43 protein-coding genes and 2 tRNA genes (1 of these 45 cut by a window edge) are annotated in these 57,671 nt (G+C 65.9%); 17 read left to right on the top strand and 28 right to left on the bottom strand.

Annotation, left to right across the window (positions count from 1 at the left end):
* The first annotated feature begins 118 nt into the window (after nucleotides 1–118).
* Nucleotides 119–2,218, top strand: a complete 2,100-nt coding sequence (locus ACZ5BM_RS15120; RefSeq protein ID WP_498908946.1) for a S9 family peptidase — start codon at nucleotides 119–121, stop codon at nucleotides 2,216–2,218.
* A 7-nt stretch (nucleotides 2,219–2,225) separates the two neighbouring features.
* Here the strand turns inward: ACZ5BM_RS15120 and ACZ5BM_RS15115 are convergent, their stop codons facing one another.
* The 8 genes from ACZ5BM_RS15115 to ACZ5BM_RS15080 all read right to left on the bottom strand — a co-directional run bounded on the left by ACZ5BM_RS15115 (nucleotide 2,226) and on the right by ACZ5BM_RS15080 (nucleotide 11,982).
* Complete coding sequence (locus tag ACZ5BM_RS15115; RefSeq protein ID WP_498908944.1) at nucleotides 2,226–3,374, bottom strand: HD-GYP domain-containing protein; 1,149 nt, start codon at nucleotides 3,372–3,374, stop codon at nucleotides 2,226–2,228.
* Nucleotides 3,375–4,087: 713 nt separating this feature from the next.
* Nucleotides 4,088–4,723 (bottom strand): class II aldolase/adducin head domain-containing protein, encoded by a 636-nt coding sequence (locus ACZ5BM_RS15110; RefSeq protein WP_498908943.1) that lies wholly within the window; start codon nucleotides 4,721–4,723, stop codon nucleotides 4,088–4,090.
* A gap of 127 nt (nucleotides 4,724–4,850) precedes the next feature.
* Nucleotides 4,851–5,732, bottom strand: a complete 882-nt coding sequence (locus ACZ5BM_RS15105) for a fructose bisphosphate aldolase (RefSeq protein WP_498911666.1) — start codon at nucleotides 5,730–5,732, stop codon at nucleotides 4,851–4,853.
* Between the two features lie 359 nt (nucleotides 5,733–6,091).
* Complete coding sequence (locus ACZ5BM_RS15100; protein ID WP_498908942.1) at nucleotides 6,092–7,621, bottom strand: TolC family protein; 1,530 nt, start codon at nucleotides 7,619–7,621, stop codon at nucleotides 6,092–6,094.
* Nucleotides 7,618–9,732, bottom strand: coding sequence for an FUSC family protein (locus ACZ5BM_RS15095; protein ID WP_498908941.1), 2,115 nt, complete (start codon nucleotides 9,730–9,732; stop codon nucleotides 7,618–7,620). Before ACZ5BM_RS15095 ends, ACZ5BM_RS15100 begins: the two co-directional genes overlap by 4 nt.
* Complete coding sequence (locus tag ACZ5BM_RS15090) at nucleotides 9,729–10,751, bottom strand: HlyD family secretion protein (protein WP_498908940.1); 1,023 nt, start codon at nucleotides 10,749–10,751, stop codon at nucleotides 9,729–9,731. The genes ACZ5BM_RS15095 and ACZ5BM_RS15090 overlap by 4 nt, the downstream gene beginning before the upstream one ends.
* A gap of 24 nt (nucleotides 10,752–10,775) precedes the next feature.
* Nucleotides 10,776–11,015, bottom strand: coding sequence for a YtcA family lipoprotein (locus ACZ5BM_RS15085; RefSeq protein ID WP_498908939.1), 240 nt, complete (start codon nucleotides 11,013–11,015; stop codon nucleotides 10,776–10,778).
* Between the two features lie 877 nt (nucleotides 11,016–11,892).
* Nucleotides 11,893–11,982: transfer RNA gene (locus tag ACZ5BM_RS15080), tRNA-Ser, on the bottom strand.
* 259 nt (nucleotides 11,983–12,241) lie between these two features.
* On the opposite strand from ACZ5BM_RS15080, the gene ACZ5BM_RS15075 reads away from it, so the two are divergent.
* Complete coding sequence (locus ACZ5BM_RS15075) at nucleotides 12,242–13,696, top strand: circularly permuted type 2 ATP-grasp protein (RefSeq protein WP_498908938.1); 1,455 nt, start codon at nucleotides 12,242–12,244, stop codon at nucleotides 13,694–13,696.
* Nucleotides 13,693–14,856, top strand: a complete 1,164-nt coding sequence (locus ACZ5BM_RS15070; RefSeq protein ID WP_498908937.1) for an alpha-E domain-containing protein — start codon at nucleotides 13,693–13,695, stop codon at nucleotides 14,854–14,856. The genes ACZ5BM_RS15075 and ACZ5BM_RS15070 overlap by 4 nt, the downstream gene beginning before the upstream one ends.
* A gap of 44 nt (nucleotides 14,857–14,900) precedes the next feature.
* Here the strand turns inward: ACZ5BM_RS15070 and ACZ5BM_RS15065 are convergent, their stop codons facing one another.
* Both ACZ5BM_RS15065 and ACZ5BM_RS15060 read right to left on the bottom strand, forming a co-directional pair.
* On the bottom strand, nucleotides 14,901–15,137 hold the full coding sequence (locus ACZ5BM_RS15065) for a hypothetical protein (RefSeq protein ID WP_498908936.1): 237 nt from the start codon (nucleotides 15,135–15,137) through the stop codon (nucleotides 14,901–14,903).
* A gap of 104 nt (nucleotides 15,138–15,241) precedes the next feature.
* Nucleotides 15,242–16,261, bottom strand: coding sequence for a glycosyl transferase family protein (locus ACZ5BM_RS15060; protein WP_498908935.1), 1,020 nt, complete (start codon nucleotides 16,259–16,261; stop codon nucleotides 15,242–15,244).
* 95 nt (nucleotides 16,262–16,356) lie between these two features.
* Here ACZ5BM_RS15060 and ACZ5BM_RS15055 point away from each other — a divergent pair, with 95 nt between their 5' ends.
* Nucleotides 16,357–17,025, top strand: a complete 669-nt coding sequence (locus tag ACZ5BM_RS15055) for a DsbA family oxidoreductase (protein ID WP_498908934.1) — start codon at nucleotides 16,357–16,359, stop codon at nucleotides 17,023–17,025.
* Between the two features lie 207 nt (nucleotides 17,026–17,232).
* Here ACZ5BM_RS15055 and ACZ5BM_RS15050 read toward each other — a convergent pair whose 3' ends face one another.
* From ACZ5BM_RS15050 to ACZ5BM_RS15040, 3 genes are read right to left on the bottom strand one after another with little or no spacing between them, the layout of a single operon-like run.
* On the bottom strand, nucleotides 17,233–17,733 hold the full coding sequence (locus ACZ5BM_RS15050) for a RidA family protein (protein WP_498908933.1): 501 nt from the start codon (nucleotides 17,731–17,733) through the stop codon (nucleotides 17,233–17,235).
* Complete coding sequence (locus ACZ5BM_RS15045) at nucleotides 17,733–18,158, bottom strand: c-type cytochrome (protein ID WP_498908932.1); 426 nt, start codon at nucleotides 18,156–18,158, stop codon at nucleotides 17,733–17,735. The genes ACZ5BM_RS15050 and ACZ5BM_RS15045 overlap by 1 nt, the downstream gene beginning before the upstream one ends.
* Nucleotides 18,158–19,738, bottom strand: coding sequence for a flavin monoamine oxidase family protein (locus ACZ5BM_RS15040; protein WP_498908931.1), 1,581 nt, complete (start codon nucleotides 19,736–19,738; stop codon nucleotides 18,158–18,160). The genes ACZ5BM_RS15045 and ACZ5BM_RS15040 overlap by 1 nt, the downstream gene beginning before the upstream one ends.
* 304 nt (nucleotides 19,739–20,042) lie before the next feature.
* Between ACZ5BM_RS15040 and ACZ5BM_RS15035 the strand changes: the two genes are divergently transcribed.
* Nucleotides 20,043–22,724: a TonB-dependent receptor plug domain-containing protein gene (locus ACZ5BM_RS15035; protein WP_498908930.1), complete on the top strand. Its 2,682-nt coding sequence runs from the start codon at nucleotides 20,043–20,045 to the stop codon at nucleotides 22,722–22,724.
* Here ACZ5BM_RS15035 and ACZ5BM_RS15030 read toward each other — a convergent pair.
* Nucleotides 22,714–23,691, bottom strand: coding sequence for a bile acid:sodium symporter family protein (locus ACZ5BM_RS15030; protein ID WP_498908929.1), 978 nt, complete (start codon nucleotides 23,689–23,691; stop codon nucleotides 22,714–22,716). The genes ACZ5BM_RS15035 and ACZ5BM_RS15030 overlap by 11 nt on opposite strands.
* Before the next feature lie 63 nt (nucleotides 23,692–23,754).
* On the opposite strand from ACZ5BM_RS15030, the gene ACZ5BM_RS15025 reads away from it, so the two are divergent.
* Complete coding sequence (locus ACZ5BM_RS15025) at nucleotides 23,755–24,723, top strand: hypothetical protein (protein ID WP_498908927.1); 969 nt, start codon at nucleotides 23,755–23,757, stop codon at nucleotides 24,721–24,723.
* A gap of 136 nt (nucleotides 24,724–24,859) precedes the next feature.
* On the opposite strand, the gene mfd is transcribed toward ACZ5BM_RS15025, so the two are convergent.
* Nucleotides 24,860–28,369 (bottom strand): transcription-repair coupling factor, encoded by a 3,510-nt coding sequence (mfd, locus tag ACZ5BM_RS15020; protein WP_498908926.1) that lies wholly within the window; start codon nucleotides 28,367–28,369, stop codon nucleotides 24,860–24,862.
* An 8-nt stretch (nucleotides 28,370–28,377) separates the two neighbouring features.
* Nucleotides 28,378–28,725 carry an FAD assembly factor SdhE gene (locus tag ACZ5BM_RS15015; RefSeq protein ID WP_498908925.1) on the bottom strand — a complete coding sequence of 116 codons (348 nt, stop codon included), beginning with the start codon at nucleotides 28,723–28,725 and terminating at the stop codon, nucleotides 28,378–28,380.
* Nucleotides 28,726–28,835: 110 nt separating this feature from the next.
* On the opposite strand from ACZ5BM_RS15015, the gene recG reads away from it, so the two are divergent.
* From recG to ACZ5BM_RS15000, 3 genes are all read left to right on the top strand, one after another.
* On the top strand, nucleotides 28,836–30,947 hold the full coding sequence (gene recG / locus ACZ5BM_RS15010) for an ATP-dependent DNA helicase RecG (RefSeq protein WP_498911664.1): 2,112 nt from the start codon (nucleotides 28,836–28,838) through the stop codon (nucleotides 30,945–30,947).
* A gap of 83 nt (nucleotides 30,948–31,030) precedes the next feature.
* Nucleotides 31,031–32,872 (top strand): putative bifunctional diguanylate cyclase/phosphodiesterase, encoded by a 1,842-nt coding sequence (locus tag ACZ5BM_RS15005; RefSeq protein ID WP_498908924.1) that lies wholly within the window; start codon nucleotides 31,031–31,033, stop codon nucleotides 32,870–32,872.
* Nucleotides 32,873–33,036: 164 nt separating this feature from the next.
* The gene (locus tag ACZ5BM_RS15000) at nucleotides 33,037–34,389 is read left to right on the top strand and encodes a beta-1,3-glucanase family protein (RefSeq protein WP_498908923.1); all 1,353 of its coding nucleotides are present in this window, start codon (nucleotides 33,037–33,039) and stop codon (nucleotides 34,387–34,389) included.
* Nucleotides 34,390–34,506: 117 nt separating this feature from the next.
* Here ACZ5BM_RS15000 and ACZ5BM_RS14995 read toward each other — a convergent pair whose 3' ends face one another.
* Nucleotides 34,507–35,247, bottom strand: a complete 741-nt coding sequence (locus tag ACZ5BM_RS14995) for a helix-turn-helix domain-containing protein (RefSeq protein ID WP_498908922.1) — start codon at nucleotides 35,245–35,247, stop codon at nucleotides 34,507–34,509.
* Between the two features lie 111 nt (nucleotides 35,248–35,358).
* Between ACZ5BM_RS14995 and ACZ5BM_RS14990 the strand changes: the two genes are divergently transcribed.
* Together ACZ5BM_RS14990 and ACZ5BM_RS14985 are read left to right on the top strand one after the other, a co-directional pair.
* Complete coding sequence (locus ACZ5BM_RS14990) at nucleotides 35,359–36,024, top strand: OmpW/AlkL family protein (protein ID WP_498908921.1); 666 nt, start codon at nucleotides 35,359–35,361, stop codon at nucleotides 36,022–36,024.
* 116 nt (nucleotides 36,025–36,140) lie between these two features.
* Nucleotides 36,141–36,842: a 2OG-Fe(II) oxygenase gene (locus tag ACZ5BM_RS14985; protein ID WP_498908920.1), complete on the top strand. Its 702-nt coding sequence runs from the start codon at nucleotides 36,141–36,143 to the stop codon at nucleotides 36,840–36,842.
* A gap of 135 nt (nucleotides 36,843–36,977) precedes the next feature.
* On the opposite strand, the gene ACZ5BM_RS14980 is transcribed toward ACZ5BM_RS14985, so the two are convergent.
* The 4 genes from ACZ5BM_RS14980 to gluQRS all read right to left on the bottom strand — a co-directional run bounded on the left by ACZ5BM_RS14980 (nucleotide 36,978) and on the right by gluQRS (nucleotide 41,959).
* A complete protein-coding gene (locus ACZ5BM_RS14980) occupies nucleotides 36,978–38,180 on the bottom strand; it encodes a pyridoxal phosphate-dependent aminotransferase (RefSeq protein WP_498908919.1) in 1,203 nt (400 codons plus the stop codon).
* Nucleotides 38,181–38,198: 18 nt separating this feature from the next.
* Nucleotides 38,199–39,401 (bottom strand): pyridoxal phosphate-dependent aminotransferase, encoded by a 1,203-nt coding sequence (locus tag ACZ5BM_RS14975; RefSeq protein WP_498908918.1) that lies wholly within the window; start codon nucleotides 39,399–39,401, stop codon nucleotides 38,199–38,201.
* A 124-nt stretch (nucleotides 39,402–39,525) separates the two neighbouring features.
* The gene (locus ACZ5BM_RS14970; protein WP_498908916.1) at nucleotides 39,526–40,995 is read right to left on the bottom strand and encodes an alpha-amylase family protein; all 1,470 of its coding nucleotides are present in this window, start codon (nucleotides 40,993–40,995) and stop codon (nucleotides 39,526–39,528) included.
* 97 nt (nucleotides 40,996–41,092) lie between these two features.
* Entirely contained in the window at nucleotides 41,093–41,959 is an 867-nt protein-coding gene (gene gluQRS / locus ACZ5BM_RS14965) for a nucleotidyl transferase family protein (RefSeq protein ID WP_498908915.1), read from the bottom strand.
* 220 nt (nucleotides 41,960–42,179) lie between these two features.
* On the opposite strand from gluQRS, the gene ACZ5BM_RS14960 reads away from it, so the two are divergent.
* Nucleotides 42,180–42,746, top strand: a complete 567-nt coding sequence (locus tag ACZ5BM_RS14960; RefSeq protein ID WP_498908914.1) for an HNH endonuclease — start codon at nucleotides 42,180–42,182, stop codon at nucleotides 42,744–42,746.
* Between the two features lie 12 nt (nucleotides 42,747–42,758).
* Here ACZ5BM_RS14960 and ACZ5BM_RS14955 read toward each other — a convergent pair whose 3' ends face one another.
* Together ACZ5BM_RS14955 and ACZ5BM_RS14950 are read right to left on the bottom strand one after the other, a co-directional pair.
* Nucleotides 42,759–43,241 (bottom strand): UPF0262 family protein, encoded by a 483-nt coding sequence (locus ACZ5BM_RS14955; RefSeq protein ID WP_498908912.1) that lies wholly within the window; start codon nucleotides 43,239–43,241, stop codon nucleotides 42,759–42,761.
* The gene (locus ACZ5BM_RS14950) at nucleotides 43,238–43,957 is read right to left on the bottom strand and encodes a MarC family protein (protein WP_498908911.1); all 720 of its coding nucleotides are present in this window, start codon (nucleotides 43,955–43,957) and stop codon (nucleotides 43,238–43,240) included. Before ACZ5BM_RS14950 ends, ACZ5BM_RS14955 begins: the two co-directional genes overlap by 4 nt.
* A gap of 161 nt (nucleotides 43,958–44,118) precedes the next feature.
* Between ACZ5BM_RS14950 and ACZ5BM_RS14945 the strand changes: the two genes are divergently transcribed.
* Nucleotides 44,119–44,194 (top strand) — tRNA-Glu (locus ACZ5BM_RS14945).
* 114 nt (nucleotides 44,195–44,308) lie between these two features.
* Here ACZ5BM_RS14945 and ACZ5BM_RS14940 read toward each other — a convergent pair.
* Nucleotides 44,309–45,274, bottom strand: a complete 966-nt coding sequence (locus tag ACZ5BM_RS14940) for an AraC family transcriptional regulator (RefSeq protein ID WP_498908910.1) — start codon at nucleotides 45,272–45,274, stop codon at nucleotides 44,309–44,311.
* A gap of 62 nt (nucleotides 45,275–45,336) precedes the next feature.
* Here ACZ5BM_RS14940 and ACZ5BM_RS14935 point away from each other — a divergent pair, with 62 nt between their 5' ends.
* Nucleotides 45,337–46,014, top strand: coding sequence for a DUF2306 domain-containing protein (locus tag ACZ5BM_RS14935; protein ID WP_498908909.1), 678 nt, complete (start codon nucleotides 45,337–45,339; stop codon nucleotides 46,012–46,014).
* A gap of 10 nt (nucleotides 46,015–46,024) precedes the next feature.
* On the opposite strand, the gene hemN is transcribed toward ACZ5BM_RS14935, so the two are convergent.
* The 4 genes from hemN to ACZ5BM_RS14915 form a co-directional block, all read right to left on the bottom strand.
* The gene (gene hemN, locus ACZ5BM_RS14930) at nucleotides 46,025–47,452 is read right to left on the bottom strand and encodes an oxygen-independent coproporphyrinogen III oxidase (protein WP_498908908.1); all 1,428 of its coding nucleotides are present in this window, start codon (nucleotides 47,450–47,452) and stop codon (nucleotides 46,025–46,027) included.
* 67 nt (nucleotides 47,453–47,519) lie between these two features.
* Nucleotides 47,520–47,678: a cytochrome bd-I oxidase subunit CydX gene (gene cydX / locus ACZ5BM_RS14925; protein ID WP_498908907.1), complete on the bottom strand. Its 159-nt coding sequence runs from the start codon at nucleotides 47,676–47,678 to the stop codon at nucleotides 47,520–47,522.
* 11 nt (nucleotides 47,679–47,689) lie between these two features.
* Nucleotides 47,690–48,838 (bottom strand): cytochrome d ubiquinol oxidase subunit II, encoded by a 1,149-nt coding sequence (gene cydB / locus ACZ5BM_RS14920; protein ID WP_498908905.1) that lies wholly within the window; start codon nucleotides 48,836–48,838, stop codon nucleotides 47,690–47,692.
* Between the two features lie 10 nt (nucleotides 48,839–48,848).
* Entirely contained in the window at nucleotides 48,849–50,414 is a 1,566-nt protein-coding gene (locus tag ACZ5BM_RS14915; RefSeq protein WP_498908904.1) for a cytochrome ubiquinol oxidase subunit I, read from the bottom strand.
* Nucleotides 50,415–50,549: 135 nt separating this feature from the next.
* Here ACZ5BM_RS14915 and cydD point away from each other — a divergent pair, with 135 nt between their 5' ends.
* From cydD to ACZ5BM_RS14900, 3 genes are all read left to right on the top strand, one after another.
* Nucleotides 50,550–52,268, top strand: coding sequence for an ABC transporter ATP-binding protein/permease (gene cydD, locus ACZ5BM_RS14910; RefSeq protein ID WP_498908902.1), 1,719 nt, complete (start codon nucleotides 50,550–50,552; stop codon nucleotides 52,266–52,268).
* Nucleotides 52,265–53,941, top strand: coding sequence for an amino acid ABC transporter ATP-binding/permease protein (locus ACZ5BM_RS14905; protein ID WP_498908901.1), 1,677 nt, complete (start codon nucleotides 52,265–52,267; stop codon nucleotides 53,939–53,941). Before cydD ends, ACZ5BM_RS14905 begins: the two co-directional genes overlap by 4 nt.
* Before the next feature lie 378 nt (nucleotides 53,942–54,319).
* Nucleotides 54,320–57,671, top strand: partial view of a hypothetical protein gene (locus tag ACZ5BM_RS14900; RefSeq protein ID WP_498908900.1) — the 5' portion only. The gene runs 2,588 nt beyond the window's last position; 3,352 of the gene's 5,940 nt are visible here — the first part of the coding sequence; it begins with the start codon at nucleotides 54,320–54,322; its stop codon lies beyond the right edge, outside the window.

Below are 57,671 nucleotides of genomic sequence, written 5' to 3'. Positions count from 1 at the left end.
ACCGGCTCGCGTCGCCGGGCTTTCCCCTGCGGACGATGCTGCTAGCCTCACGGGCATTCTCGCCGGCACCCTCGCTGCCAGTGACCGATCCGCTGCCAGTCTCCGAACGGATATCCGCATGACCGACGCCCCGAACCCGCCTTACGCCCGTCGCGAACCGAAGCAGATCGTGCAGCACGGGCAGGAACGGACCGACCCCTATGCCTGGATGAAGGATGAGAACTGGCAGACCGTGCTGCGCGACCCCTCCGCGCTGCGCGCCGATATTGCGGAGCATCTGCGGGCGGAGAACCGCTACGCCGATACGCTGCTGGAGCCGACCAGGCCGCTCCAGGAGGCGATCCTGGCCGAAATGCGGGGCCGGCTGAAGCAGGACGAGATGTCGCCGCCGGTGCCGGACGGGCCGTTCGAATATTACGCCCGCTACGAGCCCGGAGCGCAGCATCCGGTGCATGCCAGACGACCACGCGGCGGCGGTGCGGAAGAGGTGCTGCTCGACGTGCAGGCCTTGTCCGCTGGCAAGGATTATTTCGTGGTCGGCGCCGCGCATCACGCCCCGGACCATCGCCTGTATGCATGGGCCGAGGATGCACAGGGCTCCGAAGTGTATCGCATCCAGGTGCGGGATCTGGAGACCGGTGAAACGCTACCCGACCCGGTGGAGAGCTCGACCGGTGATTTCTGCTTTTCCCCCGCTGGAGACTGGCTGTTCTGGACCTGGCGCGATGAGAACGGCCGCCCGGCACGAATCTATCGACGCCCGTCGCGCGGCGGAGACGACACGCTGATCTACGAGGAGCGCGATCCGGGCTTCTTCATCGGCGTCGGGCTGAGCGCATCGCGCGACTGGATCAGCATCACGGCCGGTGATCAGGAAACCAGCGAAACGCTGCTGATCGCGGGCGACGACCCGACGGCGGAACCGCGCGTCGTCGCGCCGCGGATCAAAGGCGAGCGCTACGAGCTGATCCCCTGGCGGGACCGGTTCGTGATCCACACCAATACCAACGGTGCCACGGACTTCACGCTGATGCAGGCGCCTCTGGAAGCGCCGGACCGCGCCCATTGGACACCTTTCGTCGCGCATCGGCCCGGCCATTTCATCATCGGCGCCAGCGTGTTCCGCGACCATCTGGCCTGGATCGAACGCAAGGACGTCAACAACCGCATTCTGGTGCTGCCGTTCGCGGAGGCCGGCAACGCCGATCCACGGGCTGTGGCGCGCGAGATCGCCATGCCGGAAGAGGCATTCCTGCTTTCGCTCGACGGTTCCTACGAATACGACACCACCACTCTGCGCTACGGCTACCAGTCTCCCACCACGCCGCGTCACTGGTACGATTACGACATGCGCTCCGGTGAAACGACGCTGCGTAAGACACAGGAAGTGCCCTCTGGGCACGATCCGGACGCTTATGTCACCCGGCGTCTTCACGCGACCGCATCCGACGGCGCAGAGGTGCCGATCACCCTGCTGATGCGGCGCGATACGCCGACCGATGGCAGCGCGCCGGTACTGCTCTATGGCTACGGTTCCTACGGCCATGCGATCGAAGCCAGTTTCTCCACGCGCACGCTGAGCCTGGTGGATCGCGGCTGGGTCCATGCGGTGGCGCATGTGCGCGGCGGCTCCGAGAAGGGCTGGAACTGGTTTCTGGGCGGCCGCGGCCCGACCAAGCCGAACAGTTTCAGCGATTTCGTCGCTTGCGCCCGGCATCTGATCGACCGGAAATTAGCTGCGGCCGGACGCATCGTTGCGCATGGCGCTTCCGCCGGCGGCCTGCTGATGGGCGGCGTGGCCAATCTGGCACCGGAACTGTTCGCCGGTATCGTCGCGCAGGTTCCGTTCGTGGACATGCTGAACACCATGAGCGACGTCTCCTTGCCGCTGACGCCGCCGGAATGGCCGGAATGGGGCAATCCGATCGAGGATGCGACGGCATTCGCGCTGATTCGCTCCTACTCGCCTTACGAGAATCTGGCGCCGCGCCCCTACCCGGCGATCCTGGCCATGGGCGGCCTGTCCGACCCGCGCGTGACCTATTGGGAGCCGGCGAAATGGGCGGCGGCTCTGCGCGACGTGTCCACCAGCGGAAGACCTGTCCTGTGCCGTATCAACATGGAAGCCGGCCATGGCGGCTCGTCGGGGCGGTTCGATGCATTGAAGGAGGCAGCGCTGGTTCAGGCTTTCGCGATCTGGTCTGTCGGAGCAGCCTGAGAACTGCTCAGCCGCCGAAGACCCTTCGGAACGCTCCCAGAAGACTCGGGTCGAGCTTGCCATGCATCTGCTCGAGCAGCACGAAGGCCTCGGCCGGCGGCAGGCTGGGTTTGTAGGACCGACGCTCGACCAAAGCGGTGAAGACGTCGCAGATGGTGGCGATCCGCACCGAATCCGAAATCTCGGCACCGCGCAGGCCGTCGGGATAACCGGTACCGTCCAAATATTCGTGGTGGCTGCGAACGATGGATAGAATTTGCGGATGCTGTCCGCCTTGAAGAGCCAGCAGATCGTATCCGTAGGCCGCATGGCAGCGGACGATATTCATCTCCTCCGGAGTAAGTTTGCCGGCCTTGTTGATGATGTCCACCGGGATCAGCGCCTTGCCGATATCATGGAGAATCGCCGCCTGAGTCAGCCTCTCGCAATCCTCTCGTCGGAAACCGAGTCGTAGGACGAAGGTGGCCATGACGCCTGCCATCAGCAGGCAATGATGATAGGTAGGGTCGTGAATCTGGCTGACCGTTTCCATCCAGTCGCGAATGCCATCGCCGTCGAGGGCGTTCAGTAACAGCACACCGGCTTGTTCGGTCAGATTGGCGTCCACGGGACCGCCCGCGGCAGCACTGTTCATCAGATCGGCCAGTGCGAAGCCGACCTCCTGAGCTGTTGCACGCATCGCCGCCTGTCGAGCGGCGGAGGTGGGCTTGGGAGGAGCGCCAAGCAAAGCCCGGACTGCTGAGCCGATCAGCCGGGACGGTGTTTCCTGCGGCATCACCATTGTCGCGCCGATCACGCGAGCATGCACCTCCTCATGCGGAGTCGGCTTGTCGAGCAGACACAGCAACGGGATCCCGTTGGCCAGGAAAGGCTTGAACACGCAACGAAGACTCTCGATTTCGCTGCGGCAGCTGAGCGGCGTCCCGATCGTGACCACCAGATCGGGCAATGCATGTCGCGGAGCGCCACGGCGGAGATCGTAGTACTCGACCGAATACGCCATCCCGAGTGTGCGGGCGAGCGCACGCCCCTGACGCTCGTTCTGGCTCAGAAGCAACAGCCGCCGGTTCAGGTTTGCACCCGCCTTCTGGGAGGAGCCGCCGCCGCTGCCGATCGAACGAGGCCGGATCCAGGTTGCCCCGGCCTGGCTCAGCATGATCTGGCGAAAACCAGAGAAAGGTGAACGAACATGACAGCTCGTGTTCCAGAACGGGATCGCCCGTCAGCGGGCGTTCCGCTGTTCTACCTGGGTAACAATGAACGCTCGGTTAAGAAGCCCGGGATATGGGGCGTCCAGCGCTTGGCAAACATATCGGTTGGCCGAAGTGGACCCGCAAGTTGAACCCGCCGGCTGGTGAACCAGCACTGTGTTCGTCCACGGCTTACGAACCGCCCGGAACGGATCGTCGATGCTTCCCGCAGCCAATATCGCGTGCAGATTTGCCGGAGAGATCGTCATGATATCAATCCGCTGACGCATTTCTCCATCAGGAGACAAATTCAGCGACTAAAATTCGATCTGCAACAGGTTCTCGATACGGCATGAAGGCAACGTGATCATCTGTGAGGCCGACCGCGGGTTCTTTCGGAGCGCTCAGGCCATTCGTCAGTACATATCGGGCGATTGGCCTTCATGATCCATCAGGACCAGAACGCAGGCTCGATGCATGACGGATGCAGCGTGGAACTGTGGAGCTGCATCCTATCAGAAACGACTGAGACCATCACGATACATCGGCCACCTTTCGAGACCCGACCGCGCAACCAGACACGAAGATCTCTCAGCGAGATGAGCGTTACTGAACGAAACACGTTCACAATTCTGAAACCCACTTCCCTTCGAGTCGTGAGGCCGTGGTGACTGCCCTTTTATCGAAGCAGGGAGGCTGCTTTCCGTGTCTCGAGCTCACAAGCGAGGAGAAACTCGAGTGCCTCGAGATGGCAGAGCGCCTGTTCCGCGTCGCGACCCCAGGCATAAACGCCATGACCGCGCAGAACGTAGCCGGGCACCGGACCATGCAATCGGTCAGCGACGACGCCTGACAAACGTTCGATATCCTGATCGTTCGCCAGCAGAGGAACGATCACGCTGGTTTCGTGGGTCGTTTGACCAGCAAACGCCTTGATCATCTCGTAGTGGGACAGAACGATCCCGTGTTCCTGATTCAGACGCGACAACACGGTCGCTGCCACCGAGTGACCATGCAGAACGGCGCCCATCTCCGGAAAGGCGCGGTAGATCTGGCAGTGAAGTCCGGTTTCCGCACTGGGACGTCCCCCTTCGGTCAGCGACCGGCCGTGGAGATCGACCACCATGACCCCATCCCGAGTCAGGAAGCCTTTTCGACCACCGCTGCGAGTAATGGCGATGCGGTCTGCATCCAGGCGCACGCTGATGTTGCCGCCGATCGACGGCACCCAGCCGAAACGGTCCATACGCTGGCCGATTGCGATGATCTGGTCGGCGGCACGCTGGAAGGCGGGTTCGGAAGCGTCGGAGGTCACGGGCTGATCCTGGTCGGTTCGATAGGGCCGGAATCCTAGCCTGCGACAGCGCGTAATGCGATGTTCGGAACCGTGAACCCTCCGAGACGACAGGGGCCGGACGAACCGACATCCGGCCCCGCTCCGGTCAGACCTTGTTGACGGACGCGTCGTAGATTTCGTCCACCGAGCGGCGCAGCGCCGCATCGAATTCGGAATCGCTCATCTGGTCGCGCAGATCGTCCACCAGGGCGCGCGAGAACGAGGCGATCATGCCCGGGTTGTGCTTAAGACGATGGCAGGCGTCGGTGCGCTGATAACCGCCCGAAAGCGCCACCACGCGCACCACGCGCGGATGGGCGATCAGGGGCGCATAGAAATCGGCCTCTTCCGGAATGGTGACTTTCAACATCACGTTCTTGTCCGACGAGAGCGCATCCAGACCACGATGCAGTTCCTCCCGCAGGATCGCCTCGGCGGCCTTCTTGTCCGGGCTCTTGATCAGGACTTCCGGCTCGAGGATCGGCACCAAGCCATGCGCGAGAATCTGATCGGCAACCTCGAACTGCTGCCGAACGATGGCGGCGATTCCGGTGCGCGACGGCAGATTGACGGTGGAGCGCATCTTGGTGCCGAACACGCCGAGCTTGACGGCACGCTCGAGCAGAGGGTCGAGATTCGGGATCGGCTTCATCAGGCTGACGCCGTCTTCTTCCGCTTCCAGGCCCTTATCCATCTTGAGGTAGGGAACGACGCCGCGTTCCTCCCACAGATAGCTCGGAACGGGCTTGCCGTTCACATCCCCGTCCATGGTCCGTTCGAACAGGATGGCCCCGATCACCTTCTCGCCGGTGAAGACGGGGGAGGTCATGATACGAACACGCATCTTGTGCATCAGGGCGAACATTTCGGCGTCGCCGTTGTAGCGATCCTCACCGATGCCGTACTGGCGCAGGGCGCCCGGCGTCGACCCGCCGCTCTGGTCGAGAGCCGCGATGAAGCCCGCTTTGTCGCGAGCCTGCGCCATCATCTTCTGGTCGGCCAATGAACTCTCCCTCGTCGAATTGATTAGGTGCCCCGGCGGACGATACGGGATCGACCGGCGGTTTGCACGCGCGCCACGCCTTTGCGCCGCGCGCGGTCCTCGCTGCCATAATGCGGCAGAGGACCGACCGTTGCCGATCGGCTCGGGCTGCCTGACGGGGGCAGCCGCGGTTCTCGGCGAGTGGCGGAGGCGGACAGCAGCACCCTCGCCTCGGGACTTTGCCCAGAACGTCCTCAGGACGGACCGCGTCGCCCACCGAGACGATCGTGGCCTCCTGCCCGTCTCGGCCTTTACATCGTCGCAACCTGCCGTCGCCGGTTCCGACGATGAGCGTTCGAACGGGATCAGGGGCGGCTCGTCGCCTGCATCGTGCCCGGCCCGTCGCTTCCGGTCAGCCGGCCCGTCGCGAAAGCCAGCACGGCGCTGGCGGCAAGAACCCCTGCGTGGCTGCGCACCACCGTGGCGGAGGCGGAATCGAGCGACGCCGCGGCGGAACTCGCGACCGTCAGCGGCTCGACGCCCTGACGGAACGATGCGGCATCGGCGTCGAACGCGGTCTTGGCGGCCTTGCGCAGCGCGATCGCCGCCTTGTAGCGGGCAACCGCCGAGACCAGCCCGTCATAGGCCAGGGCGACCTCCCGCATGCCCTGGTCTTCTGCCTGCTGCAGCGTCGCCTCCGCTTCCGCACGCCGGGAATGGGCCATGCGGACGAGGTTGGCGCGCTCGCCGCCCTGGAACAGCGTCCAGCGGAAATCGAGATAGATGCCGGTCTCGGGGGCCTCGAAGCTGGTCGAGGGGGAGCGGTTGGTGCTGATGCGTCCGATATCCTCTGTGCCTTTGGCGGCGATCGACAGGGACGGCATCAGATCCGATCTGGCTTCCGCCTCCGCCGCCTCGCTCGCCCGCAGCTTGGCGAGGTCGGCCTGAAGATCGGGGCGCCGTCGCAGCGCATCGTGCATGAGTTCCGGCAAGGCCGCGTCGATGCCGTCCGGAACCGGCTGCTGGTCGAGCGACACGATCTGGATCGGCGTCGCCGGCGGCAATCCCAGCGTGGTGGCGAGGCTGTCGCGGGCGGCGTCGCAGCGTGCGGCCTTGTCCGTGAGGTCGTATTTGGCCTGCATCACGTTGCGTTCGGCGTCGCCGATATCGGTCACGGTCCCTTCCCCGTGCTTGTAGCGGTCACGAGCACCGTCGGCGAGCAGCGTGGCGTTGCGGAGCGATTGTTCCGCCGCGGCGCGATCGGCCTCCGCGCCCTGAAGGGACAGTTCGGCCTGCGTGACGTCGAGAATGACCTGCTGATGGGCGGCGGTAAAGACGATGTTGGACGCGACGGAGGATTGACGGGCCTCCTCGACGGACGCGGCACGCCGGCCGAAATCGAGCAGCAGGTAGTCGATGGTGAGGGACGGAAACACCGCGGTCGCATTGGAGGTGATGTAGCTGTCGCCGTTTCCGCTGAGCTCCTTCGGGAAAGGCGAGGTCTGCCTGCGATAGCCGCCGAGCGCTTCGAGGGTGATGCGCGGAAGATAGGCGCCCTGAGCGATTCCGACACCGATCGCGGCCTGCTTCGCACGCTCCCACTCGATCCTGGTCTGCTTGTTGTTGCGCTGCGCGATATCGATCAGCTCGACCAGAGTGTAGCGGTGATGCGGGTCGATCGTCGGATGCGGGTCGGGCCAGGGCAAGGCCGGGTCATGCGGGAGGTCGTAGACCAGTCTCGGGTGTCCGGCAGCGACAGCACCGCCCGTGGCGGCGCCGTCGGGCCGCCACGGCGCGCTCGGGCTTGCCGGTGCGAGATCGCTGGTGTCGTTGCACGCGGCCAGAACACAGCACAGCATGGCGGCTCCGGCGCGAAGCGGCGCGCGACGGATCATTCCGTTCTCCCCGTTGCGGACAGGCTTCGGCTCGGCAGCAACGTCGAGGCCAGTTTGGCGGCATCCCGGTGGAACTTGCGCGCCCAGAACACCGACGCATCGGACGCGCCGTCGTCCGGCCGGTCCGGAAACGTGTCGCGCAGAACAGCGGGGTCGGTTCCCGCCTGTACCCAGTCGGCCAAAGCGGTGAGCCATGCGGCCATGTCGGCGCGGTAACGGTTGTCCGCATCGGTCACGCGACCGTCGGGATCGGTGAGACGAAGCGCCAGAGCGGGGATTTCCAGCGCCTGCAGATCGCGCAGGGTGCCGCCATTGATGGCGCCCGGCGAGGCGGCAACGAGAGGGCCGCGATTCCGGTCGCTGGGATCGAACGGGTCGTTGACGAGATGGGATTGTGCCGCGCCGATCGCCGCATCGATGGCGCCGCGGATATCGCGTGCAGGGCGCTTGTCTCTGCCTCCGAGTAAGGCGGCGAATTCGCGCAATGCCCGTGCGACCGCGTCTCGCACCTTGGCCGCGACGGGTGACGGCCAGAGGTTGGCATAGACCACGAACACCACGACGTCGCCGAGCAGGATGCCGACCGCGCGGTCCCGGCCACCCTCCATGTTGAGCGTCGGGCCGTAGCCGCTGAGCACGAAGGAGAAGAAGGCGATTGCCATCTGCTGGCCGACATAGTTCGACCGCGGCGAACCGCTGCGCACCCAGGCCGCCAACAGCAGCGGGCCGGCCATCGCCAACAGCAGATCGCCGAGTCCGGTCAGATGCGGCATGACAAGCAGGATAACGATTAGGCCGAGCAGCGCGCCGATCACGCAGCCGCCGATGCGCATGACCATCTTGTGCACCGAGGCGCCGTTGGTTTCCAGCGCCACCACGAAGCACGTGACGAGGCATGTATGGATACCCGACCAGTCGGTGACCCGCTCGATCAGGTAGACGATCATGGCGCAGATGGTCAGCTTGAGGCCATGCCGCACGTATTCAGGATTGGTCCATGCATCCGGGCGCAGCAGAGCGGACGACGCCTTATTCTCTGGCTTCTCGCGATGCGTCAGCGCGGCCTCCGCCTCGTCGAGGGACGTCTGAAGCTGGAGCGCCAACGGATGTTCGTTCGACGGTGCCGCATCGCTATCGACGATCGCCGGATCGGAAACGGGCTTATTGCCGCCGTCGATCCTGCGAAGGATGTCCGTGCATCGCGCGGCGGCGGTCCGGCGAATACTGTCCGGAATGGTTCCCTCCGGCAGATGCGCCGCCGCGAGCAGAACCAGGCACAGGCGATGCGCAGCACTGATGAGGGCGGAAACGTCGGCGCCCGGCACCGGCTCGCGCTTGAGCACTTTGGACGCGGTGACGAGCGCCTGGACCGGACTGGTCCCCTCACGCGCAAAAGCGCGCAGCCGCTCGCGCGCATCTGGATCACCATTGCACCAATCCGCGGCGGCGGCGATCCGTTCTCGGATCCGCTTTCGTACGACGGGGGCCGGATCGCGGCCCGCGAAATAGTTGACCAGCACGACGATCGACAACGCGAGAAGCAGGGTGAACGCGTTCCAGAGCTCGGAATGCAACAGGGCTTCTTCCGGCGACATGAAGGCGATGTCAGGGATGGAGGACGAGGTCGTATTGCCGGTGAGATAAGATTGCTGGGCCGCATCCTCGATCAACGTGTCGCCGCTGGGCAGCTGATACACCGTCCACAGACCCAGCACGTAGAAGATCGGCCCCTTCAAGGCGGCGCGGGACAGGAAGCCGGTGAGGAAGATCAGGACCGACATGAGCGCGATCCGCAACGCCGGTTCGGACAGGCTGATCGCGAATACACCGATGCTGGCGAAGGTGGCGACGATCAAAGCCGCACCTCCGGTCAGGGCCAATCGAATCGTCGAACCGGCTTCGTTATTGGCAACGATAAACGAAATATAGGCGAGGAAGGCGACACTCGGCAGACGGAAGCATTCGCCGATGATGATCGCCAACATGCAGACCGCCGTGAGACGGATCGTGTTGCCGAGGCGACCATCGGTCGGTTTCAGTTCCTTTCGCAGAATGCCGGCCCAGCCGGTGGTGTCACCAAGGTCGACGGCAGGTAGGACGGAACCACTCACGGTCCAAACACCAGCGTCACCGTCGCGCCGATCCGCATCATGTCGGCCGGCGGCCGATCGAGCATGACCCGCACGGGGAAGCGCTGGGCGATCCGGACCCAATCCAGACTTCTGGCGACTTTCGGCAACCCGTCGGTGCCTTCCGCCTCGTCGGGCGTGACGCCCCAGCCGAAGCTTTCCACCCGGCCTGTGAGCGGCCGGTCGGGATTCGACAGAACGAACACACGCACGGATTGACCGATCGCGATGTTACGGAGATCGGTTTCGCGCAGATTGCCGGTGGCGAACCAATGTTCGGTATCGATGATGGTGAAGACCGGCTTGCCGACGGTCGCGTATTCGCCGGCTGCGATGTCCAGCCCTGTGATCCGGCCGTCGCAGGGCGACAATACCCGCGTCAGACGCAGATTGCGTTCGGCCAGCGCGAGGCTGGCGCGAGCGCCTTCGAGATCGGCGGAGATGGATGCGGTGTCGCGCACGGCCTGCTGGGCGCGATCCGCCTCGGCGACGGCGTGTTCCTGCGACACTCTGGCTTCCAGGGCGCTGGCTCTGGCATCCTCCACTTTCTGCGTGGAGACGAAGCCATGCGCGCCGAGAGGCACGAGACGAGAGGCCGTGTCTTCGGCCAACTTGCGCTGGATACCAGCTGCCTTCACGGAAGCGCGCGCCGCCAGGGCTGCCGATTGCTGCGATTGGACTTCGCGAGTCGCCGTGGCGAGAGACGCCTCCAGCGACGCCACCTGCGCCCTGGCCTGGTCGACCTGCAAGCGGAACGGTTGCGGATCGATCTGGAACAGAACGTCGCCGCGATGGACGATCGCATTGTTCCGCACCGGGAGCGCGACGATCTGCCCGCTGACCTGCGGCGCGAGATGCACGAGATCGGCCTGCAGGAAGGCATCATCCGTGCGTGGCTGATGCGACACGCGCAGCAGAGCGATTGCCGAAAGGACGATGGCGCATAGGAGCGCTGCGGCGAACAGGCCACGCCCGAGCCAGGTCTTGAACGATGCGGTCATCTCGTGCGTGCCGTGGCTGGACGTTCAGTTCGCATAGATCAGCAACCACATGGCCACACCCGCCGCGACCCCGATGGCAAACAAGGCGACGCCGGACAACGGGACGTATTTCAGGAAACCCAGTCGGCCGAGCAGCAGATTGACCATGCCGACGCACAGAAGGCCGAAAGCCGAGCAGATCAACCAGGCCGGAACATAGGAGCCGAGAATGCTGATCGACGGCGCGCGGTCACAGGAGCACAAGGCAAGGACGGGAGTCGCCACGATCAACCGCGCCTGGACCGATAGCATCAGTGAGCGAGGTTTGTTCGATCGCGCTAGCAACGGATGCGTTCCTCGGTCCAAGCGGATCCCATTCCCAGCATCTGATACCGATCGATACCCGTTATCGTGGTTCAATCTAGGCACGATTGCGGGCATCGAGGAAGCCCTCCGCATTCAGCTCTTCAGCCCCACCGGGAGAGATGCACTTATACTATGTTTCTTCGATCTAATTTCGCCTCGCCATCGATGTTGTAGGTTGCAGGCGTATGCACCTCAGGCACTCCGATACTGCAAACTGTTCGCACGGCGAATGAGCGTTACGGTGTTCGATGACTGACACGCTGCGATCGGGCCTGACAGATCGGTGCGACGTACGGCCTGGCGCGGTCGGTCATGCCGCAAATTCCGAGGCCCGATCATTCAAACCCGCCTCGATCATGAGCAGCGAACGAAACCGGTCTCGATCGGCAAAGCCGTCGTCAACGCCGACGATCGATCGTCGACGGTCAGAGCGGGAAGGGTTACCGGCGATTTGAGCACACGTGCCGAGAAACCGGTTGCCGGATGCGACAGGGCCGTTCGACAGAGTGTCTCCTTCCTACGCCCGAAGGTCGACGACCGGGCAATCCACTCTAAACGGACATCTTAGCGCGTCACATGTGAGATGCAGAGCCCCAGCCTGCCTGGAGGCATTCCCGATCGCCTGAGAGCAACGATCAGCACCCGAAGATCGGCCGGTAGCGCGGGATTGCATCTCGGGTCAGGTGAGCGGCAAGGACGGTCAACAATAAAAGGCGTGCACCAGATGGGGGTGAAGGTAGGAGCGAGAGCGACACCTGCCCAACCCACTGGCTTTGCTTGCTTTTTGGTGCGGCTCTGGCGGAGAGGGTGGGATTCGAACCCACGGAGCCCTTGCGAGCTCGCCAGTTTTCAAGACTGGAGCCTTAAACCACTCGGCCACCTCTCCGGCCGGCCTATATGGCCGCAAACCGGAGTACGGGCAAACAGTCACCGGCCGAAAGGAACGCCATCCCCTCGAATACCAGCCCACGATGGCCCTGCACCTGCCCGCTCCTGTCGCACGACCGTCACGCAGGTCTTGGCGGGCGCACCTTTTCTTGCTTTTTTGAGATGATCAAACACGCCAAATGTCAGGTGTCCCGGATGTCGAACCCACGCCTGAACCACGCCCGCGGCAGGACGAGCTTCCCCAAGGATTCCGCCGCATGAGCCCGGTGTCGGGTTCCGGCCTGTTCCAGAATTACGGCAATCCGCGTTTCTTCTGCGAGATCATGAATGCGATCGGTCCGATGGACCCGACCGTGGCGCTGGTGCGCGACCGTCTGCGCGGCTTCGACGAGGATGAACTCCGCCGACGCGCCAGCGCAGCCGAAGCCGAGCTCTACAATCTGGGCATCACGTTCACGGTTTATTCCGAACGCGATTCGATCGACCGCATTCTGCCGTTCGACCTGATCCCGCGCATCCTCACCGCCGCGGAGTGGGACGTGGTCGAACGCGGCGTCGTACAACGCGTCACCGCCATCAACCAGTTCCTGTGGGACATCTACCACGACCAGAAGATCTTGAAGGACAATATCCTTCCGCGCGATCTGGTCCTGGGCAACGGCAATTTCCGCCCCGAGATGATGGGGCTCGACGTGCCGCTGGGCGTCTATGTGCATGTCAACGGCACAGACATCGTGCGCGACGAGCTGGGCCGTTTCCTGGTTCTGGAAGACAACGCCCGCACCCCGTCCGGCGTCTCCTACGTGATCGAGAACCGGCACATGATGCTGCGGGTACTGCCGGATCTGGTCGCCGGGCTACGCATTCGCGGCGTCGATGAGTACGGCGTGCGGTTGCAACAGGCCATGGCGGCGATGGCGCCGGAACACGTCCCCGACCCGCAGGTCGTGCTGCTCTCGCCCGGCATCTACAACGCCGCCTATTTCGAACACGTTTTTCTTGCCCGAGAGATGGGCGTGCCTCTGGTGGAAGGCCGCGACCTGGTGGTGGAAGACGGGCGCGTGTTCATGCGCACCATCGCCGGTCTCCGTCCCGTTCACGCCATCTACCGCCGTCTGAACGACGATTTCCTCGACCCGGACGTGTTCCGCCCGGATAGCCAACTCGGCGTCCGCGGTCTTGTCGATGCGTGGCGGCGGGGGAATGTGGCGATCGCCAACGCGGTCGGCACCGGCGTCGCCGATGACAAGGCGATCTATGCCTATATGCCGCGCATCATCAAATACTACCTCGACCAGGATCCGATCCTGGACAATGTCGAGACCAACATCTGCCGCGAAGCGGACGGTCTTCAATACACGCTCGACAATCTCGAGAAGCTGGTGGTCAAACCCGTCGGGGAGTCCGGCGGTTACGGGCTGATCATCGGGCCTCATGCGAGCACAGCCGAGCTGGACGAGTTCCGCACCAAGCTCAAGGCCGATCCGGCCAACTACATCAGCCAGCCGGTGATCAATCTGTCCACCGCCCCCACGCTGTCCGAGGAGGGCGTGCAGGCCAGACATGTCGATCTCCGACCGTTCGCCATCACCGGACATTCCACATGGGTTCTGCCCGGCGGCCTGTCGCGCGTCGCACTGAAGAAAGGATCGCTGGTGGTGAACTCCTCCCAAGGCGGCGGTTCCAAGGATACCTGGGTGCTGCAATCATGACGGGCGCGACGATTCATCCGGTACACGAACCGCTGCGCAGGGGACAGGCGCTGCTGTCGCGTTACGCCGAAAGCACGGTCTGGCTCGCTCGTTACATGGAGCGGATCGAGAACCTCGCCCGCATCATCGACGTCACCGACACCTTCACCCGCACCGGCACCGGCGAAAACGACTGGCGCTCGGTGGTGCAGATCAACGCCGACGAGGAACGCTTCTTCGCAGGCCGCGCCGAAGCGGACGTGAACAGCGTTGCCGAGTTCTATCTGCTCGATCGCGAAAACCCGAACTCGATCGCGTCGCTGATCCAGGTCGCCCGCGAGAACGCCCGCACCCTGCGCCCGCTGATCTCGACCGAGATGTGGACACATCTCAACATGATGCACAAATGGGTGCGCGGCCTGACCCGCTGGGACATCCGCCCGTCGCAGCTGTCCGCGCTCTGCGCCCGTCTCAAGCAGGAATGCCAGACCCATTACGGCATCACCGAAGGCACGTTCTACCGTGACCAGGGCTGGTATTTCTACATCATCGGCAAGTATCTGGAGCGCGGCAACCAGACCACGCGCCTCATCGACATCAAATACCACACGCTTCTGCCGCGCGATGCCGAGGTCGGGAGCCAGGTGGATATGAGCCAGTGGAGCGCCGTTCTGCGTTCCGCAGCCGCCTACCATGCTTATCGCCGCATGATGCCGCGCTCGCTCACTCCGGCAGCGGTCGCCGGCTTCCTGCTGCTGAACAACGCATTTCCGCGCTCCCTGGTGCTCACGCTCCGTCAGGTGAACTGGGCGCTCAGTCAGCTCCGCACCGATTACGGTCTGCGTCGCGGCGGCAACGCGCTGGAACGGATGGACGAGCTTCGCGCCGCCCTCGCCGACCAGACCATCGAGCAGATCATCCTACGTGGCCTGCACGAGTTCCTCGACTGGGTGCAGGTGCAGCTTCATCATATCCACGACGAAATCGCCGAGGCGTTCTGGGCCATTGCTCCGGTGCCGGTCGAGCCGGCCAGCGGGACGCAGATCGGCCACTCTGCGAATCAGACCATGGGCGGAGGCGGCATGAGCCAGAGCATGGGAGGCATGACGCAGACCATCGGCGTCATCAACCAAATCGACCGCGACAGCAGAAACGCGCCGCCGGAGCCGATTCAAACCTGAAACAACGATGCCCGGCACCGGGAGAGGTGCCGGGCAAAACAGCCTCAGCTCGGCGGATTGGCGGTGCTGGAGTCGGCCTTGGCCTTCTTGGCCGCCTCATGATGACCGACGGCGCAGCCAGCCGCGGCGCCCATCGCACCGTGATGACCGGCCACATGCCCGGCGACACCGCCGACGACGGCGCCCTTGATGCAGCCCTTGGCCATCGCCTGGCCCGACAAACCCACACCCATGAGCATGGCAGCGCCGAACAGTACAGCCATCGTGGAACGGTTGGACATGGAACTCTCCGTGATAAAGTCTGGGCCGATCTAACCGCCCCGATTATGGCCAATCCGCGCCGGAAGGATGCCGGACGCGCGATTCATGACACAGTGTGACGGTGTCATTTCGACACAACACGATCCCCTCGGTGCCGGTTCCCCCAGATCCCGATGGCTTTCGCATCGGCGGCCGCTGGATCGAGTCCGGGCTCCAGCGCCAACAGTGCCAGGGCGATCGTCCCCACCACGGTCTGCTCCACGCGCTCGTACCGTCCCGTCCCCGCCCACACCGCCGCGAAGACCGACGCATCCACCGCAACCGGCGCGCTTTCCGGCGCCAGGGCGGGCAGAAGCAGTTCGCTCACCCCCATGGCCCCCAGGCGATGCGCCGTGACCGGCTTCAACGGCGTGCGCTCCGCTTCTCCACCGCCACCCTTGATCACCACAAGGCTCCGTCGGGCAAATCGCTCCGCCACAGCCACATGCACGGCGATGTAGGGCGGGTGGAACACGCCATCGACCGAGACCGAACTGTCTGCGGGGTCGATCAGCCGCGCCACCGTGTTGATCGGCGAGCGCAGACCGAACAAGGCGCGCATGGCCAGCAGCCGATCGAGCTTCGGCGCCATGAACCGCACAGGCCAGTAGGCGAAACCGGACCGCTGCAGCGCCTCCCCCACGGAGGCCGCATCCTCCGATGGCTGCAAACCGAGCACCGACAGCCCGTCCTCCACAGACAAGCCGCTGCCGAATGCGTTGGTGCCGTGCATCAGCACGCGCACACCGCTCCGCCCCAGAGCCAGCGCCGCCAGAAGAAACCAAGGCGCCTCCCGCGTGCGGCCGGCGCCGTAGCTTGGCCAGTCCAGGTCCACAGGCCCGCTCGCCGCCATGTCATGCCCGGTCTGAAGATCGGCCCGCGCGGCATCCACCAGCCCTGCAATCTCGTCCGCGTCCTCGCCGCGATAGCGCAGCAGCATCAGAAAAGCGCCGAGCTGCACCGGATCGACCGCGTCGGCCAGAACCAGCGACAGTGCATCCCTTGCTTCCTCGCGCGTCAGGGCGCGCGACCGCCCCGGCCCACGGCCAAGGGTCGCGACATACTGGGCGAAGCGTGCGACGGAATCGGGATGCGGCGTCGGCATGCGCAGGGTCGTTCCTTGCAGGAGGTGCTCCGAAAATCCGGTGCCCGAGCGATGATCGCGCTGGCTCGGCGCCGGTTTTGGCATAAAATGACGCTGTGAACGCACTCAACCCACGCCCCGGCCGGCAAACGATCGAGATCATCTTCGATTTCGTCTGCCCCTGGTGCTACCTGGGCATCACCCGGCTGCTCGACGCGCTGCACGGTCGCCCCCTGCTCAGCTTCGATCTGATCTGGCGGCCTTTCCTGCTCGATCCCGATATGCCCCCGGAGGGCATGAGCCGGCTCGATCATGCGCTGCGCAAATATGGCGGCGAGGTGCGTGCCAGGCGGCTCTATTCAGCCGTGACACGGATCGGCCTGGAAGATGGCGTGCCGTTTCGCTTCGAGCTCATGAAGCGCGTGCCCTCGACGGTGAACGCGCACAGGCTGATCCGCTGGGCCGCCGAGCGCGGCGACGCCACCAAACTGGTCTGCCGGCTGATGCAGGCGCACTTCGCCGAAGGCGCCGATATCGGCGATACGCATACGCTGGCTGTCCTGTCGGCAGAGTCCGGCTTCGATCCAGCAGCGGCGGCGCGTATGCTGGCCTCGCGTGCCTTCGAAGATGCGGTGCACGTCGATAATCTCGGCACGCATCGGGCCGGGATCGCCGGCGTGCCCTGCGTGGTGATCGACGGGGATTTCGCCGTCGCCGGGGTGCAAGACACCAAGGTTCTGGAGCGCCTGCTGGACGCCGCGGCGCTGGAAAGGATTATCGGCTAAGGATAATATGCATTCCAGGAAAGTTAAGATGGGAATGACCTTCTTTTTCTGAAGACAAAGAAGCAAGAAGACTTCTATCCGTTTTGATGATCTATCCCAAATGGCACTCGCTCAAACAGACAGAAGTTCTTTGGTTCTTTCTTTCAAGAAAGAACACCTCTTCCGCCTTCCTCCAGACCGAAAGAAAGGCGGAACGGTGTCGCGCGCCTACTTGCGGACGGCGGTGACCTCGATCTCCACGAGCCAGCCCGGATTGGCCAGGCCGGCCACCTGGAAGGCGGATCGGGTCGGCAGGTTCGGCTGCTCCTTGGTGCCGAAGAACTCGGTATAGGCCTTCATCAGCCCGGCGAAATCCATCTTCCCGAGCTTCGGATCGGCGACCATGTAGACATGCATCTGCACGACGTCGGCCATCGTCAGATGCAGCGTCTCCAGCTCTGCCTTGATCTTGCCGAGCGCGCTGCGCGTCTGCGTTTCGGTGTCGCCATAGGCCGCCAGCGTCATCGGCTTGGCGGTCTTGTCGGAGGGATCGGCGCCCTGCCCGGAGAGATAGATCGTGGTGTAACCCGGCGGCACTTCGATCGCGGACGCGATCGGGAATTTGCCTGTGCTGTGGCGCAACAGTTCGGCCGCCTGCACGCCGCCGGTGCCGGCGATCAGGGTGGCAGCCACGAAGGCGGCACGCAAAGCGAGAGCGTTCATCGACATCATTTCTCCATGGTAGGCGCAGGCCCACGCTGCTGAGCCACGTCTTCGGGCTTCACGGGGTCGGTGTAGTGGTTGCCGAAATTGGTGCGCACGTAATTCACCACCGCCGCCACCTGGGTATCGTTCAGCATGGTGCCGAACCACGGCATGCCGCCGCGCCCGTTCAGAACCATGAAGACGGGATAACCCGAACTGGCGAGCTTGGGGTTTCCGGCCAGGGCCGGGATCGTACCGGCGCCGGTGCCGCCCTTGCCGTTCTGCATGTGGCAGCCCTGGCAGACCTGCTTGTAGATCTCGGCACCGTTCGTGCTGTGCGTGGCCTCGCCGGCGACGTTGGCGGCGGCATCGGCGAAGGCGGCGCGGGCGGGCACGATCGCTGCACCGGCCAGAAGGATCGCGGCAAGCGTCCGGGAAGAACGGCGCATCAGGCGGCTCCGATCGCACGCTGGTGGAGACGGGTGATCGCGCTGATGGAGGACAGGATCGCGCCTTCCTGCCAGCAGCCGATATAGGAAGCGTGTTCGCCAGCCAGTACGAGGCGACCGTCGATCTCGGTGAGCGGCTTGTAGTGCGCCTTGCGCGCTTCCTCGCTCCACATCGAGCAGCAGCCGAGCGACCACGGCATACGGCTCCAGGCCACGCCGACCCCGTTGGAAAACTCCGAGGCATATTGCGGATGGAACACGGCGCCCTGCTTCAGCGCCTCCTGCACGCGTTCTTCCGGGGTCATGCCCGCGAATGCATAAGCCGCAGGGCCGAACATGTAGCCGCCCAGCAGCACCGCCGGACCGTCGGTGAAATAGCGCGTGGACGGATAGGATATCTGGCTGATCGGCTGGTTGGTGAACGAGATGCCGCCATAGATCTGATCGTCCTGCTCCCAGAAACGGCGCTTGAATTCGAGCCCGATCTTCACCGAGGACGCGTAAGGCACCGCCTGGATCGCCGCCTTCATCGGCGCACCCGCCTGCACCTCGATCTCGCTCAGGATCGACAACGGGATCGTGCACACACACCAATCCGCCTTGGCTTCGCCCACGGCGCCGCCCTTATTGTTGTCGAGATAGGAAACCGTGACCCCGTTTCCGTCCTGCGCGATCTTGGTGACCTTGATGTTGTGCGTGACCAGATCGTTGACCTGCTTGGCGAAGCCCTTGCCGATCATGTCCATGCCGCCCACAGGCTGGAACATGGTGGTCTGCATGTCGTAGGTCATGTTGAAGCTCAGCCATTCCCACAGGCCGGACTTCATGACGTCATGCCGCGTGAATGGCGTGGACGGGGTCGGCGCACCGTCCGGGCCGCCGCCCTGCGGTTTCTCGAAACCGCGACGCAGAGAAGCGGATTCGCTTTTCACGTAGTTGTAATTCTTGTCGAGCAGACCCCAGCCACGCATGGCGGCGAGAAGATCGTGCTTCTCGTCTTCGGTGACGGGCTGGTCGAGCTTGTTCTGGTTGACCGATTTCGCCACCAGCTCGGCGGTGTAGCCGGTGAAATCGGTCATGATGTCGCGGTAGCGCTGCGGCTTGCCGCCGAACGTCGCGCTGTCGTGCAAAAGCGCGTTGTGGTTCACCTGCACGAACGGTTCGAGCTGCACGCCGAACAGCTTGCAGTAATGCAGCAGACCCTGGTGGTGATACGGAATGCGCCACGGGCCGGGATTGATGTAGTTTCCGGCTGCAAACTTCACATGCTGCGTCGCGCCGCCCAGTTCAGTGAGCGTGTCGCCGCCGCGCAGGGTGAAGTTCCGGCCGCCGGAGCGGTTCTGATATTCCAGCACGCGCACGCTGTAGCCGGCCTTGCGCAGTTCGTAGGCGGCCAGCATTCCGGCCAGACCGGCGCCGAGCACCAGAACGCTGGTGCCTTTCTTTGCCCCGGAGAGATCGGGCGAACCATGGAAATCGGTTCCGGCGGCGTGTCCGAGCCGCGTCATCGCCTGATACACGGCCACGCTGCCCGCTGCGGCGCCGATGCGCATCAGCAGCTGCCGTCGGGTCGGCGCCATCGAGAATGGTCGATTCAACGTGTCATGCTCCAACGCTGTCAACGGATCATGTCCGGACCGGAACAAGGCTAAACAGGCAGCAAACTTGCCGTCAACAAGATGGTTTAATGGGCTTATGCCTATATTTCGAGCGTTTCTAACTGTCTCTTTTATGTCGCACCCGCCGTAATGCTTCAGGTTTGTGCAATAAACCGCTTGGCAACCGGAAGCGGCTGATCAGATCATCGCGGCAGAGCAACGTTTGGCGACGGCGTCATGAAGCCCGCATCGAAGGGTTTCCGCTGCCGCCACGATGGAGAGGCGAATGAGGATTTCGACGACGAGCGGCCTGCGCGGATTACTTCTGGTGTCCGTCTGCCCACTCGCCATCGCGGCCGGGATTGTTCCGGCACAGGCGCAGACCGCGCCGTCAGCCGGTTCGGCCCCCACGCATCACGCGCACAAACACGCGAAAAAAAGCGTCCACAGCACCGCGGCGAGCACCGCCCCGACGGATAATGGCGTCGCTGTGCCGGCCGCCGCTGTGACCGCACCGACCCTGGTCGCGCCCGCCGGGCACTCCTCGCGCTCGGCCGTGTCGTCGATGGATTCCGGTGAATCCGTCATCGTCACCGGCACCCGCAATCTCGGCAAGAAGGCACGCGACAGCACGAGCCCGATCGACGTGATCTCGGCCGCCACGCTCAGCCGCTCCGGCCAGGTGAACCTGTCCGCGCAGCTCTCGCGCACCGATCCGTCCATCAGCATCCAGGCCTATGGCGCCGACACCCAGGCGCTGGTCGCGGCGATCCGACTGCGCGGCCTGAACCCGAACGACGTGCTGGTGCTGATCGACGGCAAGCGCCGTCACATGACCTCCAACATCACCGCCGATGCCGGTCCCGAACAGGGCGCCACCCCGGTCGATCTGAACATGATCCCGGCGGCCGCGATCGACCATATCGAGATCCTGCGCGACGGTGCGGCCGCGCAGTACGGCTCCGACGCCATCGCCGGCGTGGTCAACGTGATCATGAAGAAGACCAACCATGGCGGGAGTGCCACGGCGTTCACCGGCGCCAGCGCCTATAACGGCGATGGTTGGCAGTATCAACTGGATGCCGACAAGGGATTCTCGTTCGGCGACGACGGCTACGTCCATGTCGGCGGTCAGGTCTACCACACCGATCATTTCGTGACGCAGGCGACGGACTCCCGGTCCAGCGCCTCACCCTTCTGGCCAATCCAGCCGGCCGCCATCAAGCACGGTCCCTTCACCACCCCAGGCAATTCCAACAAGATCAACGGAATGCCCGAGGAGACGCGCGAGACCCTGTCGATCGATTTCGGCAAGACCCTGGTACAGGACGCGCTGGGCGGGATCGAGGGCTATGGCCTGATCACCTACGGCCACCGCCACGCCGAGGCGTACGAGAACTATCGTGCACCTTATATCGCGCCCACGCTCTATCCGTGGGGCTTCTCGCCGCTCGAAACCGACGAAGAAAACGACTACGCGGCGACGATCGGGGTCAAGGCGAACGATGTGCTCGGCTTCCGCGCCGACCTGAGCACCACCTACGGTGAAGACCTCACCAATATCGGCAACAAGAATACGGCCAACCCCTATCTGCTGACCACCGCCGAAACCGGCCTGCCGAGCTACGGCTATCCGCTCGACTTCTCGCCCACAACGGTTCTGGCGCAGAGCCAAGCCAACGCGCAGTGGACCAACAACCTCGATTTCACCCGGCCGTTCACCGCCTTCGGCAAGAAGATGAACATCGCCTTCGGCGCCGAGGAACGCTCGGAAGTCTATGTGCTGGGCGCGGGTAGCCTCGCCTCCACGGCGGGCGGCGGCACGCAGGGTTTCGCCGGATTGCTGCCCTCGAATGCCGGCCGCTTCTCGCGCAATGTTTGGGCCGGCTATATCGACTACGACGTTCACCCGCTGCAGCACTGGGATGTCGACTTCGCGGGCCGCTTCGAGCATTACACCGATGCCGGCAATGCCGAGAACGGCAAGATCTCGACACGCTACGATTTCACCAAGTGGCTTGCGCTCCGCGGCACCATCTCCAACGGCTTCCGCGCGCCGACGCTGGCGGAAGAGAACTACTCCTCGCTCAATGTGTCACCCACCGGCGCCAGCGGCATTCTCGCCACCACGTCGAAAGGCGCGCAATCGATCGGCGCCGTGCCGCTGAAGGCGGAGCGCTCCACCAACGCCAGCGCGGGCATCGTGCTGCAGCCGCTGTCGAATCTGTCGATCACGGCGGACGTCTACCAGATCAATATCCGCGACCGCATTGTCGGCGCCGGCGGCCTCAGCGGCAGCCAGACGTCCGGCAGCGGAGCCACCGCACGAAGCGCGATCGAGGCTACCGGTGCCAGCCTCCCGGTCGGCATCGAAGACTCCGATATCTCGGCCTATTACTTCGCCAACGGCGCCAGCACGCGCACGCAGGGCGCGGACGTCAACGTTGATTACCACAGCAACTTCCACCAGTACGGCACGGTGAACTGGAGCGCCGCCGTCGACCTCAACCGTACGCGCCTGCACCATAACGGCACCGACGCGTTCGGAAACCCATTCATCAACGAGCAAAGCATCTCCTATCTGACCACCGCCTCGCCACGCTCGAAGATCATCCTGAACGCCTACTGGAAGAAGGATCGCTGGGACGCCAACCTGCGCTGGACCCGCTACGGCCAGACCAAGGACATGGTCACCTATCAGGATCTGGCGCCGGCCGACATCCGGTATTCCTCCACGCAGTTCGCGCAGTTCGTCAATACGCCGCAATGGCTGACCGACCTCGAAGTCGGCTACCAGCTCACCGCGCGTCTGCATCTCGCCATCGGCGCGAACAACCTGTTCAACCTCCGTCCGCGCAAGATGCCGCCCGAGCTCTCCTACCTGAACGTCGCCTTCTATGATCAGACCTCGTCCACCATCCCGATCAATGGCGGCTTCTATTACGGCCGCCTGAACTTCAAGTTCTGACCAGAGCCGCCTCGGCCCGTCGCGCATAGCGGCGGGCCAGCACCGCGCACACGAACAATTGCAGCTGGTGGAACATCATCAGCGGCAGCACCACCTGCCCCACCATGGCGGCGGGAAACAGAACCCCCGCCATCGGTACGCCGGTCGCGAGCGTCTTCTTCGATCCGCAGAACACGATCGCCACCTCGTCCTCGTGCGGAAAGCCGAGCAGACGCGCCCCGTAGCGGGTCGCCAGCAGCACCAGGGCCAGCAGCACCGCATCCACCAGCAGGATCAACCCGAGCTGCGCCGGCGGCACCGCCTGCCAGATCCCCTGCACCACCGCCGCGCTGAACGCCGTGTAGACCACCACCAGGATCGACCCGCGATCGGTGAAGGTGAGCAGACGCTTGTTGCGCGCCGCCCAGCCGCCGAGCCACGGCTGCAGGACCTGCCCCGCCACGAACGGCACCAACAGTTGCAACACGATGTCCAGCACCCCATCCGCCGACACATGCGTGCCGCCCTGAACCGCGCCTGCCAGCACCACGCCGGTCAGCAACGGCGTCAGCATGATTCCGAGCAGGTTCGACGCGGTCGCCGAACACACCGCCGCCGGCACATTGCCGCCGCCAATGGAGGTGAACGCGATCGAGGACTGCACCGTGGACGGCAGCACGCAGACGAACAGCACGCCGAACCACAGAGACGGCTTCAGCAAACTGGGAAACAGCGCATGCAGCCCCAGTCCCAGCAGCGGAAACAGCACGAACGTCGCACCCAGGATGCAGAGATGCAGACGCCAATGCGCCAGCCCCGCCACCACCGCCGCACGCGACAACCGCGCTCCCTGGAGAAAGAACATCAGCGCGATCACGACGATCGTCAGCGCATGGAACAGCGGCACCGCGGCACCACGGCAGGGCAGCACACTCGCCAGCGCCACCACGGAAAGAAGCGCCAGAAGAAACGGATCGAGTTTGGGCATGGTGAGGGGCCTGGACCTGGAGCGATTGCCACCCGGCGATGGCTGCGCCACCCTAGCAAGGTGATGACCCATCTCGAAAATTCCGCCGCCCCGCTCCGTCGCCGCCCGAAATCCATGGCACGCCCCGTATGGCCGGCCCTGGCGCTCGGCAGCAGCCTGCTTCTGGGCAGCGGCGCGGCGTGGGCAGCCTCCCCGCTCGATTTGCCGGGTGGCTGCGTGGTCGCGCACGCCACCGTGCACGGCACCGACAGCAAGCTCGAGGCGGACAAGCTGGAGATCAGCCTTCCGGCGGAACAGGCGGCGGCTTTCCACGCCAGCCACCTTTCCGCCACCGCGCGCAACGCCACCCTGCCCCCGGGTGCTCTCGGCCATGCCAGCACCGCCGCGGCAGCGGCGCTCCTCGGCGCGTTGACCGGCCATCACGACGCCGGCTGCTCCGATCAGGCCTTCAAGGATGCCATCGCCCCGGTCGCGCAGGCGATCGCCCATGGCGGCCACGCCAGCTTCGCCTGGACCGGCGTGTCGTTACGTTCGGGCACGAGGCGCATGGGCGCCGCCCGGATCGCGCTGCAACTCGACGGCGCCGGCGATACGGCGCATCTCGCCCTGCAGATCAGCGGCGCGGCCTCCAACGATCCCGCCGCGCCCCTCCTGCCGGAGCGACTGGAGTTGAACGCCAGCCTGCCGACCAGCGAGCTGCCTGCCCTGGTTGCCGCCGCCGGCGGACGCGGCGCGCCGGTCGATCTCACCATCGACCAAATCCACGCCGTTCGCGGCGACACCACCCTGACCGGAAACGGTCAGGCCCGCATCGCCGCGGACCCGGCCGAGAATTCCGGCACCGCCCACGTCACCGTCGCCGGCTACGACTCCCTCGTCGATGCCGCCGGCACGGCCGGGCTACAGAAGATCCGCACCGCCCTGTTCCTCGCCAAGCTGATGGCGCACCAGAATGGCGGCAACGCGGATTGGGACCTGAAATGGCAGGGTAGCACGCTGCTGGTGAACAACGTGCCGCTGCCGATCCGCTAGAACAAAGAGAGCCTTCTTTTTCTGAAGAAAAAGAAGCAAAAAGATTTCTGTCCGTTTGGTCTACGGCATCCGCCCGAACATACCTAAATGGACAGAAGTTCTTTGGTTCTTTCTTTCAAGAAAGAACACTCTTTCATCACGCCGCCTTCGCCTGCTCCGCCAGTTTCGCCAGCTTGCCGACCACAGTCCGCGCCAGTCCGATGCGCTGCGCCGTGGTCATCTCCCGTGAGATCGCCAGCTTGTGGTCCGGCCGCAACCGCATGTCGCTGCCCTTCGCGCCGATCAGCCCCACCAGCCCGGCCGGATTGCCGAACGCGTTGCCGCGGAACTGCAACACCATGCCCTTCGGTCCGGCCTCCAGCTTCTCCACCCCCGCCGAACGGCAGGTGCGCTTCAGAGACACCACCTGGAGCAGGTTCTCGACTTCCTCCGGCATCGGCCCGAACCGGTCCACCAACTCCGCCTGCATCGCCTCGGTCTCGGCATCGCTCTGCAACGCGCCGATACGGCGGTACAGACCCAGACGCACCGGCAGATCGGCGACGTAGGTTTCCGGGATCAGCACCGGCAGTCCGAGCACGATGTTCGGCGTCCAGTCGCGATCCTCGGCCTTGCGCTTGCCCTTCTCGCGACGCAGATCGGCCACCGCATCTTCCAGCATCTGCTGATACAGCTCGATGCCGACATCGCGGATATGGCCGGACTGCTCGTCGCCCAGCAGATTGCCCGCACCGCGCAAATCCAGATCGTGCGAGGCCAGCGTGAAGCCAGCGCCGAGCTGATCCAAAGTCTGCATCACCTCCAGCCGCTTTTCGGCCGAGGCCGACAAACGATGCTGTTGCGGCCAGGTCAGATACGCATAACCACGCTGCTTGCCGCGCCCCACACGCCCACGGAGCTGGTAAAGCTGCCCGAGACCGAACATGTCGGCGCGATAGATCACCAGCGTGTTCACCGCCGGCATGTCCAGACCGCTTTCGACGATGTTGGTGGACAGCAGGATGTCGTACTTTCCGTCGCCGAACTCGGTCATCACCCGTTCGAGTTCGGTCGGGCTCAAGCGCCCATGCGCCTGCACCGTTTTCGCATCGGGCACGATCTCGCGCAGGCGCTCGGCCATGCGATCCAGATCCTCGATGCGCGGCACAACGCAGAACACCTGGCCACCCCTGAACCGCTCGCGTTGCAGCGCCTCGCGGATCACCACGCTGTCGAACGGCATGATGAAGGTGCGCACGGCCAGACGATCGGTCGGTGGCGTCGCGATCAGGCTCATTTCGCGCACGCCGGTCAAAGCAAGCTGCAAGGTGCGCGGGATCGGCGTCGCGGACAGCGTCAGCACATGCACGTCCTCGCGCAGCGCCTTCAGCTTCTCCTTGTGCGCGACACCGAAATGCTGCTCCTCGTCCACGATCAGCAAACCGAGATCGGCGAAGGACACGCCCTTGGCCAGCAGGGCATGCGTGCCGACGACGATGTTCACCGTGCCGTCGGCGACGCCCTTGCGCACCGCCGTCGCATCCTTGGCCGAGACCATGCGCGACAGCTGCTCGACACGCACAGGCAGACCTTCGAACCGCGCCGCGAAGGTGCGCGCATGCTGCCGGGCCAGCAGCGTGGTCGGCACCACCACAGCCACCTGCGCGCCGGACATGGCGGCGACGAAGGCCGCACGCAAAGCCACCTCCGTCTTGCCGAAACCCACATCGCCGCACACCAGACGATCCATCGGCCGGCCGGCGGCCATGTCCTCCAGAACATCGGCGATGGCGCGCGACTGGTCCTCGGTCTCCACGAAGGGGAAACGGGCGCAGAACTCGTCCCACGCCCCTTCCGCCGGCGCCAGGGTCGGCGCCTCGCGCATGTGCCGCGCAGCCGCGGTGCGGATCAGCTCGCCCGCCATGTCGCGGATGCGCTGCTTCATCTTGGTCTTGCGCGTCTGCCAGGACGAGCCGCCGAGCTTGTCGAGCGCGACGCCGTTCTGCTCCGAACCGAACCGGCTCAGCAGCTCGATATTCTCCACCGGCAAGAAGAGTTTCTCGTTGCCGTCATAGATCAATCGCAGACAGGCATGCGGTACCGAACGCACGCCGACGCGGTCCGGCCCGCCGCCGCGCTCGATCCCCAGGGTCTCCAGACCGTCATAGCGGCCGATGCCGTAATCCTGGTGCACCACCAGATCGCCCTCGGCGATCTCGGTCGCCTCGGCGATGAATTGGTCGGCACGCTTGCGTCTGCGCGGCGGACGCGCGATGCGCTCGCCCAGCAGATCCTGCTCGCTCACGATCGCCAGATCGCCATGCTCGCCCGGTCCGGTGAAGCCGCGCTCCAGCCCCAGGGTCAGCAGACCGATCCGCCCCGGCTTCAGCTTGGCCGTGCCGGCCCAATCGTTCACGGACTCCACGTCGAGCCCGGCTTCCTTCAACAGGACGCCGATGCGCTCGCGCGACCCGCGCGTCCAGGCCGACACGAAGCAGCGCCGCTTCTGTTTGCTCCAGCTCTCCACCTGCTCGCGCAGCATGCCGAACACGTTCTCGCGCTGCCCCGCCGGCAGGGAGCGGGCGAACATGATGCCGGGACGACCCCCGGCATCGAAACCCGGCGCATCGTCCGGACGCGCGAAGGGCGAGAAGCTCAGCACCGGCAGACGGCGCAGCATCTCGGTCCAGGCGGCGCGGTCCAGATACAGCAGCTCCGGCGGCAGCGGACGATACGGCACCTCGCCTTCGCGCGGCGGCATGCGGCGCGCCTCGGCATGGTCGGCGATCATCTCCAGACGCGCGGTCAGAACCTCGTCCACCTGATGGTCGAACGACACCGACACGCCCGGCAGATAATCCACCAGCGTTTCCAGCCGCTCATGAAACAACGGCATCCAGTGCTCGACACCGGAATGGCGGCGCGCGTCGGAGACGCTGTGGTAAATCGGGTCGTTGGTCGCCTCGATACCGAAGCGCTCGCGCCAGCCGGTGCGGAAACGGCTGACGCTGTCCGGATCGAGCGAAATCTCCGACACCGGACGCAGGATCAGCGCCTCAAGCTTGCCGGAGGAACGCTGCGTCGCCGGATCGAACGAGCGGATGTTCTCCACCTCGTCGCCGAACAAATCGAGACGCACCGGCTCGCCTTCGCCGGACGGGAAGATATCGACGATGCCGCCGCGCGTCGCGAACTCGCCCGGCTCCATCACCGTGTCGGTGCGGTTGTAGCCGCTGGCCACCAGCACCTCGACCAGGAACTCGACATCCAGCGTCTCGCCGGCCTTCACCGACAAGGATTGCCCGGCGAACGCCGTGCGCGGCGGCACGCGCTGCACCAGCGCGTTCACCGTGGTCAGAACGATGCGCGGACGCGCGCTCTTCTCCAGCAGCGCCGCCAGCGTGGCGACGCGCTCGGAGACGATCGCCGGATTGGGCGAAACACGGTCGTAGGGCAGGCAGTCCCAGGCCGGAAAGCGCAGGATCTCAGCGCCGGGGCACACGAAGCCCAGCAAATCGGCCAGACGCGCGGCACCGGCATCGTCGCGCGCCACATGCAGCAGCGGCCCGTCATGCTCGCCACCGAACGCGGTCTGGCGACGGGCCAGAAGCAGGGCATCGAACCCGTCCGGCGCGCCCCAGACGGTGGTGACGGCAGGGGCGCTCATGTCCACGCTCATCGGCCCATATCGCCCGGCTGACGGCTCCTCGCGGCCTCGAGCACGGCGCGCAGCATCGGGGTGTCGCAATGCGGCGGAATCGGACGGCGTCCCATCAGCCAATCGGCGAGATCGATATCCGGCAATTCCATCAGTTCCTCCAACGCGTCCAGCTCCGCGTCGGTGAAACCGGCGATCCTGGGTGCCACGAAACCGCCGATCAGCAGATCGGTTTCGTGCGTGCCGCGATGGGTGGCGCGGAACAGGATGCGGCGACGCCGCGGATCGAGCCCGCTCGGGTCGGAGGACGGGGTTCGGGCGGGATTGGTGTCGGGGGCGTTTCGTTGCATGGCGCGCGCTGTCATATAGCCGCGCACTCCCCCACTGTCAGCCCGGGGGGTTTGGAAGATCGGCCCCGACGATCACCGGAGTTCGCTTGAACGATCGCCTCTCCGCCCCGATCGCCCCACCGGACGTGCCGCTCGCGCGACGCGCACCGGAAGCCGATCCGCTGCTGCTGCCGCTGCTGGCGCCGCTCACCGGCCTGCCGGGCGTGGGCGCCGGGATCGCCGGGCTGATCGGCCGGGCGGTCGGCGGCACGCGGGTGATCGACCTGCTGTTCCACCTCCCCGACAGCATGATCGACCGGCGCTACCGCCCCACCCTCGCGCAAGCCGAACCAGGCCGCATCGCCACCTTGCTGGTCCGCGTGCTGCGCATCGACGGCCCGACCCGACCGCGCCAGCCCTGGCGCGTGATCGCGGGTGATCCCGACGGCGGCACCACGACGCTGGAGCTGGTGTTCTTTGCACCGCATCAGGCCAGACGCCTGCAACCCGGCATGGTCCTCACCGTATCCGGCACGCTGGAATCCTACGGCAACCGCCTCTCCATGCCGCATCCGGAGCATCTGGTTCCGACCGGGCCGGACGGGAGACCCGGCTTCGTGCCGGAGATCGAGGCGGTCTGGCCCCTGACGGCGGGGTTGAACGGACGCCTGCTCGGGCGCGCCATGCGCGCCGCGCTGCAAAGACTGCCCGCCCCGGAGGCGCTCGGCGAATGGCTCGACCCCACGCTGGTGGCGCGTGAACGCTGGCCCGATTTCGGCACCGCGCTCCGCACCCTGCATCTGCCCAAGGGCGACCCGGACACCGAAAGCCGGGCGCGCGCACGCCTCGGCTGCGACGAGCTCCTGGCCGAACAGGTCGCCATCAACCAGGCCAAGCGCGTGGCCCGTCGTCGTCCCGGCCGCTCCCTGCACGGCGACGGCCATCTGCGCGCCGAAGCGCTGCGCCGGTTCGGCTTCCGCCCCACCGAAGCGCAGCACCGCGCGCTGCACGAGATCGACGCCGATCTGGAACGTCCCACCCGCATGCTGCGCCTGCTGCAAGGCGATGTCGGCGCCGGCAAGACCCTGGTGGCGCTGATGGCGATGCTGCGCGCGGCCGAAGCCGGGGCGCAAAGCTGCCTGATGGCCCCCACCGAGATCCTGGCCCGGCAGCACCACGCCACCCTGTCCAGGCTCTCCCCGGTCCCGGTCGCCCTGCTCACGGGGAGCATCAAGGGCCGCGCCCGCAAGCAGGCGCTGGACGCGATCGCCACCGGCGCCGCGCCGCTCGCGGTGGGCACGCATGCGCTGTTCCAGGACGGGGTCGCGTTCGCGGATCTGGCGCTCGCGGTGATCGACGAGCAGCATCGCTTCGGCGTCGAACAACGCCTGCTGCTGGGCGACAAGGGCCGCGCCACCGACGTGCTGGTGATGACCGCGACGCCGATCCCCCGCACCGTCTTGCTGACCCAGTACGGTGAGATGCAGGTCAGCCGGCTCGACGGCAAACCGGCCGGGCGCAAGCCGATCCGCACCACGCTGCACGGCATCGGCGCGGAAACCGACGTGATCGAGGCGGTACGGCGCGCGCTAGGTCGAGGCGCGCAACTGTTCTGGGTCTGCCCGCTGGTGGAGGAAAGCGAGATGCTCGACCTCCAGGCCGCGCAGCGACGCTTCGAGGCGCTGGACGGGCTGTTCCCCAGGAAGGTGGGTCTGGCTCATGGGCGGCAGGACTCCGCGATCCGTCAGGCCGCGCTCGACGCCTTCGCCGCCGGACGTACCCGAATCCTGGTCGCGACCACGGTGATCGAGGTCGGCGTCGACATCCCCAGCGCCACGATCATGGTGATCGAGCACGCCGAACGCTTTGGACTGGCCCAGCTGCATCAGCTGCGCGGACGGGTCGGGCGCGGCGCGGAAGCGAGCTACTGCCTGCTGCTGCATGACGAGCCCCTGGGCGCGGCGTCGCGCCGGCGCCTGTCGCTGCTGCGCGACACCGAAGACGGCTTCCTGATCGCCGACGAGGATTACCGCATCCGCGGCGGCGGCGAGCTGATGGGGCGCAGGCAATCCGGACAGGCCGGCTATCGCCTCGCCAACGGCGTGGAGTTCGAACGCCTGCTGCGCACGGCATGGCAGGATGCGGAACGGCTGGGCGAACGGGATCCACGCCTTGAATCGCCACGCGGCAGAACGATCCGCCGCTTGCTGACGTTGTTCGACAAATCGGACGCAGCGCGTACACTCGGCTCCGGCTAAACCCGGAGCGGCTTGCACCATAACCGCGGTTGCGATTTTCGTTGCGTTCAGCCTGTGTGGCCAGGGGGGTTCAGTTGAGCGTGATGAGCGGGACGACGGCCAGCGAAGGCGCGATCAGGATTTCCCTGCCACTCGCCGGCACCGTCAAGGACGACCCATCCGCAGACGGTCCGTTCAGCGCCTTCGCTCGGCTCGCCCTGCGCGCGCACGGGCCCGCGACCGAACCAGGCTCGGGCAGCGCCGTCGCCTTTCTGGTGCTGGAAAGCGGCTCCGGCCTGCAACTGCATGCCGCTGCGGGCCGCACGGACGGCGAAGCCCTGCCGCTGACGCTGATGCGCGCGCAGATGAAGAGCCGGCGACGCATGCTGGTGGAGATCCCGGACATCGCCGCCGAGCGCGGCCAGAACACGGCGCCGCTCCAGGAGCGAACCAACGGATTCATCTCGCTCGTAGGCGCGATCATCCGGGACGGCAGCGGCGATGCCATTGGCATGCTGGGTCTGCTGGACCGCGAACAGCGCCGCCATAATCGCGAGATCGTGCTCACCATCGCCGATCTCGCACGTGGCGTTTCCGCGCTGCATGCGGCGCGTCAGAAAGCGCAACACGGCGCGGCTCCGGCGGAACCCGGCCTGATCGACGCCGTCACTGGTCTGCCGGGACGGCGCGCCCTGGTGGCCCAGATCGAGCAGATGGCAAGCCCGGAAAACGGCCGCGCCATGTTCGCGCTTCTACGGGTCGATTTCGGCGGCTTGGCGGCTCTGAACGACGCCTATGGCAGGGAAATCGCCGACCTCTACCTCCGTCAACTCGCAGACAGGCTCGAAGCGGTTGCGCCGGTGCCTGGCTTCCTGGCCCATCTGGGCGGCAGCGGCTTCGCCATCCTGTCGCCCGGGCGCATGGGCAACAGCGATGCCGAGACCATGGCGCAACGCATGATGGAGCGGCTGCGCGAACCGGCCCAGCTCGGTGCGCTGGAATTGCCAGTGCGCCTGTCGGTCGGCGTGGCGCTGTATCCGGTCGATCTGCCAAGCGCCAGCGACAGCGCCGACGCCGCCCAGGAAGCTGCGCAGCTGCTTCTGGCCGCCGAAGCGGCGCTGGCCCATGCCAAGACCCAGGGCGACGGCCGCCACAGCCGTGCCGTGCGCTCGGTGATCGACAGCTACGCCATCTCCAACGGTCTCGAGCTCGACCTCCAGGCCGCAGCCCATGCCGGCGCGTTCCACCTCAATTGGATGGCGACGATCGACACCGCCAGCGAGCATGTCACCGGCTTCGAGGCGCTTCTGCGCTGGAACCGGCCGGGCTTCGGCGAGATATCCCCGGCCGCCTTCATTCCGGTGGCCGAGGCCAGCGGCACCATCGAACTGCTGGATGCCTGGTCGCTGCGCACGGCCTGCACCGAGGCGCAGCGCTGGGACACGCCACTCAGTGTCGCCGTGAACATCTCGTCCATCTGGTTGTCGCATGGCAGGCTGTCGCGCACGGTCCGCCGCGTCCTGGACGAGACCGGTCTCGACCCGTCCCGCCTCCAGCTTGAACTCTCCGCCCGTACCACGCTGGACGAGGACGGCCATCTGCGGCGCGAACTCTCGCAGGTTCGCGCCATGGGCGTGCGGCTGACGCTGGACGATTTCGGCAGCGGTTATTCCTCGCTGGGCGCGCTGACCATGTTCCCGTTCAACAAGGTCAAGCTCGACCGGCAGTTCATCGCCGCGCTCGGCCACGACCGCCGCGTGGAGATCATCACGCGTTCCGTACTCCAGATGGTGCAGTCGCTCGGCATGACCTGCTGTGCCGAGGGCGTCGAAACCGAAGCGCAACTGGCCTTCCTGGACGCGCATGGCTGCGACGAGATCCAGGGCTACCTGCTGGGCCGGCCCGCACCAGAATTGCCCCGGCAGGCGATGGGAGCCGAAGCCTAACCGTCGCGGCCGCCTGTCATCGGCCCCGATACCGTCGAGGGAAGCGGCCTGTCGGGCTCCCGCAGCGTCTTGTTCTTGATCCTTGGTCGGGCAGCAAAGGAGTGTCACATCTCCTTCCACGCAAGGCAGCCGCCATACGTGCGCGCCGGATCGGGGAGACTGGAATGAGTGAAGCTGACGCCTCTTTGTCTCGCCTTTCCGGCAACCACGAGAAGGTAACCGGTCCGCGAGCAACGTTGGCGACCATGCTGCTGGTCGGCCTGGCGATCGGAACCCCCGCCCTGGGCGCGACGCCCCCGCCCCCTTCCATCCAGAAACAGCCCGGTGTGCAGGTGCTGCAGGTGGGCCAGCGAGCCGGTTTCCTGGTCGCCGCCACCAATGCCACCCATTATCAATGGTCGGTCTCGTCTCCGAATGGTGGCAGCCCGCGCACCATTCCCGGCGCCACCAACGCCTTCCTGCTCACCGCGCCGGTCAGTGCTGGAGAGAACGGCGAAACCTACAGCGTGGCGGTTTCCGGCCCTGGCGGCACCACGACTTCGACTGCCGCGCCACTCTATATCGGCCCGAACGCCGATGGCGCACCACCCGACTCCCTGTTGGACAATCCGTCCTCCCTGCCCAAGGCCAGCCAGGTGCTGACGGTGTCTTTCGTCGACCTGTCGTTCGGCCGCGTTCCTGCCAGCCAGATGTTCTGGTCGCTCAGCTACAGGAACGTCGCCGGCAAACAGGTCAGGGAAACGCACTCCTTCGCCGAGGCGCCCGTTTTCGACATGCCCAAGATCGGCGGCACACGTCTCTACGTCTATGTCGCGCAGAACGCCGCACAGATCGGCACGGGCGCCACGAGCTACTACGACTTCCTCGAACTCAATGTCGGGCAGGACGCCCATGACGGTCCGTATTGGATCAACATGGACACCACGCGCGTCGATCGCTGGGGCCTGCCGGTCGCGTTCCGGCTGCAATGCGGCGACGGCACGCTAAAGAAACGCGGAGACGATCTCGGCGTATTTGCAGAGGACCGGCAGGTGACGCTGCTGAAGTATCAGGCCGAGCTGGGCGGCCCGTGGGCCGCAGCGGCCGCAAAAACCCTGCCCTATGGCATCAACGAGCCCGGCGGCTCCGGCTTTGGCAGAAACGGCCCTTACGCCGGCTACTACACCAACTACGTGAACCAGGTCTGGGCGGCCGACGGTCTGACCATTCCGAAACCGACGAATTTCCTTGATCTCGCGACGCAGCTGCCGGATCTGAGTGCGGCCCTAAATCGCCACGTCGCACTGTCTCCAGGCTCGTTCCGAGCCAACGGAACGCTGGCCGATAAGAGCTTCTGGAAGAACAACCCGCCTGCGCGCTTCTATCAGCACGAACCGGCCAACCTGTATTCCGCCCACTGGCACGAATACGCGATCGGCCATCTCCAGTACGGCTTCCCCTACGACGACGACGATTCGCAGTCCTCGGATGTCGGGTGCAAGAAGCCGCAGAGCCTGGTGATCGCCGTCGGTCTCTGACGGCAAGGGCCTCGCCGACACCGTTGGGCGGTTTCCGATCCATGCGGATCGGACCCGCCTTCTGGTAAGCGGCAAGCGTCCCGATCGGCCCGGACGACTCCGCTCCGGCGGAGACGGTTAGTCTTCGCCTGCCGCCAGGGCCTGCATCCGAGCTGGCTGGCGCAGGTGGATCTCGGTGGCCTTGCCCACCGTGATGCAACCCCGCGTCTTCAAAGTGCCCAGCGTGCGGCTGACCGTCTCGATGGTGAGCCCAAGATAGTCGGCGATATCACCCCGGCTCATCGGCAGGGACACCATCTCTCCGCCGCCGCGACACACAGGCACCGCCGCCTGGCGTTCCAGCAGGAAGCTCGCCACCCGCTCCAGCGCGGTCTTGCGGCCCAGCAGAAGCAACTGTTCCTGTGCCGCCGCCAGCTCCGTCGAGGCGCTCGCCAGAAGCCGCTGCTCCAGCTTCGGCACATTGTCGATCAGACCGCGCAGGCGCTTGCGGCTGAAGCGGCAGGCGGTGACGGCGTCGATCGCCTCGGCACCGAAACCGAAGCGCTCCGTCGCGGCCAGACCCAAGAAACGACCCATATCGGCGAAGCCCGTGATCTGCCTCCGCCCGTCCGGCAGCAGCTTGAACAGGCGCACCGTGCCGGAGGTGATGTTGTAGAAGCAATCCGCCGCCGTGCCTTCGATAATGAAGGCAGCACCCGGCGCGATCCTGATCCTCTCCGCAGCTGCCTCGAGCTGGCGAAGATCCGCGTCCTCAATAACGTTGCACACGCTGGCCGCGCGCGCGCCGCAGGTCATGCATGTGCCACCGCTGCCGGGCGACAGCACGGAAAGGGGGCGGTGGCTCTCGATCACGGTCATGCCCGCATCATGAACCCCTCGACGCCCCGCTTGAAGGGAATTTGACATGGGTCAAGGCGGAGCCGGGCGCATGGCGCTGGAATGACGGCGTTGCTTGAAGGATTACGTTTCATGTCGCCCCGCCTCGCCTCCCGCTTCGCCGCTCTGCTGCTGGCCTCCACCCTCTGCGCCCCGGCGGCGTTCGCCGACGGCCTCTGGGACCAGGCCCCGGTCGGCAAGCAAGCGGGCACCGTCATGGTGCGTCTGCGCGCCATCGGCGTGATCCCGGAAAACACGTCCAGCGCCACCAGCATCGGCGGGTCGATCAAGACGACGTCGCAGGCGGCGCCCGAGGTCGATTTCTCCTATTTCTTCACCGACCACATCGCCGCCGAACTGATCGCCGCCAGCACACGCCACTCGATCTCGGCCAGCAAGACCGCAATCGGCGGCGTCGATATCGGCAGCACCTACGTCCTGCCACCGACGCTCACGCTGCAATACCATTTCTTCCCGCATGCGCGGTTCAGCCCGTATGTCGGCGCCGGCCTGACCGTCGCGTGGTTCTACGACACCCACCCGGCCAATCCGCCGATCACCAAGCTCGGTCTCGCCACCACCGCTGGTCCCGCCTTCCAGATCGGTGCCGACTACAATGTCAGCGGCCATTGGTTCCTGAACGTCGACGCCAAGCAGCTGATCCTGAACGTGCGGGCCCGCGCCAACGAGGGTGCGATCCGGGCGCGCGTGTCGCTCGATCCGACCATCGTCGGCGCCGGCATCGGTTACCGCTTCTAGGACACGGTCCGGCCGCGCGGGATCGTTCGGCCGAATGGGGCTCTCGCCCACCAAACAAAGAACAACGCGCGGTCCGATCCCTGTGGGTCGGGTTTCGCGTCAGGAGCCGAAACGCCATGGACATGCTTCCGGACACCCCCGAACCGACACGCAAGGTCGCCGCCCCTGCCTGTTCCGGCTGCTGCGCACGGCCGGACAATGCCTGGGTGGTGCAAGCCCTCGCGCATGGCCGCGCGCAGCACAGTCCGTTTCAGCACTGGCTAATCGATTCTGCCCTCCCGCCTGCCCTGCTGACGGCGGCGGACGGACTGATCCTGACGGACGAGGCGACCGCCGTGGCCAATGGAAGGCGCGAGGGGATCAATGCCGACCGACGCTTCCTGGACCGGCAAAGCGTGGCCGAGGATGCCTGCGCCGCCGCCCTGGCGGAAGCGTTCGAGAACTGCCAGACACGCCGCCGGATCTCGGCCCTGTGCGGGATCGACTTGTCCGGCAGCCTTCTACGGATCGAACTCGCGGCCGACCGGGACGGGTTCTGGCTCGAACCGCATACCGATATCGCCGCCAAGCGCTTGACCCTGCTGATCTATTTATCCGAAGGACCAGAGAGCGAGGATTGGGGTACGGATCTCTACGACGCCAACCGCGAACCGGTCGGACGGGTAAGCGCCAGACGCAATTCCGGGCTGATGTTCGTGCCGGGCCATTATACGTGGCACGGTTTCGAGCGGCGCAAGATCACTGGAATCCGGCGGTCGTTGATCGTGAACTACGTCGATCCAGACTGGCGCAGCCGACACGAGTTGGTGAAGGGCTGAGCGACACGGTCGCTCGTGAGCGGGTCAAAGATCTTACGAACGCGACCTTTCCGAGCGCGCAGGAGCGGGCGATGCTACCCGTGTGCCTGAGGCAGGCGTATCCGGCCGGTCGGCGCCGTCCAGTCGGATACCTCTCTACCGGCACTCCTCACAGAACGCGCCGATGCGCGTGCACGCTTGCGCCAGCGCCGCATCGCTCGACGCCACGCTGAGGCGGAGATAGGGGCTGAGGCCGAAGGCGGAGCCGGGAACGGTGGCGACAAAGGTTTCTTCCAGCAGCGCCATCGCCACGTCGTCGTCGGTGGCCAGCGGGCGGCCGGCGGGGCTGGTGCGGCCGATCAGGCCGGAGACGTTCGGGTAGACGTAGAATGCGCCGTCCGGCACGGCGCAGGACAGAAACGGGATCGTTCGCAACGCGTCGATCACCAGATCGCGCCGGCGCTTGTAGGTGTCGCGCATGGCGGACACGATGCTCTGCTCGCCGTTCAGCGCCGCGACGGCGGCGGCCTGGGTGATCGGCGAGGCACCGGAGGTGGCGTTGCTCTGGATCACGGACATGCCTCGGATCAGCGCCGCGGGGCCGCCCGCGAAGCCGATGCGCCACCCGGTCATCGCATAGGTTTTGGACACGCCGGACAGAGTCAGGATGCGGTCGCGCAGAAAGGGCGCCACCGCGGCCAGAGAGGCGTGCGGTTCGGACGTGAAGTTGAGCTGTTCGTAGATCTCATCGCAGAGAACCCAGACATCGGGATGCCGCTGCAACACGACGGCGAGCGCTTCGAGATCCGCGCGCGTGCTGATCGCGCCGGTCGGATTGTTGGGGAAATTGAGGATCACCCAGCGTGTTCGCGGCGTGATCGCCGCCTCCAGCGCTTCGGGGCGCAACCGGAACCCGTCCGCTTCCAAGCAGGGCGCGAAAACCGGCGTGCCGCCGAGCAGCTCCACCGTCAGCGGATAGGAGGCCCAGTACGGCGTGGGGATCACGACCTCGGAACCGGGATCGAGCGTCGCCATCAGCGCGTTGAACAGGAGCTGCTTGGCGCCGTTGCCGACGATGATCTCGTTATCGGCGTAGTCGAGCCCGTTCTCGCGCGCGAACTTGGCGCGCACGGCGTGTTTCAGCGCCGGCGTGCCGTCGACCGGCGGGTATTTGGTCTGGCCGGCCAGGGCGGCGGCGTGGGCCGCTTCGGTGGCATGGGCAGGCGTGGCAAAATCGGGCTCGCCGAGGGCCAGCGAGATGACGTCATGTCCCTGGGCGCGCAGGGCGCGGGCGCGCACCGACATGGCGATGGTCGCCGGCGCCTCCACCGAGGCCAGGCGAAGGGCGAGCGGCGGCATGTCGGTGCGCTCCGTGTCTTAGCGCAGCGCGGCGCAGAAGCGCTGGATGCGGGTGCAGGCTTCGCGCAGGCTGTCCGTGTCGGTCGCATAGGACACGCGGAAATGGCCGGGGAACATGAAGGCGGCGCCATGCACCGCGGCCACGCCCTGCTCTTCCAGCAGCGCCGAGACGAAGCTCTCGTCATCGGTGATGGCGACGCCGCCGGCGCTGGTCTTGCCGATGCAGCCCTGGATCGACGGATAGACGTAGAACGCGCCTTCCGGCTTGTGGCAGGTGATACCCTCGGCCGCGTTCAGCATCTCGACCACCAGATCGCGGCGGCCCTGATAGGTCGCGACCCAGTCGGTCAGGAAATCCTGCGAGCCAGTCAGCGCTTCGAGGGCTGCGGCCTGGGAGATCGAGGACGGGTTGGAGGTGGACTGGCTTTGCAGCTTGTCCATCGCCTTGATCATGCGCGAAGGCGCGCCCGCGAAGCCGATGCGCCAGCCGGTCATGGCATAGGCCTTGGAGCAGCCGTTCATGGTCACGGTGCGGTCGCGCAAACGCGGCTCGACCTGCACCACCGTCGCCGGCTTGAAGCCGTCATAGACCAGCTTGTCGTAGATGTCGTCGGTGAACACCCAGATGTCCGGGTGACGGAGCAGCACGTCGCAGATCGGGCGCAGCTCTTCGGCGGAATAGGCGGCGCCGGTCGGGTTGTTGGGCGAGTTCAAGAAGAACCATTTGGTTTTCGGCGTGATCGCCGCTTCCAGATCTTCCGCGCGCAGCTTGAAGTTGCTGTTCGGGCCGCAGGGCACGATCACCGGGGTGCCGTCCGCCAGCGCCACGATATCGGGATAGGACACCCAGCACGGCGACGGGATGATCACCTCGTCGCCCGCATCCAGCGTCGCGACCATGGCGTTGAAGATCACCTGCTTGCCGCCGGTGGAGACGATGATCTCGTCCGGCGCGTAGTCCAGGCCGGAATCGATGCGGAATCGTTCGGCGACCGCCTTCTTCAGCGCAGGCGTACCGGACACGTCGGTGTATTTGGTCTGGCCCGCCTCGATGGCGCGGATCGCCGCCTGCTTGATCGGCTCGGGCGTATCGAAATCCGGCTCGCCCGCCGACAGGGAGATGATGTCGCGACCGGCCGCCTTGAGCGCACGCGCCTTGGTGGAGATGGCGATCGTCTGGCTCGGGCTGATCTTGTTCAGACGGGCGGCGATGAGGTCCATGAAGTTCCTGCCGGATGATGTGGCTGCGGAATGCGGGTGGGGAAGCTAGTTCGAAAGGCGGCGGAGGGAAACGCCCTTCGGCTCATTGCAGCATCCCGGGCAGCATCCCGGCCGCTTCCGACATTCAGCGCACCGCGAACAGGTTGTACCCCCAGCCGGGCAGGTCGACGAACAGCCCGTCCCGGCCGATCTCGGCCCCGTCACGCTCATAGCTGTCCGCCCCCATGCGATCGTCCAGGGTGAGTGGACCGTCGCCGAGCCCGGCATGCAGGCGGCACTGGCCGCGATCGGGGCCGAAATTGACCACCAGCAGGAAGTGCGCGCCATCCCTGCCGCGCCAGAGGGCGGAGACGAAGCGCTCGTGGCTCGGATTGCCGTCCCAGGCCGGGCCGGGCTGGACCGCGTGGAACGTGCCGTCGCGGAAAACCGGCTGGTCCAGCACCGACAGGAGCCGGGTGTAGAAATCCAGCACCGGCTCGTCCACCGGCTCGTCCGGGCCGCGATCGAGATGGATCGGGATATGCACGCGCCGGCCTTCGAGCTGGCCCTGATGCAGGAAGCGCAGACCGGGGACGGCGAAGCACAAGAGCGCCGCCGCCTGGTGCTTCGACCAGGGAAACACGGCGGCGGCGCGCTGCTCGTCGTGATTTTCGAGAAAGCGAGCCATATACGCCTGGCCTTCCGGGTCCTGCGAGAGAATGTCCCGCACATGCCCGGTTTCGCCGTCGCGCAGCGCATCGTAGAGCGCCTTGTCGTAGGCCCAATCGAAGCCGTCCGCGAGCAGACGGCCGTCGAGACCCCAATACACTTCGGCCATGAGGCGGAAGGCCGGGTTCGCAGCCTTGGCGCGGGCGATCGCGTCCGGCCAGAAGGGCTGCACGCTGCGTCCGGCCAGTTCGGCCGACCACGTGCGCTCGAACACGTCCGGCAGCAGCAGCATGGCGACGTCGCAGCGGACACCGTCGCAACGAGCGGCGAGGCGTAAAAGCTGGTCCGACATGGCGGCCTGAGTGTCGGGATTGGCGTAGTCGAGTTGCACCGTATCGCACCAGCCGGGGAAATACGGGTCGCGGCCGTGCGCGAACACGGTATCCCCGATGCGGATCCAGTTCAGCGGTTCACGGTCGAGATCGGCCTGCGTGCCGCGCATGAAGAGGGCCGGATTCTCGCTGACCCAGGGATGGTCCGGTGCCATGTGGTTGGGAACAAAATCGAGCATCAGACGCAGATCGTGCGCATGCAGGCGCTCACGGAGGCGGGCCAGGGCCTCGTCACCGCCGAAGGCGGGCTCGGTATCGTAGCCGGCGATGGCGAAGGGCGAACCGGTGATGTCGTCTTCGCGCAGGTCGGGCAGCGCCTCGTGGAATTGCGGCTGCCAGGCCGGATTGCTGCGCGAGATCGCGCGGCCTGCGGCATCGGTGCGCCAGACGCCGAGCATCCAGACCCAGTCCACGCCGAGGGCGCGCAGATGCGCCAGCGCCTCGTCCGGCAGGTCGTCCAGCGTGGCCGGACGACCGAGCGTCTCACCCATGGCGCGCATCAGCACGCGCGTGTTGACCTGATAGAGCATCGGGTTGGCGGGCAGTTCGCGCATGCAACACTCCGATCGGACGGTTGGCCGACACGATAAGGCGGCACACTGCGCCCAGCCACCAGAGTTCTCTGTCCTCGACGCAGTTTCGCGTGAAGATTTACGTCGCAGCACAGGCCGGCGCGTTCGCTCCGGCATCCGCGAGACGCTTCACCGCCTCCGGCGTCCAACCCTCCGCACGCAAGGCGGCGATCGTGGCGGAGCGATTGCGTTTGGACAGGCGCTCGCCGTTCGCATCGCGCAGCAACAGATGGTGCGCGTAGGCGGGTTCCGGCCAGCCCATCAGCGCTTGCAGCAGGCGGTGCAGATCGGCGCTGGGTTCGAGATCGACGCCACGCGTGACCAGGGTGATTCCGGCCAGCGCGTCGTCATGGGTGCAGCAGAGATGATAGGAGGCGGGGCTGTCCTTGCGGGCGAGGACCACGTCGCCGAATGCAGCGGGATTGCAGCCCGCCCTGCCCTGCTTCTCTTCGAACCGCGTCAGGGGCCCCACCTGGCGGCAGGCGAGGTCGCCGCGCAGACGGAGCGCATGCGGCACGCCTTCGGCAAGAAGTGCGTCCCGGAGGGCGGGATCGAGATCGCGGCATGTGCCGGGATACAGGGTGGAACCGTCCGGAGCCGCGTGCGGCGCACCGGAAGCAGCAGCGATATCGGCACGGGAACAGAAGCAGGGGTAGAGCAAGCCGCGCTCGGACAGCGCGTCCAGAACCATGCGGTATTCAGGAAAATGCTCGGATTGAACGCGCACGGGGCCGTCCCAGTCGAGGCCGAGCCAGCGCAGATCGTCCAGGATCGCAGCGGCATAATCGGGGCGGCAGCGGCCAGGATCGATATCCTCCAGACGCAGCAGGAACGTCCCCCCGGCCTCGCGAGCGCGCCGCCATCCCTCCAGCGCGGAGGCGACGTGGCCGAGATGAAGCAGGCCGGTCGGGCTCGGCGCGAAACGGGTGCGGAGGATGGGTCGCATGCGACAAGATGGTGACATGAGCAGCGCGAATCCGCACGCGGCTTGCGATCGGACGGGGCACCTGCGATACAAAAGGGGAAAGTTCTCGACGACGCACATCGGCTGGCGTTTGTTTCAGTGAACGCTTCGACCTGATCGTGCTGCGTCCTTCGACACGGAGGCGCGTGATGCGGAACGACGTGGGCAGTATCGCCCGGCTTCGACAAGGGAGCCGGATCGCGTGAGCCATATCGGCGACCTGAGCAACCTGCAGACGCTGGTTCTGAACGCCGACATGCAGCCCATGAGCTGGGGGCCGCTTTCCGTATGGTCCTGGCAGGATGCGCTTGTGGCGGTTCTGCAGGACCGGGTGACGCCGGTGATCAACTACGAAACCGAAGTCCGCTCCGCCAACAGGAGCTTTCCGATCCCCTCCGTGGTGGCGCTGAAGCAGTTCCATCGCCGCAAACGGGTCGCCTTCACCCGCTATCATGTGTTCCTGCGCGACGGGTTCCGCTGCCAGTATTGCGCCGAAACCCTTTCCGCCAAGGAGTTGACCTTCGACCATGTGGTGCCGCGCTGCCGTGGTGGCGTGACGTCCTGGACCAACGTCGTGACCTGTTGCCAGCGCGACAATCTGCGCAAGGGCAGCCAGTCCCTGAAGCAGAGCGGCATGCAGCTCCTGCGCCGCCCGATGGAGCCGAGCCCGCGTCAGGTGGACGAGGCCGCCAAGCGTCACGCCACGCGCGACAATCTGCACAAGACCTGGCTCGACTTCCTCTACTGGGACGCCAAGCTGGAGGAATGACGCGCCGCAGCCTCAGGCCCGCTGGTGCAGTACGCAGAGCAGGGTGAACAGGCGACGTGCGGTTTCGAAATCGATGTCGATCTTGCCGTGCAAACGGTCGATCATGATCTGCGCGCCCTCGTCGTGCAGACCGCGCCGGCCCATGTCGATGGCCTGAATCGCCTGGGTGCGGCCATCCTGGATCGCGTGCTCGTAGCTGTCCACGAGGAGCTGGTAATCCTTGATCAGGCGACGGAACGGGCTGAGCGCCAGCGCGAAGACATGCAGTTCGCGGTCCTCGGCATCGCGCACATCCAGCACCAAACGCCCATGTGCGATCGAGAGATGCAGGATGAAGGGGCCGGTGAGTCCGACAGGCGCAAAGGAGGCGGACACGCGCAGATCGGCGATCGCTTGCGCACGCTCCCGTCCCTCCTGCTGATCGACATGGTGGCTGGCACGTCCATCGTCTCCCAGAACAACGGACAGGATCGAGTCGGGGCGGACGGAATTCATGCAGTGTGCCCCATCGCGTGTTGCTCGTTCATCTGTTGCATCAAAGTAATGACCACGTCCTGGACGCCCGAGACCATGATCTGCACGCCGATGCAGAGCAGGATCAGCGCCACGAGGCGGGTGACGATCCGGGTTCCGGATCGCCCCAGCAACTGAACCAGACGCGGCGCGCCGGCATAGGCGATCCAGACAACGAGACAAACAGCGGCAGCCGCGAGACAGGCGCCGGACAGGAACTCGATCTTCGCCAACCATCCGGACCGTTCGGGACGTTCGGCACCCAGCGCGATCGCAACGGAGATACTGCCGGGTCCTACGGTGAAGGGCATCGTCAACGGAAAGAAGGCGGTGGACGAGATATCGGCGACGGCCGTGCGTCCGTCTTGCGAGGCCTGGTTGGTTTTCTTGGCTTCGGTCACCTCCGGCGCCTGCAGCATGCTCCAGGCACGCACCGCCACGACCAGGCCGCCGGCCAGGCGCAGCGCGCCGATCGTGATGCCGAAGAACGCCAACAACGTGCTGCCGATCCAGAGCGAGACCAACAGGATCAGCAGCCCATACACCGCCACCATGCGTGCCAAGGCGGCACGCTCGCGGTCGCTGCGCCCGTCCGTGACCTCGGCGAAAATCAACGATGCGCCGAGTGGGTTGACGATGGAGAACAGGGCGGGAAAAGCCAGCAGGAAGGCGCCGGACAGGTTGGCGAAGTTGGTCATGAACGCCCCTGGGCGTGATTCGGCTGGCGGTCGTGCTGGCCTGCTCCTTCATACACGCGTTCCGGCTCTAGGGCACAGGCAACGCGGAGGGGTGCACCCAAACCGCAACTAGGGGGTTGCATCCCCGCCCGCCTTCCCCTAAATGCACCGCCACTGGCCACGTCCTGTTCGTCTAGGGGCCTAGGACACCGCCCTCTCACGGCGGTAACAGGGGTTCGAATCCCCTACGGGACGCCAGTAAAACCAATCAGATAGCGTAGCACATGGCAGCTTTCATGGTCCAATTGGATCAGAGGCACGGGTGCTCCTCGTTTCGGAATTGGCCGAAACAGCGATGCTATGTTTGCCTCGCTACGGCATTTTCCCAGGGCGAACGACCGTCATTCGGTAGCGGCTTGGCGAGGACCCCGTCAGACGCCTGAACGTCGCCCCGAACGCGCTTTCCGATTCGTAGCCAACAGACACGGCCACATCCGCCAAAGAGGATCCCGGGCGCGTCAGCCGGTCCGCCGCGACCACCATGCGCCATCGCGTCAGGTAGCCAATCGGCGTTTCACCCGTGACGCGCTCGAACCGCTCCGCGAAGCGCGACCGCGACATGCCGGCCGTGGTCGCGAGCGCGCTCACGGTCCATTTCCGCGCGATCTCGCCATGCATGGCCGCGATCGCGCGCGACAGGGCCGGGTCGGACAAGGCCGCAAGCCATCCGCCTCCGGCCGCTCCGCTTTCCAGATGAACTCGCAACGCCTCGACCAGCAGGGCCTGCGCCAGATGACTGGCGAGCAGCGCCCCACCTGGGCGCGGCCGGCTCAGCTCGTCCATCAAACGCTTCACGCCTGCATGAAGAGCGAGCCGGCTACTGTCCGAACCGACATGGATAAGCGGCGGAAGAGCGGCGAACAGGATCTCTGCCCCGGCCCCATCTAGCGCGAAGAAGCCGCCCAGCCCCAGCGTCTCGCCGCCGCCGTTCAACGTGGTGATCTCGCCCACCGGGACGCTGGACAAAAGGGCCATGGCATCGATCGGCTCGGCATTCGCGCACGAAAACAGGCAAACCTCGTGTCGGCCGTTCAAAAGAACCACGTCGCCACTCTGCAACGCCAAGGTGTCGCCGCCTCCGGACAGGCGCAGCCAGCAGCGCCCGCTCTCGATCGCGAAGCATCGCAGGCACGACGTCGACGGAAACATCAGCGCCCACGCGCCGGCCGTGTCGATGCCGCGAAAGACGTAATCGCTTGGCCGCACGAAACGCAGGATATCGGACAGCACATCCATGAGATTGGGACGATCGCAACGGAATTCGCGACCATCGCGCATGGCCGGTCTCGCGAGCCTAGTCAAAACTGGCGTCCGGCACCATCACCGGTCAGGACCGAACCATGGCTTCGTACCGCCTCGACGACCCTGAAGGGGGCAAGAAAGGCCTTTTCCCGACAGGCCGTCTCGCCTGGGCCGGGATGGCGGCTCTCGGCACCGCCGTCGCTCTGGTCTCGTTCCGCTACACCTTCGGCAAGGGACCGGTCCCCACCAATGTCGCCGCCAACCGGCATGTCGATCCCTGGATCGTCATCCACGCCACCAGTGCCGCCACGGCGCTGCTGCTCGGTCCCGCGCAATTCGTGCCGACGCTGCGGAAACGCCTGCCTGTGCTCCATCGCACCGTCGGCAGGCTGTATGTGGCCGGCTGCGCCATCGGCGGCGTCTCGGCCCTGGTTCTTTCCAGCGGCATATCCGCCGGACGGATTGCCCAGTTCGGATTCGCCTCGCTCGGCGTGACGTGGCTGGTCACGACAGGCACGGCGCTGGACCGCATTTTCGCGGGCGACGTGTCCGAACACCGGCGATGGATGATTCGTTCCTACGCCCTCACCTTCGCCGCCGTCACGCTGCGTCTCTATCTTCCGCTGTCGCAGCGTCTGGGCTTCGGCTTCGCACCCTCCTACAGCGCGATCGCGTGGCTCTGCTGGCTTCCCAACCTCCTCGTCGCGGAATGGTCTCTGCGCCGCCGCCATCCATCGGCGCGACCGGATGGGGCCGTCCTCCTCGACCTCGTGTAGCGAGGTCCGATCACACCGCTACGGCATGCCGTCCGCTCGACATCGCGCGATAGCGGTCGAACACCGCCGCCACGCTGCGCAGGAACGGCGTTCCGGGCTCCAGCACGCGCACTTGCGCGCCCTCGACCGACACCAACCCATCCTCCTGCGCCTCCGCCAGGGCGGGCAGATCCGACAGCAGCGTGTCTGGCTCGAAACCATGTGCCTGCGCCGCGGCACGCAGATCGATCTCGCCCCGGCACATCAGCGCGCCAATCACCGCTGCGCGCAGACGATCATCGTCGGTCAGCACCACACCACGCGCGGTCGCGAAACCGCCCGCATCGATCGCCTCGGCGTAAGGCGGCAGCGTCGCGTGATTCTGCACATAGCCACCGTCGAAGCGACCGATCGCCGACGCGCCGATGCCGATCAGCGTCCTCGCATCGTCCGTGGTATAGCCCTGGAAATTGCGATGCAGCCGCCCGGTTCGTGCCGCCTCGGCCAGGGCGTCGTCCGGTTTGGCATAGTGATCGAGACCGACCGCCTCGTAGCCGTGCGCACGGAGCGCCGTATCGATCGCGGCGCGTTGCCGGAACCGTTCGGCCGCATCGGGCAACGTTTCGTCCGCGATCAGAGCCTGTTGCCGGCGCAACCACGGCACGTGCGCGTAGCCGAACACCGACAAGCGATCCGCGCCCATCGCCGATACGCGCGCGGCGGTATAGGCCGCACCGTCCTCGGTCTGTAGCGGCAGACCGTAGATGAGATCGAGATTGATCGAGCGCACGCCGATGCTGCGCAGGGACGCGATGCAGCCCGATACCATCTCCGCATCCTGGATGCGCCCGACGGCGCGCTGCACCGCCGGATCGAGATCCTGCACGCCCAGACTGGTCCGATTGATTCCCATGCGCACGAAGGCGTCGAGATGCGGGGAGGAGAGATGGCGCGGATCGACCTCCACCGACGATTCCGCATCTGCCCGAACGGCGAACGCACGTCGCAGCGTGGCATCCACCTCCTCCAGCGCTTCCGCCGGAAGTGCGCTCGGCGTGCCGCCGCCCCAATGGATGTGCGACACCGGCACACGACGCCCGATCACTTCGGCGACCCGCTCCAGTTCTCGGATCATGCGGCGCGCATAGGCCCAGCGCGGCGCCGACTGCCGCGCCACCACCGCATGGCAGCCGCAATACAAACAAAGCCGATCACAGAACGGAACATGCAGATAGATCGAGACCGGTTCATCGTCCGGCAGATCCTGCAGCCAACCGGCATAGACCGACGCATCCACCGCAGGACCGAACTGCACTGCGGTTGGATAAGACGTGTAGCGCGGCACCGCTCCGCCATGACGGCGCAGCAACCGCGCCAAAGCAGCATCCGACGGAACGGGCGGCGGAGTAGAGAGCGCGTCGCGAGAACGATCCAGCGACGCGCCGATCTGTCCACTCATGGCGGGAACCCTTTCCGGTTGCGATGATCGTGTCATCGAACCGGATCGGGCTCCCGCCGTCCTTGATTCACATCAGGGGCGATGCGTTCTTGCCGTTGAACCCGGAAGAATGCGGATCCGTCGGCAGGTTCTCTTCTTTCGGCAGACGGAACTCGTGCCACATGCCGTTCAGCACCGCGAACGACACGGCCAGACCCAGCCCCAGAACCCAGCTGAAATACCACATGGCGGTTCCCCTCAGTAGAAATCGTGATTGGTGGTCACTTCGGCACTGGTGATGCGTCCCCACAGAACCCGGTAAACCCAAGCCGTGTAGAGCAGGATCAAGGGCAGGAAGATCACCGTCGAGACCAGCATGTTGAACAAGGTGCTTTCGCTTGAAGACGCGTTCCACACCAGGAGGCTGGAATGCGCATCCACCGAACTCGGCATCAGGAACGGGAACATCGACAGACCGACCGTGGCGATAATGCCGGCACTCGACAGCGCCGATCCGGCCAGCGGCAATACGTCGCTGCGACGCATCAGCCCCAGCAGAGCGACGATCGCGCCACCGAAGCCGAGCACGGGGCCGATCAGCATCCAGGGATGGGCGCCGAAATTCAGCAGCCAGCCGCCGGCGGTGGCGATCGTTTCCGCACGCAGCGGGTTGGACGGTCCGGTCGGGTCAACCGCGTCCGCCAGACGGAAGCCGATGCCGCCGAACGCCATGTCCAGCCCGCCCACGGCGAACAGGACCACGGACAGGATCGCCGTCACCATGCCGACCTTGCGCGCCCGCTCATGCAGCGCACCATGCTCAAGCTTGATCGCCAGAAACGACGATCCATGCAGCAGCATCATCGACACCGACAACAATCCGCACAACAACGTGGTCGGCGTGAACAACCCGAAGAAGCTGCCCTCGAAATACACGCGCAGATCGTCGTCCAGACGGATCGGCACGCCTTGCAGCACATTGCCAACCGCCACGCCGAACACCAGAGCCGGCACCAGACCGCCGACGAACAGGGCCCAGTCCCAGCGCGTACGCCAGGAGGCTTCCGGCTTCTTGGAGCGATACTTGAAGCCCACCGGCCGCATGATCAGTGCAGCCAGAACCAGGAACATTGCCAAATAGAAGCCGGAGAAGCTGGCGGCATAGACGAACGGCCAGGCCGCGAAGATCGCGCCGCCGCCGAGGATGAACCAGACCTGGTTTCCTTCCCAGGTTGGACCCACGCTATTGATCATCATGCGCCGCTCCTGATCGGTCTTGCCCAGGAACGGCAGCAGGGCGCACACGCCGAGATCCCAGCCATCGGTGAGCGCGAAGCCGATCAGGAGGACGCCGAGAAGCGCCCACCAGATCACGCGAAGCGTTTGGTAGTCTAAGAGGCTGTGCATGACGGGCTCCTCACGCGACCAGGGGGGTGGCGGGCAGGTTGCCCGGCAAAGGCGACGGCTCGTCGTGTTCGTCCGGGCCGTGGCGCACGGTGCGGATGATCAGCCCGAGCTCGATCACGGCCAGCGTGCCGTAGATCAGCGTGAAACCGATCAGCGTGATCCAGAGCTGTCCGCGCGACAGCGAGGACGGAGCGAGACCCGTCGGCAGCACGCCGTCGATCGCCCAGGGCTGACGGCCCAGCTCGGCAACGACCCAGCCCAGCTCGGCGGCGATCCAGGGCAACGGCAGGGCGGCGACGGCGCACCACAGGAACCAGCGCTTATCGAAGCGGCGCAGCGTGCAGAGCACGAAGGCGGTGGCGAACAGCGCGATCATCGCGAAGCCGATCACGGCCATGATGCGGAACGCCCAGAACAGCACAGGCACGTCGGGCACGGTGTCCCAGGCGGCCGCGGCGATCTGCGCCGGCGTCGCGGTCAGCGGATCGTGCATGGTGCGGCGAAGCAGCAACGCGTAGCCGAGATCATGCTGGTGCAGCGCCAGCTGTTCGCGCGCCGCCATGTCCTTCGGGTTCTGCTTCAGAACCTGCACCGCCTTGTAGGCGACGAGGCCGGAGGTGATGCGATCCTGCGCCTTCGCGACCAGCTCCTCGATGCCGATCACCGGCGTGTCGATGCTGCGGGTCGCGATCAAACCCAGCACCCACGGCACTTCGATCGCCGCGTGGGTGACATGCGTCCTGGTGTCGGGAAAGCCGAACACGGTGATGCCGGCCGGGGCCGGCGCGGTGTACCAGGCGGCCTCGACCGCGGCCAGCTTCATCTTCTGGTTGTCGGACAGGGTGTAGCCGGACTCGTCGCCCAGCACGACGGCGGACAGCGACGCCGCCAGACCGAACGAGGCCGCCACCGCCATCGAGCGTCGCGCCACCTGATGCCAGCGGTTCTGCAGCAGATAGATCGCCGACACGCCCAGCACCACGACGGAAGCGATCACGTAGCCGGCGCTGACGGTATGCACGAACTTCGCCTGCGCCACCGGATTGAACAGCACCGCGCCGAAATCGACCACTTCCATGCGCATGGTTTCGGGGTTGAAGCGCGCGCCGACCGGATTCTGCATCCAGCCATTGGCGATCAGGATCCACAGCGCCGACAGGTTTGTGCCCAGCGCCACCATGAATGTCGCGAAAAGATGCCCGACGCGCGACAACCGGTTCCAGCCGAAGAACATCAGCCCGACGAAGGTCGCTTCCAGGAAGAAGGCCATCAGGCCCTCGATCGCCAAAGGCGCCCCGAAGATGTCGCCCGCATAGGACGAGAAATAGGACCAGTTGGTGCCGAACTCGAACTCCATGGTCAGGCCGGTCGCCACGCCGAGCACGAAGTTGATGCCGAAGAGCTTGCCCCAGAACCGGGTCACCTGGCGCCAGATCTCGCGCCCGGTCATCACGTAGATGCATTCCATGATGACGAGCAGGAACGACAGGCCGAGCGTCAGCGGCACGAACAAGAAGTGGTAGAGAGCGGTCAGTGCGAACTGCAACCGCGACAGATCGACGAAGCCGGGATCCATAATCGTATCGCCTCCGGTCCCCCGGCGCGACGAAATGGCGACGAAGGGTTCTGGCGCCTCGATAGGCCCGAAACGCCGACCGCTCCTTGATCAGGATCAAGGCGCCGCATCCCGTTCGCAACGAGGATGGCGGCCATGAAGAATGCCCAAGCCGCCCCCGCGCAAGCCGACCATCGCGCAGCGCGCAAACGCAGACGCGCCTGGCTCGCGGAAGTTAGCCGGCCGGGACGCCGGTGGACGCAGGCAGCGACCGGATGGCTTCTCGCCGATGCCCTGGCGGCCGCGGGTTTCGCGGCAGCCCTCGGCGGAGCGGTCGAGACCGCGACGGAAGCGTTCCGGGCTGGCCATACTCTCTCGGCCGGCCGACTTTCGGCTTGGCTGCTGCTCGGCCTGTTCTGCGCCGTGCTGCGCGGCGTCGCCAACCGGCAAAGCGCGCTCTGCGGCAACACGGCCTCGGTCGAGGTGCGGGTCCGCCTTCGGAGCCGCCTGTCCCGCGCCCTGCTCACTCGTTTCGGCCGCCAGGCGGACGACGCCGCCACGCTGGGCACCGCGATCACCGCGCTGGCCGGCGGCGTGGACAGCCTGGACGGCTACGTGTCGCGCCTGCTGCCAGCGCGGCAGGCGGCGGTACCGGCACAGCTGCTGATCCTGCTCGCCGTTGCCTGCGGAAGCTGGTTCGCCGCCGCCCTTCTGCTCGGCACGCTGGTGCCGTTCGCCCTGATCATGGCCCTCGCCGGGGGTGCCGCCGCCGACGAAGCCAGACAGCAATTCGACGCGCTGGCCCGCCTGTCAGGTTTGTTCGGCGACCGCATCCGCCATCTGCCGCTGATCCTGGCCGCGCGCGCCGAGCGGCGTCAGGCCCAGCTCCTCGGCCGCGCCTCGGCCGATCTGCACCGACGCACCATGCGCGTGCTGCGCCTCGCCTTCCTGTCCTCGGCCGGGCTTGAGTTCTTCGCCGCCCTCTCCGTCGCCCTGGTGGCGATGTATTGCGGCTTCTCGCTGCTCGGCCTGCTGCCGTTCCATGCGCCGGAACAGCTCACGCTGGGACGCGCCGTGTTCGTGCTGGCGCTGGCGCCGGAATTCTTCACCCCCATGCGCCGGCTCGCCGCCGCCTATCACGACGAGCGCGCTGCGGAAGCGGCCGCCGACCGGATGGCGCCGATGGAGAATGCCGGTCCGGCCCGCGCCACCGAGCCGCATCGGCCGCACGCCACACCCCCGCATCTGCGCTTCGAAGCCGTCAGCGTGCGCTATCCCGGTTGCGACCGTCCGGCGCTGGACGGACTGGAAATGGAAATCCGTCCCGGCGAGATGGTGGCGCTGCTCGGCGAAAGCGGCGCAGGCAAGAGCAGCATCATCAACCTGCTGCTGGGCCTCGCCCCGCTGACCGGCGGCGAGGTCTGGATCGACGACGCCCCGCTGACCAGCCTCGGCGACGTTTCCGCATCCGCGAGCTGGATGGGACAGAACTCGTTCCTGATCCCGGGCGCGGTGGGCGAGAACATCGCCCTGTCCCGCCAGGACGCCACCCCGGACGAGATCCGCGACGCGGCGCAGGCGGCCGGGCTGGAGCAGTTCGGCGCCGGCGCGGTGCTGCTCGACCGCCAGCTCGACGGACGCGGCGGCGGGCTGTCCGGCGGCGAGCGACGCCGGATCGCCCTCGCCCGCGCCCTTCTCAAGCCGTCTTCCCTGCTGCTGCTGGACGAGCCGACCGCCCATCTCGACCCGGAAGCCGAAGCCGCCCTCATCCGCACCATCCGCGAAGCCGCGCGCGGACGCACCACCATCGTCGCGACCCATTCGGCCACCTTGGCCGCCACCGCCGACCGCATCGTCAGGCTGCACGCATCATGAGAACCAGGACGCATCGCCCCTCCGGTATCCGAGCGCTGGTCCGGCGTGAATGCCGCGCCGAACGGCCCCGTCTGATGGCCGCCGCGCTCAGCGCCGGTCTCGTCGGCGCGTGTTCCGTGCTGTTGCTCGGTCTGTCCGGCTGGTTCATCGCCGCCACCGCCTTCGCCGGCAGCGCGGCGGCGGCAGCTTCGTTCAACGCACTGTTGCCGTCCGCCACCATCCGCCTGCTGGCGATCCTGCGCACGGGCGGACGCTACGGCGAACGCTTGTTCGGCCACGACGCCGTGCTGCGCGGATTCAGCCGAATCCGCCCGGCCTTGTTCTCGCAGCTCGCCGCAGGCGCACCTGAAACAGCCCTCGCCCTGCCGGAAGGCGACGCCGTGTCCCGTCTGGTGAACGATCTCGACGAGATCGAGCATCAGGCGGTGATCCGCCACACCGCCAGCTGGTCCTGGCTCGCCACGCTGGCAGCCGGCTTCGCGCTGCTGCTCCCGTTCGGCGGCTGGACCGCGTCGGCCTGCGTAGCGCTGCCGATCGCCGGTCTGCACGGCCTGGCCGCCGCACTCGACCGGCGCGCACACCGGCATGAGGACGGCCTCGCGGCCACGCGTGCGGAGCTGCGCGACGCCCTGTCCCTGCTCTGCGACGCCGGCGCCGAACTTCGCACCTACGCGCTGCAGGACTGGATCACGGCGCGCATCGAAGCCCTCTCGCGCAAACAGGCCGCCGCCGAACGCGGCATCGCCCGGATCGGCGGCTGGATGGTGCTGGCCCGCGTTGCGGCCTCCGGCATCGCGGGGATGCTGGCCCTCGGCGTCGTACTCGGAACGATGCAGGGGCATGACGGCGCATGGCGCATCGAGCGGGCGGTGCTCTGCGCTTTGACCGCGACCATGGTGGTCGAGGGCGCTGCCGAACGTTTGCGCGGCACGCAACGTTGGCAGGCCGCACGCGAGGCCGAAACCCGGCTGGACGAGATGGCAGGCACGCCGTCCCCCGTCCGGACCGGCAAAGGCCGTCCGAGCGGGCCGCTGACGCTGGACTGGCTCGACGGCACTATGCCCAGCCCGCCCGGCGGAATCGTGGTGCTGCTCGGTGCGTCCGGCAGCGGCAAGACCACGCTGCTGCATCGCATGACCGGGCTGCTCACCCCGCCCCCGGGCTGCATGGCGATCGGCGGCTGCGATCTCTCCGTGCTCGATCCCGCCGATGCGCGCCGCTGCTTCGCGCTGATGCCGCAGGATGCGCCGCTGCTGATCGGCACGATCCGCGAGAACCTCGCTCTGATGCGCCCGCACGCCACCGACGCCGAAATGTGGGACGCGCTGCATGTCGCCGCCCTGGACGACCGCATCCGGCGCATGCCGCAGGGCCTCGACACCTGGCTCGCCGCCGATGCCGCCCTGTCCGGCGGCGAACGTCGGCGGCTCACCCTGGCCCGCACCCTGCTCTCCGATTCGCCCTGGCTGCTGCTCGACGAACCCACCGAAAGCCTGGATGCCAGCACGGAAGCGCTGATCCTCGAACGCTTGCCGCAAAGACTGCGCCGCCGCCAACAGGGCGCGCTGATCGTGACCCACCGCACCGCGCCGCTGGCAATCTGTAGCGAGATCCACGCGGTGAACCCGAACGGTGGACCGCAACGCCGCGAACCCTATCCGATGAAACAGTGACCAGGCTCCGTCCGGTCGACATCGTCGGGTATCGCCACGACCAGACAAAGTGCCGATCCGAGATCCACGCCTCGGCAACCAGACAACTTTTGACATCCAAAACTCTCGTTTCGGACGTTTTGGGGTTCGGTCGGCTCACTCACATCGCGTCGCTTCAGGAGATGTTAATTTTGTTACTTTAACAGAATGGAAAGACCTGGCGCAGATGATCGGTCGCAGCGGAATCGCCTCCCAACCGACTGGACGGACATGCCTCTCTCTGACATCGCAACCGGATCATGTGCCAGCCGCCCGGGTCCGACCGTCCCATCACACACTGCTTTGCGGTCCGCGACTCTGCTCGGAACAACCATCCTGGCATCCTACCTCTTCACCGTGATGGCCGGCACGGCTTTGGCCCAGGACAAGCCGATCGTTATGGCATTGCCTGGCAAAAACGGCGCCAATGGCCATGCCAGGATAATCGGGTCGAACGACAGAGCCCAGCCAGGTGGCGACGGCCAGGTGCTGAACTTCGCCAATCCTCCGACAACGCTGAGCGGCCGGTTCGACCGAACCGCGATATTGCTCAGCTCTCTGGGCGGCACAGGCGGCCGAGGCGACGCTTTCGGACTTAGCGATGTTCCAGGCGCCGCTGGCGGCAACGGGAACGCGGTGACCCTGACGCAGAACGGCAATCTGCTTGGTTCAGGCAATCAAACCAACCTCACCCCCCTCATCCAGGCTTGGTCCACCGGCGGCAATGGCGGCGCCGCACAACAGATCTTCGGACGCGGCGGCGCGGCAGGCCCGGTGACGGTGACACTGAACGGTTCGACGGTGACCAGCGGCGACCGTTTCGGCGGACTCTGGGCGAGATCGCTGGGCGGTAAGGCAGGCGACGGCGGCACCCGGGAAGAACTCGCCACTTTGGACACGGGGGGCAATGCCGGCCTCGTTTCCGTGACCCTGTCCGCAGATTCCACAGTCACCACCCACGGCACCGATGCGCCGGCCGTGCTGGCCGAGTCGCGCGGCGGCGACGGCGGATTCCGAGGCTCTGGCACTTTCTATTCCAAACCCTTCGTGTCGGATGGAGGCGTCGGCGCCGATGCCCGGATTACCGCAGCCGGTACGATTGACGTGGCCGGCGCAGGCGCTCCCGCAATCGTCGTGCAGAGCATCGGCGGCAATGGCGGCAACCAGGGCGATTCCGGCGGACGCGACGCAGGTGCGGGAGGCAACGCGGGCAACGCGCAGGCCACGGTATCCGGCAAGATCGCGACGCACGGCAATGGAAGCCAGGCTGTCGTGGTGCAATCGGTCGGCGGCAGCGGTGGCAAGGGTGGCAACGGCGTATTCGTCGGCGGCGATGGGGGCGCCGCTGCTGGCGGCGCAATGGCGAAACTCGATAACAGCGGCATCGTATCCACGGACGGCAACGGTTCGGCAGGCCTGCTGGCGCAGAGCATCGGCGGCGGAAATGCCATGGATGCATTTCAAAGCGTGTCTCTCAAACCCCGCAGGACGGGGGGTGGGGGCGCCGGGGGCCGCACCTATGGATTCTTCTTCGGGCTCGGTGGCGATGGCGGCACAGGCGGTAACGGCGGCTATGTAACCGTGAGCAACACGGGCACCGTGACGACGGGCGGCGACGGCGCCTGGGGACTGGTTGCGCAAAGCATCGGCGGTGGCGGCGGCGACGGGGGCGAGTCCAGAACGTTCAATCCGTTGCTGGGGATCGCCCTCGGCGGACGCGGCGGTGGCGGCGGCAATGGCGGCGAGGTCTATGTCGAAACGACCGGCGATACCGCCGACCCGGCCCCGGGCATCCGGACGCTCGGGAACTCCGCCGGCGGCATTCTGGCCGAAAGCGTCGGCGGCGGCGGCGGGCTCGGCGGCACGGCACGACCGATCACAGCCGGGGTCGTGATATCCGTGGCCTACGCCATCGGCGGCGACGGCGGCAAAGGCGGCGACGGCGGTGGCGTGACCGTGAAGAACGGCGGCGTGGTCAAAACGATGGGCACCGATTCCACCGGTATCACCGCCATGAGCGTTGGCGGCGGCGGCGGCCAGGGCGGCGATGCGAGCAGCTATGCCATCGCAACATCCCCACCGGGCGAAGAACTGCCATCCATCGCCATTACCCGCTCCGTTGGCGGTTCGGGAAACGCCGGCGGTTCTGGCGGCACCGTCATCCTCAACAATACGGGTTCGGTCGAAACCGAGGGCAGGCAATCGTACGGCCTCAAGGCGCAAAGCATCGGCGGCGGCGGGGGCGATGGCGGTGCGGCCGCCGCTGAAAGCGCCATGCTCGGCTCCTTCATCAACCTCAGCGACAACACCTCGATCGGTGGCCGAGGGTCCGGAACTGGCGAGGGCGGCACTGTAACGCTCGACAACCAGGGAACGGTGCGCACAGGCGGCAGCTTTTCCACCGCGGTCTACGTCCAGAGCATCGGCGGCGGTGGGGGGACCGGCGGCACTGCCGGTGCCGACACTTATGTAGGCGTCCCGAAACAACTCCCCGGTTCGGACTATCTGTCCACGGCGACCAGCCTGATAACGGCAGACAGCATCAGCCGCACCATTGCGATCGGCGGCGATGGCGGCGGCGGTGGCAATGGCGGTCGCGTTTCGGTCGACAACGGCGGTCACATTCTGACCGAAGGTTCCAACTCCGGCGGCGTGTTCGCACAAAGCATCGGCGGCGGCGGTGGTGGCGCAGGCGGATTCAAGGGCAGCAATCAGGCCACTGCGAGCATGGACCTTTCGGTCGGGGGTCAAGGCGCCGGCGGTGGCAATGGTGGCGCCGTCACCGTCCATAACCATGCGACGGGCACCATAACCACCACGCAAAACGGCTCCTACGGCATCGCGGCTCAGAGCATCGGCGGGGGTGGCGGCTATGGCGGCGCGTTGAGCGCCTCCAACAGCAGCAAAAGCGCCACCGCCGAGAATGGCTACGACGTCGTGAAGAACGTATCGAACAGCTTGCTTTCGGACAACAAGCTTGTCGTCTATCTGAATAAAGAGCTTAAACTCAATATCCCGGCATTCGACAAGAAGTCGACAACACAAAATAATCTGAAAGAATACACGAATTTTATGAAAGGTCTCGACTATCTCCTTTCGACGAAAGACAGCGTCGTGGAGATGGCGTTCAAGGGTGCCTATTTCGTCGCGCTCGATGCTTTCGAAACGCAGATGAAAGAACAACTCGACAAGCTCAATGCCAAAACCCTGAAGGTTCCTCCCGCTTCGCTTACCATGAGCGAGGGCGGAGGCGGCGGCAAAGGCGGCACGGGTGGCGCCGTGACTGTGACCAACGATGGCATCATCACCACGTTCGGCGGCAAAGCCTGGGGTATCATCGCTCAATCTGTTGGGGGCGGTGGCGGCGTTGCCGGCGAAGCGAAAGCCGATGGCAGCAAGGGGATCGACCTGACCGCAGCAATCGGCGGCAAGGGCGGTGGTGGTGGAACCGGAGGCGAGGTTACCGTGACCAACAACGGTACGATCTCGACGGCCGGCAGCGATGCCGCCGGCATTTTCGCTCAAAGCGTCGGCGGCGGCGGCGGCATCGGCGCTCAGTCCCAGGCGCAGGGTAAAAAGCCGGTCAGCATCAACATTGCGTTGGGCGGAAACGGGGGCGTGAACAATGTCGGGGGGGCGGTCACGATCAGCAATACCGGCTCGGTGAGCACCTCTGGACAGAATGCCCACGCCGTTTTCGCGCAAAGCATCG

Source organism: Lichenicola sp. GTC18331 (genome assembly GCF_055386855.1).
Note: the sequence above shows the minus strand (reverse complement) of the source record. Positions and strands in the feature narration are given on the sequence as shown.

What these genes read in the sequence shown, in the direction of transcription:
- mfd (WP_498908926.1), bottom strand. Translation starts at nt 28,369, where the DNA reads ATGAGCGCCCCTGCCGTCACCACCGTCTGGGGCGCGCCGGACGGGTTC.
- ACZ5BM_RS15000 (WP_498908923.1), top strand. Translation starts at nt 33,037, where the DNA reads ATGAGTGAAGCTGACGCCTCTTTGTCTCGCCTTTCCGGCAACCACGAG.
- ACZ5BM_RS15050 (WP_498908933.1), bottom strand. Translation starts at nt 17,733, where the DNA reads ATGTCGATGAACGCTCTCGCTTTGCGTGCCGCCTTCGTGGCTGCCACC.
- ACZ5BM_RS14995 (WP_498908922.1), bottom strand. Translation starts at nt 35,247, where the DNA reads ATGACCGTGATCGAGAGCCACCGCCCCCTTTCCGTGCTGTCGCCCGGC.
- gluQRS (WP_498908915.1), bottom strand. Translation starts at nt 41,959, where the DNA reads ATGCGACCCATCCTCCGCACCCGTTTCGCGCCGAGCCCGACCGGCCTG.
- ACZ5BM_RS15090 (WP_498908940.1), bottom strand. Translation starts at nt 10,751, where the DNA reads ATGACCGCATCGTTCAAGACCTGGCTCGGGCGTGGCCTGTTCGCCGCA.
- ACZ5BM_RS15060 (WP_498908935.1), bottom strand. Translation starts at nt 16,261, where the DNA reads ATGCCGACGCCGCATCCCGATTCCGTCGCACGCTTCGCCCAGTATGTC.
- ACZ5BM_RS14935 (WP_498908909.1), top strand. Translation starts at nt 45,337, where the DNA reads ATGGCTTCGTACCGCCTCGACGACCCTGAAGGGGGCAAGAAAGGCCTT.
- ACZ5BM_RS15025 (WP_498908927.1), top strand. Translation starts at nt 23,755, where the DNA reads ATGACCCATCTCGAAAATTCCGCCGCCCCGCTCCGTCGCCGCCCGAAA.
- cydB (WP_498908905.1), bottom strand. Translation starts at nt 48,838, where the DNA reads ATGCACAGCCTCTTAGACTACCAAACGCTTCGCGTGATCTGGTGGGCG.
- ACZ5BM_RS15045 (WP_498908932.1), bottom strand. Translation starts at nt 18,158, where the DNA reads ATGCGCCGTTCTTCCCGGACGCTTGCCGCGATCCTTCTGGCCGGTGCA.
- ACZ5BM_RS15040 (WP_498908931.1), bottom strand. Translation starts at nt 19,738, where the DNA reads ATGGCGCCGACCCGACGGCAGCTGCTGATGCGCATCGGCGCCGCAGCG.
- ACZ5BM_RS14950 (WP_498908911.1), bottom strand. Translation starts at nt 43,957, where the DNA reads ATGACCAACTTCGCCAACCTGTCCGGCGCCTTCCTGCTGGCTTTTCCC.
- hemN (WP_498908908.1), bottom strand. Translation starts at nt 47,452, where the DNA reads ATGAGTGGACAGATCGGCGCGTCGCTGGATCGTTCTCGCGACGCGCTC.
- ACZ5BM_RS15030 (WP_498908929.1), bottom strand. Translation starts at nt 23,691, where the DNA reads ATGCCCAAACTCGATCCGTTTCTTCTGGCGCTTCTTTCCGTGGTGGCG.
- ACZ5BM_RS14985 (WP_498908920.1), top strand. Translation starts at nt 36,141, where the DNA reads ATGGACATGCTTCCGGACACCCCCGAACCGACACGCAAGGTCGCCGCC.
- ACZ5BM_RS14980 (WP_498908919.1), bottom strand. Translation starts at nt 38,180, where the DNA reads ATGCCGCCGCTCGCCCTTCGCCTGGCCTCGGTGGAGGCGCCGGCGACC.
- ACZ5BM_RS15015 (WP_498908925.1), bottom strand. Translation starts at nt 28,725, where the DNA reads ATGACAGCGCGCGCCATGCAACGAAACGCCCCCGACACCAATCCCGCC.
- ACZ5BM_RS15005 (WP_498908924.1), top strand. Translation starts at nt 31,031, where the DNA reads ATGAGCGGGACGACGGCCAGCGAAGGCGCGATCAGGATTTCCCTGCCA.
- ACZ5BM_RS15120 (WP_498908946.1), top strand. Translation starts at nt 119, where the DNA reads ATGACCGACGCCCCGAACCCGCCTTACGCCCGTCGCGAACCGAAGCAG.
- ACZ5BM_RS15075 (WP_498908938.1), top strand. Translation starts at nt 12,242, where the DNA reads ATGAGCCCGGTGTCGGGTTCCGGCCTGTTCCAGAATTACGGCAATCCG.
- ACZ5BM_RS14940 (WP_498908910.1), bottom strand. Translation starts at nt 45,274, where the DNA reads ATGCGCGATGGTCGCGAATTCCGTTGCGATCGTCCCAATCTCATGGAT.
- ACZ5BM_RS14905 (WP_498908901.1), top strand. Translation starts at nt 52,265, where the DNA reads ATGAGAACCAGGACGCATCGCCCCTCCGGTATCCGAGCGCTGGTCCGG.
- ACZ5BM_RS14975 (WP_498908918.1), bottom strand. Translation starts at nt 39,401, where the DNA reads ATGGACCTCATCGCCGCCCGTCTGAACAAGATCAGCCCGAGCCAGACG.
- cydX (WP_498908907.1), bottom strand. Translation starts at nt 47,678, where the DNA reads ATGTGGTATTTCAGCTGGGTTCTGGGGCTGGGTCTGGCCGTGTCGTTC.
- ACZ5BM_RS14955 (WP_498908912.1), bottom strand. Translation starts at nt 43,241, where the DNA reads ATGAATTCCGTCCGCCCCGACTCGATCCTGTCCGTTGTTCTGGGAGAC.
- ACZ5BM_RS15070 (WP_498908937.1), top strand. Translation starts at nt 13,693, where the DNA reads ATGACGGGCGCGACGATTCATCCGGTACACGAACCGCTGCGCAGGGGA.
- ACZ5BM_RS14915 (WP_498908904.1), bottom strand. Translation starts at nt 50,414, where the DNA reads ATGGATCCCGGCTTCGTCGATCTGTCGCGGTTGCAGTTCGCACTGACC.
- ACZ5BM_RS15115 (WP_498908944.1), bottom strand. Translation starts at nt 3,374, where the DNA reads ATGCTGAGCCAGGCCGGGGCAACCTGGATCCGGCCTCGTTCGATCGGC.
- ACZ5BM_RS15100 (WP_498908942.1), bottom strand. Translation starts at nt 7,621, where the DNA reads ATGATCCGTCGCGCGCCGCTTCGCGCCGGAGCCGCCATGCTGTGCTGT.
- ACZ5BM_RS15035 (WP_498908930.1), top strand. Translation starts at nt 20,043, where the DNA reads ATGAGGATTTCGACGACGAGCGGCCTGCGCGGATTACTTCTGGTGTCC.
- ACZ5BM_RS14990 (WP_498908921.1), top strand. Translation starts at nt 35,359, where the DNA reads ATGTCGCCCCGCCTCGCCTCCCGCTTCGCCGCTCTGCTGCTGGCCTCC.
- ACZ5BM_RS14970 (WP_498908916.1), bottom strand. Translation starts at nt 40,995, where the DNA reads ATGCGCGAACTGCCCGCCAACCCGATGCTCTATCAGGTCAACACGCGC.
- ACZ5BM_RS15105 (WP_498911666.1), bottom strand. Translation starts at nt 5,732, where the DNA reads ATGATGGCGCAGGCTCGCGACAAAGCGGGCTTCATCGCGGCTCTCGAC.
- ACZ5BM_RS15065 (WP_498908936.1), bottom strand. Translation starts at nt 15,137, where the DNA reads ATGTCCAACCGTTCCACGATGGCTGTACTGTTCGGCGCTGCCATGCTC.
- cydD (WP_498908902.1), top strand. Translation starts at nt 50,550, where the DNA reads ATGAAGAATGCCCAAGCCGCCCCCGCGCAAGCCGACCATCGCGCAGCG.